Raw genomic sequence first — 56905 nt, 5'->3', positions numbered from 1 at the left:
AAGCGCTCCAGCCACACGTCCACCTCCTGCAGTGGTTCGGCGTCCACCGCGTAGAGCCTTCGGGTCCCCTCGGCCCGCACCGTGGCGAACCCGTTGTCCCTGAGGACCCTGAGGTGCTGCGACACGGCCGGCTGCGAGATCCCGAACTCCGCCCGGATGACGGTCGTCACCGCGCCGGAGGACTGCTCACCCTCGGCGAGCAGCTCGAGGATGCGGCGCCGCACCGGGTCACCGAGGACGTCGAGCGCGTGCATGGCGACACAATATTAGGCTCGGCTTATATAGGTCAAGCGCAAGCAACTCGCCCGGCGTATCCTGGAGGAGGCGAGAGTGCGGTGAGGGACATGTCGCGACGACAGCACAGGGTGCTCCTGGTGCGGGAGTGGGACGAACAGCTGTCCGGCTCCGGCTGCTGCGGGCGGCTCGGCAGCGAGGTCACGAGCGTGATCGACGGTGACGGCGAGGATCCGTACGCGTGCGTCCGCGGTGACATGGAGCGGGTCGGTGAGGTGTACCGCGCGCTACGCGACAGGTTCGACGAGGACGAGCTCGAGGTGACCGTCGTCGACCCGCGGAACACCGTCGCGCTGTTGCCCGCCATCTGGCGCGACGCGAGGCGCCGTGGCATGTCGGTCACGGCGACCCTGCGCCAGCTGAACGCCGCGACCGCGGCATGCGCCGTGGTGGTGGACGGCAAGGTGCTCACCAAGGTGGTCGACCCGGCGCGCGCGGTGGCGGAGGTCGAGGCCGACCTGCTCGCGCGGGCGTAGGTACCTCAGCCCGGCTGCCGCAGCGGCATCCCTGCTGCCTCGTACACGGCGTCGAGCGCCGTCATGTTGGTGATCGCGTCCGCCGGCGGGGTGAGGACAGGTGTGCCCGTGGCGATCGCGTGGACGAACGCGTCCAGCTGGTAGGCGTACGTGGGCCGGCCGGGGAACTGCTCGACCCGGCGTCCCGTCCTGGTGCGGACGACGAAGCGGTGCCACATCTGCGGACCGAACGGGTTGAAGATCCGTAGCTCGCCCTCGTCGCCGACGGCGCGCGCGGAGGCGCGGAACAGGTCCTTGGACCACATCGAGCACAGCCCCGTGCCCGAGTGCCCGGCGGGGAAGCTCAGCTCGAACCGCATGGCGCGGTCGACCTCAGGCGTGCGCAGCTTCGGCGTCGCAGAGACGACGGTGGGCTCGCCACCGCCGAGCAGCCGGAGCAGGTGCAGGACGTAGCAACCGACGTCCATCATCGCGCCGCCGGCGAGACTGTAGTCGTAGCGGATGTCGCCGAACCGCGGCAACGGGAAGCACAAGCTGGCCGAGACCCGGCGCAGCGCCCCGAGCTCGCCCGAGTCGACCACCTCCTGCGCCCGCCGGGCGAACGGGTGGTACCGGTAGTGGAACGCCTCCATCACCACCAGGCCCGAATTCTCCGCGGCCGCCGCGACCGTACGTGCCTCGTCCGCGTTGGCAGTGAACGGTTTCTCGCAGAGCACGTGCTTTCCCGCATCGAGCGCGGCGAGCGTCCACCGCCCGTGCAGCCCGTTGGGCAGTGGGTTGTAGATCGCGTCGATCCGCGGGTCGTCCAGGAGCGCCTGGTAGTCGTCGTGCACCGTCGGGATGTCGTGCCTGTGCGCGTACCGGTGGGCCCGGTCGCGGTCGCGTGCGGCGATCGCGGCGACGGTGACGTCGTGGTTGTCGTGGGCAGGGCGGAGGAGCGCGGCGGGTGTGATCCGCGCCGCACCGAGGACACCGATCCGCAGCGCGTCGGTCCGTGTCGGCATCCGCTACTCCTCACGCACGCCCTGTACGACCGGCCGAGGATAGCTCGCTGGCCGGTGTGGTTGCTAGCGCGCCGGGCCGGGCGCGGCGGACGGCACGGCGGCGAGGTCGCCGACCGCGGACGCGAACGACTCCCAGCCGTCGTCGTGCACCCGCACGCTCGGGATCTGGATGACGTCGACGAGGCCGCCGAGCCGCTCCGCGACCTTGGCGGCGAGCTGGTGGTGCGGTGCCGCCGTACAGAACGCGTCGAGCACCTCGTCAGGCACCCGGCTCGCCAGCTGGTCCCACTGCTGTTGCTTCACCAGCGCGCGCAGCTCGCTCTGCAACTCGCCCCAGCCGTGGTGCTCGAGGACGGGGCGGTACGCGCGCGTGGAGCCGTAGAACGCGACGCGCGACCGCGCCCACTCTCGTGCCTGCACGACGTCCTCCTCGGTCGCGCCGGTGGCGATGAAGCCGCCGCCGAGCACCGTGAAGTCGCCGAGGTCCCGGCCCGCCTTGGCGGCACCCGCCGTCAGCCGCGGCCAGACCATGTCGCGGATGTACTCGGCGGTGACGAACGAGTGCAGCCGCACGCCGTCGCACAGCTCGGCGGCGAGTTCCAGGTTGTACGGGTTGACCGCCGAGATGTCGAGCCTGACCTTGCCGTGCTCGGACGGGCCGAGGTCGAACTCGGGCGTCATGAGGCTCAGCGAGTAGTGCCGGCCCTCGTAGCTCAGTGGCTCGCCGTCCTGCCAGGTGCGCCAGATCGCCTGCAGGGCAAGGAGGTAGTCGCGCAGCTTCGGGCCAGGAGCCGCCCAGTCGCTGGCGAAGCGCTCCTCGACGTGCCGCCGCACCTGCGTGCCGATACCGAGCCGGAAGCGCCCGCGCGAGTAGTCGTCCAGGTTCCGCGCCGAGTACGCGACCACCATCGGACTCCTGGCGAACGCGATGGTGACCGCCGTCGCGAGCGTCGGCCGGCTCGTCTTCGCGGCCGCGAGCGTCATGGAGAGCAACGGGTCGCGACGGATCTCGGAGTCACAGATTCTGTCCACGCCGGCACGTTCCAGCTCGGCGGAGGTCGTCTCGACCTCGTCGAGCGGGATCGAACGCAGACTGGATTCCACCTGCATCGGCATCGCCTTTCCTGATCGGTTGGGTGAGCTCCCGGTGTTGGTTGTCAGCTCCGGGGACGTCTTTGCATAGACTGCGTGGATGCCCGAGGAGCGACGCGCGGATGTGGTGCAGTCCCTGCAGCGAGGACTTGCCGTCATCAAGGCGTTCACGCCCAAGCATGCGAACATGACCGTCAGCCAGGTAGCCGAACGCACCGGCTTGACCAGGCCCACCGTGCGGCGGGTCCTGATCACGCTGGAAGACATGGGTTATGCGCGCTACGACGGTCGCGCCTACTCGCTGAGCCCACGGGTGCTCGAGCTTGGCTACGCGTACCTGTCGTCGGTACACCTGTGGGACGCCGCGTTCCCGATCATGGACGAGATGAGCGGCAACCTCGGCGAGAACTGCCTCGCCGGCGTCTTCGACGGCACCGACGTCGTGTGTGTCGCGCGCACCACCAAGCGGATGGTCACCGTCGCCGTCTACATCGGCGGCCGGATACCTGCGTTCGCCACCTCGCTCGGTCGCGCGATCCTCGCCTACCTGGAACCGGCCGAGCTCGACGACTACTTCGCCAACGCGGAGCTGAAGCCGGTCACCCGCCATACGGTCACCGAGGAAGTGGCGCTGCGCCGTGAGCTCGCGAAGGTACGCAAGCAGGGTTGGTCGATCGTCGAGAACGAGCTCGAGGAAGGGCTGACCTCCGTAGCGGTACCCGTCTTCGGCACGGGTGAGCGGGTCGTTGCGTCGTTGAACATCTCGGTGCACGGCAACCGGCTCAGCAGGAAGCGGGCAGAGCAAGAGGTGCTGCCCGCTCTGCAGGAGTGCGCGAGCCAGGTGAGCATCCTCTTCGGCGCACGGCTCGTCTTCGACGCCAACCGGCCGGTGAGCGAGTACTGAGACGCCTTGCGCGACCGGCACACCCGGCCGTCGCGGCCGTAGCAAGTCACCAGCGACCGAACGTGTCGCAGGCAGCACCTGCCCGCGGCAGTGCCTGCCCTGGCGTTGACACGTACGTAACACGGGGCTAACTTTACTGCACGCTCTACGGTCAGTTGTACGCATCCCGTACAAACGTTTGGGGGACGGAATCAGACGGAGGCAGTGCAATGAAGAACGCCTTGACCCGCGGGGGCCTTGCTCTCGCTACTGTGGCTGCGCTATTCGCAGCCGGTTGTGGCAGCGGAGAAGAAGCTTCCTACCCGGACCGCGACATCACGTTCATCGTTCCGTACGCGACAGGCGGCTCGACGGATCCGCTGTCGCGGCAGTATTCCGAGCTGTTGGGGCGTGAGCTGGACACCAAAGTCGTAGTGCAGAACAAGGACGGCGGTTCGGCGACGATCGGCACTGGCGAGGTCGTGAAGGCGAAGGCGGACGGCTACACCATCGGGCTGTCGTCGAACTCGGCCCTCTCGTACCAGCCGACGATCAACGACAACCTGCCCTACGACAGCCCGGACGACTACCAGCCGATCGTGAAGCTCGTCGACCTGCCCAACGTCATCGCTGTGCAGGCGGACTCGCCGTGGAAGTCGTTCGACGACCTCCTCGACCATGCGAAGAAGAACCCGGGCAAGGTCCGCGTCGGCACGTCCGGCGAGAAGACCGCGCCCGACCTGACGATCCGCGAGCTCAACCGGAAGGCGGACGTCGACTTCACCCCCGTGCCGTTCACCGGCGGTGGCGGCGAGGCGCTCACCGCGCTGCTCGGTGGCAGGGTGGACGCCGTCTCCGGCTACGGGCCCTCATTGAAGTCTCAGGTCGACGCAGGGAAGCTGCGCGTCATCGGGACGTTCTGGCCCAAGACCTACAAGATGTTCCCCGAAGCCGACTCCATCGTGCAGGCCGGCTACGACGTCCAGTTCCCCGCGGCCTACTACGTGATCGCGCCGAAGGGCATGCCGGCGAACGTGCGGAAGACACTGGTTTCCACGTCACGCGAGCTCGTCAAGGACCCCAAGTTCGAGCAGTTCATCGAGGACAACGGCTACCTGCTCGACGTGCAGACGGAGAAGGCGGTCGACAAGGAGCTGGCCGACTACCGCAAGAGCTTCGAGGAGCTCAATGAGCACCTCGACGAGTAGCGACCGGCGGCTGGACGGCAAGCGCCGCGGCCGGTTCGTGGTCGGCGCCGTCACGTTCGTCAGCGCGGTCGCGTACACGATCGAGGCGTTCCGGCTGTCGTTCGGCACCATGGGCCAACCAGGTCCTGGGTTCTATCCCCGGGTGGTGGGCATCGGTCTGCTCGCGGTGTCCCTGCTTACGTGCCTGGAGGCGCTGCTCACCAGGAGCGTCAGCGGGTCGCTGATGCTGCCGACGGGTTCGGCGCGGCGCAAGGTGCTGATCGTGCTCGGCAGCATGGTGTTGTACGTCGTGCTGCTGCCGGTGTTGGGGCAGTACATCGTCAGCTCGGCGTTCTTCGTCGGCATGCTCCGCCTGCTGGGCAAGATGTCCTGGCTCAAGGCGGCGATCGGCGGCGTGGTGCTGGGTGTCGCGATCTCGGCGTTCTTCCTCGAAGTGCTCGCCGTTCGGCCACCGACCGGTCTGTTGTTCGGGTAGGCCGCCGACGTGGGTGCATTCGAGGGTCTGCTCTACGGGCTGCAGTTGCTGCTGTCGCCCGAGCTGCTGCTCGCTGCGCTGATCGGCGCGCTGGCCGGCACGGTGATCGGCGTGCTGCCCGGCCTCGGCCCGGTGGCCGGCGCCGCGCTCGTCCTGCCGTTGACGTTTACGCTCGAACCGGCCGCGGCGCTGATCATGATCGCCGGCATCTACGCCGGGTCGATGTACGGCGGTTCCACCACGGCCGTGCTGCTGAACATGCCGGGTGAGGCGGCGTCGGTGGTCACCACCATCGACGGGTACAAGATGACCCAGCGGGGCCGTGGTGGCGTTGCGTTGAGCGTGATGGCCGTGGGGTCGTTCATCGCCGGCACCATCGCGATCCTGCTCGTCATGTTGTTCTCCCCGGTGTTGGCGGACGTGGGGATCGCGTTCGGTCCGCGGGAGTACCTCGCGCTTACGGTGGGCGGCCTGCTGCTGCTCGCGCGCATCTCCGGTGGCAGTGCGATGAGCGGCTTCTTCCCGATGGTGCTCGGTCTCGCGCTCGCCACGGTCGGGCAGGAGAAGGTTACCAACGCCTACCGGTACGTGTTCGGCATGGACGACCTGAGCCTCGGCATCGACCTGGTGCCGGTCGCGATCGGTCTGTTCGGCATCGCGGAGATGTTCCGGCTGATCGCCGGCGACCAGGGCACGGTGCCGCGGCCGGCGAAGATCCGGCTGCGCGAGCTGGTGCCGACACGTGCCGAGTGGAAGCGCGCGATCGCGCCCTGGGGGCGCGGATCGGTCATCGGCTTCCTGTTCGGGCTGCTGCCAGGGCCGTCGGCGACGCTGTCGAGCTTCGCCTCGTACCGGGTGGAGAAGGCGGTCTCCAAGCACCGCAAGGAGATCGGCGACGGCGCGGTCGAGGGCGTGGCAGGGCCGGAGGCAGCGAACAACTCGGCGGCCATGGGCGGCCTGGTTCCGGTATTATCCCTCGGCCTGCCGTTCTCCGCCACGTTCGCGCTGATGATCTCCGCGATGATCGTGCAGGGCATCCAGCCGGGCCCGCTGTTGATCAGCGACCACCCGGACGTGTTCTGGAGCCTCATTGCGGCCATGTACCTAGCCAACATCATGCTGCTGCTGCTCAACCTCCCGCTCGTCGGTGTGTGGGTGAGCCTGCTGCGGATTCCGCAGGGCATCCTGCTGCCGGCGATCTTCGTCATCGCGGTCGTCGGCGCGTACAGCGCGCGCGAGAACATGCTCGACCTCGTGGTGCTGCTGGCGATGGGCGTCATCGGGTACTTCCTGCACAAGCTTGACTTCAACCTGACCTCGCTGGTGATCGGCCTGGTGCTCGGTGGCTTCGTCGAGAAGCACCTGCGCGAAGGTCTGTTCCTCAGCCGCGGCGACGTCGGCTACTTCCTCAGCGGCACGATCGCGCCGACGCTGTGGGCGATCGTGCTCGTGGTGCTCGTGGGCGGTACGGCGTGGCGTCTGGTGCGACGCAGGCGCGCGGTACGGGACGACGAGGGAGACACATGCGCGTCGGCATGATCATGCCAAGGACGGCGGACGACGGCTCGGCCATGCGCACGGAGACCCTCGCCGAGGGAGCCCGCCGTATCGAGGCGTGCGGGTACGACGGTGTGTGGGCCTTCGACGCCCTGAACCGTGGGTTCACGCTGCCCGACCCGCTCATCGCCGTCGCGGTCGCGGCCACGGCGACGAGATCCGTGGAGGTGGGTACGTGTGTGCTCCAGCTGGGGCTGCGGAACCCGGTGGAGACCGCACACCGCGTCATCACCACGCACCTGGTGTGCGGTGACCGGTTCACCCTCGGCGTGGGCGCGGGATCCACGCGGTCGGACTTCGAGGCGTTCGGCACGCCGTACGAGGAACGCTTCGCCAGGTTCGAACACAGCCTGACGACGCTGCGCGAGCTGTGTGCGGGCAGGGCGATCGGGCCCGTCGACCTAACCCCGTGGGAGCCGACGCTCGGTGGCCCGCCGCTGCTCATCGGGGCGTGGGGCAACGGCCGGTGGATCGACCGCGCGGCGACGGAGTTCGAGGGCTGGATCGGTTCCGCGGTCAGGGGCGGCCGGCTCGCCGAAGGTGCTGCGCGTTACAAAGACGCTGGTGGTCGCAGGGCGATGGCCACCAACATCACCGTCGACCTCACCGGTCCCGACGTCCCCCTTGCCGGCGGTGAGCCGTTCTCGTTGGTGTGCAGCCCGAACCAGGTGCGCGAGCGACTGGCGTGGTTGAGCGACGTGGGCTTCGATGACGTGGTGCTGCGTACCGCTGAGCACACCGAAGACAACCTCAGTGCGATCAGAGAGTTGGTGCCATGATGTCGGTCGACGTGACCATGGCGAGCGGGATCGCGGAGATCACCCTGAACCGCCCCGATGCGATGAACGCCATCGACCCGCAGATGCGTGCCCGGCTGCGTGAGGTGTGGCGGCAGCTGGACGAAGATCCGGACATCGCCGTAGCCATCCTCACCGGGGCGGGGGACCGCGCGTTCTGCACCGGCTCCGATCTGAAGCGGACGCCACCGCCGCCGCAGTCGTACGCGGAGCTGACGTTCGGCTCCGGGGAGTCGACGCACCTGCTCGCCGGGCTGGACACCGACAAGCCGTTGATCTGTGCGGTCAACGGGTTCGCCGTCGGTGGCGGTCTGGAGCTTGCACTCGCCTGTGACATCAGGATCGCGTCCGACAACGCGCAGTTCGGCCTCGCCGAGGTGCGGGTCGGCAGCATCCCGGGAGCCGGCGGCACCCAGCGGCTGCCGCGGATCATCGGCGAGTCGATGGCGATGCAGATGTTGCTCACCGGCGAGCGCATCGACGCGACGCGCGCGCTCGAGGTCGGACTGGTCAGCGAGGTGCACACCACGGACGGTCTGCTGCCGCGGGCACGCGAGCTCGCCGAGCGCATCACGGCGAACGCTCCGCTTGCGGTGAACGCCGTCAAGCACCTCGTGCGGCGCGGCCGCGACATGCCGCTGCCTGAGGCGATCGAGATGGAGAGCTACGTCTGGGGACTGCTGCGGGACACCGAGGACCGCATCGAGGGCAGGAAGGCCTTCCAGGAGAAGCGGCGTCCCGTCTACAAGGGCAGCTGATGTACGGGAGGTGAGAGGAGCGTTGGTGGAATCGTTGAAGGATCGGACAGCCATCGTCGGGGTCGGTGCGACTCCACAGGGGAAGCTACCTGGCAGCACACAGCTGAACCTGGCCGTGGACGCGTTCAAGGCGGCAATGGACGACGCCGGCCTGGCCAAGGACGAGATCGACGGGTTGCTCACCTTTCCCGGCACCACGGCGCCGGAAGGGCCGCTGAACTACCTGCGGCTCGGTGAGACACTCGGCATCGACCCGGTGGTCACCGGCAGCATGTCCATGGGTGGCGGCACCGCCGGTGCGCTCGTGCACACGGCGGCGATGGCGGTGGCTACGGGCGCGGCGACGAACGTGGCGTGCGTCTTCGGCGATGCGGCGAAGACAGGCGGTTCGCGGTTCAGCCGTGCCTCCGGCTGGAGCGACTCGTGGGGGATCTGGGGCATGATGGGCGCCGCCGCGAACAGTGCCGTCGCGGCGAGCAGGCACATGGCCCTCTACGGCACCACGAGCGAACAGCTCGCCGAGGTGGCGGTCGCGTGCCGGTACCACGCGTCGCTCAACCCGAACGCCGTTATGCGCAAGCCGATCACCGTGGCCGACCACCAGGCGTCGCGGTACATCGTGGAACCGTTGCGGTTGCTGGACTGCTGTCTGATCAGCGACGGCGGTGTCTGCATCATCGTCTCGTCGGCGGACCGCGCGAAGCACTACAAACAGCCGCCGGTGTACCTGTCCGGTGTCGCCCAGGCCTATACGGCGCAGACGCTGGAGAAGCCGGACTGGTGGTACGTCCCGCACCAGAAGTCCGCTCTCGACCGGGCGTACGCCATGGCCGGGGTCGGGCCGCGCGACGTCGATGTTGCGCAGCTCTACGACAACTTCACCATCAGCGTCCCGCTGTGGCTGGAACACGGCGGCTTTTGCGACGTCGGTGAGGGTGGCTCGTTCGTGGAAGGTGGCCGCATCCAGCTGGGTGGCGAGCTGCCGGTGAACACGGCGGGCGGGAACCTCTCCGAGTCGTACATGGAGGGTTGGCTGCACATCGTCGAGGGTGTGCGTCAGATGCGCGGCGGCTGCGGGGAGCGGCAGGTGCCTTCGGCCGAGGTGTGCCTGGTCACCGGCCGCGGTATGACGTTGAACTGCTCGACCGCGATGATTCTCAGCAAAGGTGGGCTGTGACGATGGCGGGTTACGACAAGCCGTTGCCGGAGATCAGTGAGGCGAATGAACCGTTCTGGAGTGCTCTTCGCGAGCATCGGCTGGTGATGCAGCGGTGTAGCGAGTGTGCGCACATCCGCTACCCGATCAGCCCGTACTGCGCGCAGTGCCTCAGCGGCGGGTTCGACTGGGCAGAGCTCAGCGGTGACGGGGAGATCTACTCGTACATCGTCTTCCACCAGGTCTACAACGAGGCGTTCGCCGACGACGTGCCGTACAACGTCGCTCTCGTGCAGATGTGTGAGGGGCCACGGATGTTCAGCAACATCGTCGGCGTGCCGAACGACCAGCCACGGGTGGGTGATCCGGTCAGCATCACCTTCGACGAGGTCACCGACGAGGTGACCCTGCCTCGCTTCCGGCTCACGGCGGCTGCCGGTGCCTGAGCCTGGCTCGGTCGAGGTCGGCGCACTCGAAGGTCTGCGGGTGCTCGACCTGGCCGGGCAGATGGGCAACTACTGCGGCAAGCTCTTCGCCGAACTGGGCGCAGACGTCGTACTCGTGGAGCCGCTCGACGGCTCGCCTTCACGTCGGCTGCCGCCGTTCGCCGGCGACGAGCCCGGCGTCGAGAACAGCCTGACGTTCTTCGCCCACAACACGAGCAAGCGCGGCGTCCAGCTGAACCTGGACACCGCGCGCGGGCAGGAGATCCTGCGCGAGCTGGCAGCCGACGCCGACCTGGTGATCGAGACCGAGTCGCCTGGGACGATGCGCGAGCGCGGCCTCGACCACGCCTCGCTCGGCGCGAAGAACCCCGCCCTGGTGACGACGAGCATCACCGCTTTCGGGCAGACCGGTCCGTACGCCGACTATCCCGCCGACGACCTGACCTGTCTGGCCATGGGCGGGCTGCTGCAGCTGGCCGGGTATGCCGACGGCCCGCCGGTACGTCCGGCGGACGACCAGGCGTACGCGGTCGCGAACCTGTTCGCCGCCGTCTCTTCGATGCTCGCGGTGACGGGTGCGGAGCTGACCGGCAGGGGCCAGCACGTCGATGTCTCCGTGCAGGAGTGCGTGACGATGGCGCTGGAGAACGCCGTGCAGTTCTACGACCTCGAAGGTGTGGTCCGCCGGCGGCATGCGGGGCAGCAGCGCAGCGCCGGCTACGGCGTCTTCCCTTGCGCCGACGGCTACATCTACCTGATCGGCGCCGGTATCGGCGGCAACAGGTTCTGGCGCAACCTGGTGGCGTGGTTGACCGCCGAGCAGGTCGACGGCGTCGAGCAGCTCGGTGGCGACGAGTGGGACGCCAGGGAGTTCGTCGAGTCCGAGGCGGCGAAGTCGACGTTCGCCGCGGTGTTCGAGCCGTACGCTCGTGCGCGCACGAAGGCGCACCTGTACGAGGAAGCGCAGCGGTGGCGGGTTCCGCTGTGCCCGGTGAGCAGCCCGGCCGAGGTGGTGCGGAACCGGCAGCTCGCGTACCGCGAGTTCTTCGTTTCCATCCCCGCGTTCGGCCGTTCGGGTGTGCAGGTGCCTGGCGCTCCGTACGTCCTGTCGGAGACGCCTTGGCGGCTGCGTGGTCTGGCGCCGTCGCTCGGGCAGCACACCGACGAGGTGTTGAGCGCGGCGGGTTACGCGGACGAGCTGTCGGCGCTGCGGGTCGAGGGAGTGATCGAATGACAGCGCTACCGCTGAGCGGCATCAGGGTGGTCGACTTCTGCTGGGTGGGTGCGGGCTCGTTCGCGACGAAGATCCTCGCCGACCACGGCGCCGACGTCATAAAGATCGAGAGCAACAGCAAGATCGACGGCATCCGGTTGAGCCCGCCGTTCAAGGACGGCAGGAAGGACGTCAACAGGAGCGGCTACTTCGCCGACCGCAACACGAACAAGCGCAGCCTGACGCTGAACATGAAGACCGACGAGGGGCAGCAGCTCGCCCGCCGGTTGGTCGCGAGTTGTGACGTCGTATCGAACAACTTCACGCCGGGCGTGATGGAGCGCTTCGGGCTCGGCTACGAGCAGGTGCGCGAGATCAACCCCGGCGTGGTCTACCTGGCCATGTCCATGCAGGGGGCGGCGGGACCGGAGCGTGACTACCTCGGCTACGGGCAGACGATCGGCGCGCTGGTTGGCCTGCATCACCTGACCGGGCTCCCCGGGCATCCGCCTGCGGGCACGGGAACCAACTACCCGGACCACGTACCGAACCCGTGCCATGCGGCGTTCGCCGTACTGGCGGCGTTGCGGCACAAGCGGCGTACGGGTCGCGGGCAGTTCGTCGACATCGCGCAGACCGAGCCCACGATCGCCATGCTGGCGCCTTCACTTCTCGAACACACCGTCAACGGCCACGATCCCGGTCCGCTCGGGAACCAGCACCGGTCTTATGCACCGCACGGCGTGTACCGGTGCAGCGGGGAGGACAGCTGGCTCGCCATCTCCGTGACGGACGACGATGCGTGGCAGAAGCTGCGTACGGTGCTCGGCATCGACGACGCGCAGTGCGTTTCCGACTGGGCGGACGCGGCAGCGCGATGGCGCGACAGGGACACTTTGGACGACCTGCTCGCGCGGCTGCTGGCCGACAGGGACGCGGCGGAGACCGCCGACCACCTGCTGCGAGCGGGGGTCGCCGCCGGCGTCGTGCAGTCCGTTGCCGACCTGGTTGACGACGACCCGCAGCTGCGCTGGCGTGAGCACTGGGTACGCCTGGACCATCCGGAAATGGGCGAGACGCTCTACAACGCGCCGCCTTTCCGGTTCTCCGGCACTCCGACCAGGTTCGAGCGGCCGGCGCCGTTGCTCGGTCAGCACACCAGGGAGATCTGCCGTGACGTGCTCGGGCTAGCCGATGCCGAGATCGACCGGCTGACCGAAGCGGGTGTACTCACATGACGGGGACCACGGCGAGCACCAGGATCGCGGCATGGGCCGCGTCCGTACCACAGCGTGCGTCGGACGACGCCTTGGTGCATCTGGTGGCGCGCGCTTTCCTCGACACGTACGCCGTGCGGCTCGCGGCGAACGGGCACCCGCTCCGCGACGTACTCGAACGGTACGCGCCAGGTGGCGAAGGGCCGGCGACGGACTGGTCGTCCGGCCGCAGGCACACCGCAGAGGCGGCCGCCATGGTCAACGCCTCGATGGCCCATGTACTCGACTACGACGACGTGACCAGCCCACTGCGTGGGCACCCGACGGTCGTGCTGCTGCCCGCGCTCGTCGCCGTCGCGGAGGAAGAGGGCGCCGACGGCCGGCAGCTCGCCGCGTCGTACGCGGTCGGCTTCGAGGTGATCTGCAAGCTCGCCAAGGCGTTCGCGGTCGAGCACTACGCGGCGGGCTGGCACTCCACGGCGACCATGGGCGCCATCGGCGCGGCCGCAGGTGCGAGCCACCTGGCCGCCCTGACGGCTGCGGAGACCACCCATGCGGTAGGCGTCGCGGCGGCGCGGGCTGCGGGGACGAAGGCGAGCTTCGGCACGATGACGAAGTCGTTCCAGGTCGGTGCCGCCGCGGCGGAGGCCGTGCGTTCGATGCGGTTGGCGCAGGCCGGTCTGACGGCCGCCGAGCAGGCACTCGAGGGGTCGGTCGGCGGCTTCGCCCCGCTCTACGGCGGCGCCGGCCACGTGGAAGCGCTGGCAACCGAGCTGGCCGGTCTCGGCGCCGGCTCGGGCGAGCTGGCGTCCAGCGGGCTCGACGTGAAGAAGTACCCCTGCTGCTACGCGACGCACCGTGCGCTCGACATCATCCTCGACCTCCGCAGTGAACACCGGCTGCCACCCGCCGACGTCGAACGCGTCGTAGTGCGTACGAACGAGGGCGGTATCGCGCCACTCGTGCACCATCGCCCGCAGACCGGGCTGGAGGCGAAGTTCAGCATGGAGTTCGCCGTCGCGACGGCGCTGCACGACGGGCTGCCCAGGCTCGCGACCTTCCGCGACGAGAACGTCCGCCGTACCGAGCTGCAGGAGTTCCTGCCGAAGGTGACCGCCACCGACGACGCCGGCCCGCAGTGGCCGCGGCTCACGGAGGTCTGCGTCGAGCTGGCCGGCGGCCACACCGTGCAACGCAGTGCGACGCAGCTGCGCGGGAGCGCGGAGAGTCCGCTGACCGACGGGGAGCTGCTGACGAAGGTCGACGACTGCCTGCGGTACGGCCGTTCTGCCACCGCCGCAGAACGGGTCGGCGAGCTCGTGTTCGGCTGGGGCGACCGCCGTGTCGGCGAGTTGCTCGGCGATCTTGTGGAGGCAACGCGATGAGGAGCGATCACATGTCCGGAGCCGGTGTCCCCGAGGAAACCACGCAGCTGCGTGCCCGGGTTCGCGACTTCGTCGACGACGAGCTGCTGCCGCTCGAGCCGGAGATCATAAGGAACGAGCTGCACGCGTCCGCGCGCGAGGAGCCGTTCCAGGCCGAGCCCGGCGTCTCGTACCTCTACGACCCGATCGGCGACATCCCGCCCGAGACCTGTGAGCGGCTGCTCGGCGCGGCCAGGGAACGGGACCTGTGGGGTCTCGACGTGCCGCCGGAGTTCGGCGGCAAGGGCCACGGTGTGCTGGCCAAGAACGTGGTCATCGAGGAGATGGCGAAGACCGTGGTCCCGTTCGTGCTGCCGCCGGACTCGCCGAACCTGCACTGGCTGCTCGCGGCCGCGTCGGACGAACAGCGCGTGCGGTACCTGGAGCCTTACGGCCGCGGCGAGATCACCTCCGGCGTGGCGATCACGGAACCGGGGGCCGGTTCGGACGTGTCCGGCATCTCCACCCGGGCACACCGCGACGGCGACCGATGGGTGCTGAACGGCAAGAAGAAGTGGATCGGGAAGGCGGACTGGGCAGACTTCCTCATCGTGGTCGCGGTCACCGACCCGGACAAGGGTTCGCGCGGCGGCATGACCGCGTTCCTCGTCGACCGTGGCACCCCGGGCGTGACCGTGGAACGGCGGTTGCCGACCATCTCGAACTACCGGCCCTGTGAGGTGCGCTTCGACGAAGTCACCCTGGACGGCGGCCAGGTGCTCGGTGAGGTCGGCAACGCGTTCATCCCCATGCAGAACAGGCTCTCCGTCCGTCGGCTGGAGATCGCCGCGCGCTGCGTCGGCGCCACCGAACGGTTGCTCGACCTGCTGCTCAAGCACGCCGAGCAGCGGGTGACGTTCGGTGAGCCGCTGGCCAAGCGGCAGACCGTCCAGAACTGGATCGCCGACGCCGCGATGCGGCTGCACGCCTGCCGCTTGGTGAACTACGACGCGGCGCGCAAGCTCGACGCGGGGGTCACGGACATCAGGTACGAGGCGTCGATCGCCAAGGTGATGGGCACCGAGCTGCTCGACGACGTCGCCGACTGGTGCCTGCAGGCGCACGGCGCGATGGGGCTGGGCAAGGACCTGCCGATCGAGTACTACTACCGGCTGGTGCGTATCTGGCGGATCGTCGAGGGTGCGTCGGAGATCCACCGCGTCACCATCGCCCGCCGCCTGCTGCGCGACGGGGTGCCGACCTAGCCCGGCGCGCAGGGGCTGGCTGGCGGCCGCCACCCGACCTAGACTCTGGGGGGCAACAGCAGCGTCGCTGGTTGGGGGTGACGGGTGGCTCGGGCATACGTCGTGGGCACCTTCGACACCAAGGGCACGGAGCTCGGCTACGTGGCCGACCTGATCCGCGCGGCGAGCGTGCCGGTGACCACCGTCGACGTCAGCACCACGACCGACACGGCGGGCGCCGTGGACGTTCCCGCGCGCGAGGTCGCCGAATGCCACCCGGGTGGCGCGGACGCGGTGTTCACCGGCGATCGCGGTGAGTCGGTCACCGCGATGACGGAGGCGTTCCGTCGGTTCCTCGCCGCGCGCAACGACGTCGGCGGTGTGCTCGGCATCGGCGGCTCGGGGAACACCGCGTTGGTGACGCCGGCGATGCGGGAGCTCCCCGTCGGCGTGCCGAAGGTGATGGTGAGCACGCTCGCCAGCGGCAACGTCGCGCCGTACGTCGGTGCGAGCGACATCGTCATGCTGCACTCGGTGACCGACGTCGCGGGCCTGAACCGGATCTCCCGAGTGGTGCTCGGCAACGCGGCGCACGCACTCGCCGGCATGCTGGCACACAGACCGCCGACCGGTACCGACAAACCGGCGATCGCGCTTTCCATGTTCGGCGTCACCACGCCGTGCGTGACGGCCACCGTGGACCGGCTGCAGGCCGACTACGACTGCCTGATCTTCCACGCCACAGGCACCGGCGGCAACGCGATGGAGAAGCTGGTCGACGACGGCTTGGTCTCGGCCGTGCTCGACGTGACGACCACCGAGGTGTGCGACCACATTGCCGGTGGTGTGTTGAGCGCAGGCGAGGACCGCATGGGCGCGATCACTCGTACGGAGGTGCCGTACGTCGGGTCGTGCGGTGCTCTCGACATGGTGAACTTCGGTGCGCGTGACACCGTCCCCGAGCGGTACAGGGATCGGAACCTGTACGTCCACAACCCACAGGTCACGTTGATGCGCACGACACCGAGGGAGTGCGAGCAGATCGCCGAGTTCATCGCGGCGAAGCTCAACGCCTGCCAGGGCCAGGTGCGGTTCCTGCTGCCAGAGGGCGGCGTCTCGATGCTGGACGCGCCGGGGCAACCCTTCCACGACCAAGAAGCCGACCAGGTGCTCTTCGACACGTTGGAACGGCTGGTCGAGCAGACCGAGCGGCGCCGGCTGGTGCGGGTTCCGCACAACGTCAACGACACGGAGTTCGTCGACGAGCTGGTGACGGCGTTCAGGGAAGTCGTCACGGTCTGACTGCGAGAGAGACGGTGGGGCATCGATGCCGAGGTTCGACAGGTCCGAGTTGGTGGCGCGCTACCAGGACATGGCCGCCCGCGGTGAACCGATCGTCGGCGGCGGTGCCGGCACGGGACTCTCCGCGAAGTGCGAGGAAGCCGGCGGCATCGACCTCATCGTGATCTACAACTCCGGCAGGTACCGGATGGCCGGCCGCGGCTCGCTCGCCGGCCTGCTCGCGTACGGCAACGCCAACGACATCGTGGTGGACATGGCGCGCGAGGTGCTCCCGGTCGTGGATCACACGCCCGTGCTTGCCGGGGTGAACGGCACCGACCCGTTCATGATCACCGACAGGTTCCTCGGCGAGCTGGCCGGTCTCGGCTTCGCCGGTGTGCAGAACTTCCCCACCGTGGGCCTGATCGACGGCGTGTTCCGTGCCAACCTGGAGGAGACCGGGATGGGCTACGTTCTCGAGGTCGAGATGGTCGCGGCGGCAGCCGCCGCCGACCTGCTCACCACCCCGTACGTCTTCTCGGCGGCCGACGCCGAGGCGATGACCGCTGCGGGCGCCGACATCATCGTCTGCCACATGGGGCTCACCACAGGCGGTGCCATCGGTGCGGAGACCGCGAAGAGCCTCGACGACTGCGTGCGGCTGGTGGACGAGTGGTCGTCGGCCGCGCGTGCCGTACGCGACGACGTGCTGGTGCTGGTGCACGGCGGCCCGGTGTCGTCGCCGGACGACGCGGCGTACGTGCTGTCGCGCACGTCGTACTGTCACGGCTTCTACGGCGCCAGCAGCATGGAGCGCCTGCCGACAGAACGAGCACTCACCGAGCAGACGCGTATGTTCAAGCAGATCGACGTCCGCACCGGGCAGTGACCGGGGCGGCCAAGGAGGGAGACGACCGTGGCAAGAGCATATGCGAGTGGCGTGGTGAACGCGTCCGCCGACGAGGTGTGGTCGGTGATCCGCGACTTCAACGGCCTGTCCGGCTGGCACCCGGCGATCGAAGGAAGCGAGATCACCGAGGGCACGAACGACATCGTCGGTGCCGTACGGACGCTGGCACTCGCCGGCGGTGGGTCGGTGAGTGAGCGGCTGCTCGCGGTCGACGACACCGACCGCACCTACACCTACGAGTTCACCGATCCAGGGCCGTTCCCCGTACGTACCTACCGGTCCACGATCCGGGTCGCGCCGGTGACCGACGCGGGGGCAGCCTTCGTGGAGTGGAGCTGCTGGTTCGACGCCGAGGCTGCGGACGAGCCCAGCCTGGCCAAGCAGTACGCGAACGGCGTCTACGCGACGGGAATCGGTGCGCTGCAGTCGCGTTTCGAGCGTTGACCTCGGGTGCTGGCCCTGTCGTGCCCGGCGTGGGACGATCGCCAGGTGGCCTGCGATGCCACGCTGTCGACGTCATGGAGGTACCCGCACGATGAGCAACCGGACCGTCCAGTTCACCGCGATGGCCGACGGAACCGCGGAGGACTACGCGTTTCTCGAGCAGTTCGAGTCCGCTGAGCTGGAACGGTTCCCCGATCGCGTGCTCGGCTGGTTGCGGGCGATGGACGAGCCGACCGGTTACCTGGTGACCCGGCTGGAGCACAGCCTGCAGTCGGCCACCAGGGCGCACCGGGCGGGTGCGGACGAGGAGTTCGTCGTCTGCGCGCTGCTGCACGACATCGGGGACGTCATCGCGCCGGCCAACCACTCCGAAGCGGCAGCGGCGGTGCTGCGGCCGTACATCAACGAGCGGAACTATTGGATCATCAAGCACCACGGCCTTTTCCAGGGGTTCTACTACTTCCATCACGTCGGGCTCGACCCGAACGCGAGGGACAAGCACCGCGACCACCCGCTGTACCAGGCGACCGTGGACTTCTGCGAGAACTACGACCAGAACTGCTTCGATCCGGCCTACCAGTCCGAGTCGCTCGGGTTCTTCGAGCCGATGGTCAGGAGAGTGCTTGCGCCGAGCCGGACCCGCTCGCCGCAGTAACCACCAGGGAGGGTGCCGCAGTGTCCGTTCCACAGGTGTCCGCAGCCCGGATGCAGGAGTTGGTGACCGATCTGGGGCGAGTGGGGGAGCAGCCCGAGGGTGGTCTCGTCAGGTTCATGTACGACGGCGCCTGGCAGCAGGCGGCCGAGCTGCTCGGCCGCCGGATGGCCGAGGCCGGCCTGCAGGTACGTACCGACGCCGTCGGCAACGTGTTCGGCCGGCTGGAGGGCACAGAGAGCGACGCCACGGTGCTGACCGGCTCGCACTTCGACACCGTGCGGCTGGGCGGTAAGTACGACGGAGCGCTGGGCGTGCTCACCGGGATCGCCGCGCTCGAAGCGCTCCGCAAGAGCCTCGGTCGGCCGCGGCGGTCGCTCGAGGTCGTCGGGCTGTGCGAGGAGGAGAGCAGCCGGTTCGCGGCCAACTTCTTCGGTTCCCGTGCGATGCTCGGCATGGTCGGCGACGACGAGCCAATCGGCACCGTGGACGCCGAAGGCACGACACTGGCCAGCGCGATGGTGGAGGTGGGTCTCGACCCGCAGGCGATCGGCGACGCGCAGCGCGACGACGTCGAGGCGTTCGTGGAGCTGCACATCGAACAGGGCCGGGTGCTCTACGACGAAGGGGTCCGTATCGGGGTGGTCACGGCGATCACCGGGCTGCGGTGGCTCGACATCACGGTCACCGGCCGGGCCGACCACGCCGGCACCACGCCGATGGCGTTGCGCTGCGACGCGATGCAGGGCGCCGCGGAGATGACCCAGGCGCTCACCGCGCACGTGGAGTCCGCGGGCGCGCCGGCCGTGGCCACCTGCGGCGCCTGGCAGGTGCTGCCGGGCGGCACGAACATCGTGCCCGAGCAGGTGAACTTCTCCGTCGACCTGCGGCACCCGGACGCGCGTACGCTGCAACGGCTGGCGGCGCAGATCGGCGAGCTGTGCGCGACCATCGCCGACCGTCGCGGTCTCGACCTGGTGGTCAAGGACGCGAAGAACGTCGCACCTGCCCCGCTGGACGAGCACATCCGCAACCGGATCGAGGCGGCGGCCGTGGAGCACGGCCTGCGGCACCGCGCGATCCCCAGCGGCGCCGGCCACGACAGCCAGCTGTGGGCCCGCCGGCTGCCGACGGCGATGATCTTCGTGCCAAGCGTGGACGGCCGTTCGCACTGTGCCGCCGAGTACACCTCGCCGGAGGACTGCGCGGTCGGTGCGTCGGTCCTCGCGAGCACCCTGCGCGACCTGGCGTACTGAGGGTTACGCGACGAGCTGGCCGCGGGCGACGGTGACGGCGTGGCCGCGTAGCTCGACCCGGTCGCCGTTGAGGCGTACGTGCACCCGGCCGCCGCGGGCGGAGAGCTGTTCCGCGGTGAGCTCGTCGCCGACGCGGGGTGCCCACCAGGTGACCAGGCAGCAGTGCGCCGACCCGGTGACCGGGTCCTCCGGGATCCCGGACTGCGGTGCGAACATCCGCGAGACCACGTCCGCCGTTCCGTCGCCGGCGGCCGTCACGATCAGCCCCGTCGAGCCGAGGGCCGAGACCGCGGCGAGGTCGGGCTCGACCTTCCGCACCGTGGCCGCGTCCGCGACCTCCGCGAGCAGGTAGTGGCGTCCCTCGCCCGCGGCCTGCACCGGCACGCCGATCGCCTGAGCGATGGCCGTCTCGTCGGCGGGCTGGTCACACGGGTCGGTCGGCCAGTCCATGACGACCTGTTCGCCGTCGCGCCGGCAGACCAGCCGGCCACTACGGGTGTCGAAGTTGACCGTCAGTTCCGCGAGACCGCGCTCGAACAGCGTGTGTGCCGCGGCGAGCGTTGCGTGGCCGCACGCGTCGACCTCCACGGTCGGCGTGAACCACCGCAACCGCCAGCCGTCGCCTTCGGGGAAAGTGAACGCCGTCTCCGACAGGTTGAACTCACGCGCCAACAGCTGCATCCATTCCTCGTCTCCTGGCGCGTCGAGAACGAGTACCGCAGCGGGATTCCCCGCAAACGGCCGCTCGGTGAACGCGTCGACGACTGTGTACGGCTGCTGTGTCATCCGCTGGCTCCCGAACCGGTTGGCTGCGCGTAGGACCGCAACCCAGCGTAACGCCGGGCCGGCACGGACGGCGATCCGTCAGGCCCGGTGCGCGACGCGGCCGCCCTTCATTACCAGCACCGGGTTGGCCAGGGCGGTGATGTCCGTGGTGGCGTTGCCTGCCACCACGAGCACGTCGGCGTCCTTGCCGGGTTCCAGGCTGCCCTTGCGGTCCGCGACGCCCAGTGCCTGCGCGCCGTGCAGCGTCGCGGCGCGCAGCGCCTCCACCGGCGAGTAGCCGCCCATCTCGACGAGGTACGCGGTCTCCTTCGCCGCGGGGTGTTCCGCCCACGCCAGGTGCATGGCGGTGCCGATGTCGGTGCCGATCGCCACCTTCACGTCGTACTCGCGGGCGTACCTGATCACGCGTTCGCTCGCCTGTACCAGTTCGCGGCCCTTCTTCAGGAACGGCGCCGGCAGGTCCTCGGCCGCGGCCACCGAGGTGAACGCGCCGATCGTGGGGACAAGGAAGGTGCCCTGCTCGCGCATCTGCTTGGCCAGCTCCGGGGTCAGCTGGTTGCCGTGCTCGACGGTGTCGATACCGGCGTCGAGCACGGCCCTGATGCCGTCCTCGCCCTCGGCGTGCGCTGCGACGGTGAGGCCGCGCTCGTGGGCGGTATCGATGGCAGCCCGCAGCTCAGGGACGCCTGAACTGGACGTCCTCAGGCGTCTGCCTGAGCGAGTAGACGCCGCCGGTGGCCATCACCTTGAGGTGGTCGGCGCCTGCCTTGATCTGCGACCGCACCGCCGTACGGATCTGGTCGATGCTGTCCACCTCGATGCCGAACGCGCAGCCGTGCCCGCCGGTGATCGTCAGGTGCGTGCCGCACGGCCGCACGTCCGGACCGTCGACCCACTCCTGCGCCACCGCATCGCGGATCGCCAGCGAGATGCCGTGCGGCGACGAGACGTCGCGCACGGTGGTGACGCCGTGCCGCAGGATCGTCTGCGCATTCCTGACGCCCTGCAACGTCGCCGCGGGCACGGGCATGGCGAGGATCGCCGCGACCGGATCGGCGGACGCGTCGAACGGTAGATGGACGTGGCAGTCGACCAGGCCGGGCAGCACGGTCGCGTCGTCCAGCCGGACCGCGTCGGCCGGCAGCTCACCGGCTCGGCTGGCCACCTCGGTGACCACGCCGTCTTCGACGATGAGTACGGCGTCCTGCACCGGGGAGGCACCTACCCCCGTCGTGCAGCCAGCGCGCGCTGATCACCAGTCGACTCATCGGGCATTCTCCTGACTGATCGGTACGTGGGGTGGTTCCTCGTCGCCGACCGCCGCGGTCGCGAGCGAGAAGCGTGAGGTCTCCGGCAGCTTCAGCACCGCCACCAGGCACACCAGGCCGAACACGACCAGGTAGAACGCGGGCGCGATGGGCGTCTCCGTACGGCTGATCAGCGACTGCGCCACGAACGGTGCGGTGCCGCCGAACAGCGCGTACGCGACGTTGTAGCCGAGCGCGGAGCCGGAGTAGCGCACGTGCGTGGGGAAAAGCTCGCACATGCTCGGGCCGAGCACGGCCGAGATCCCGGCGAGCGGCACGATCATCAGCAGCTGGCCGATCAACGCGCTGAGCATGCCGCCCTGGCCGGCGAGCAGGTAGCCGGGGACGGCGAGCAGCACGATGCCGATCGTGCCGACCACGATCACCGGTCGGCGTCCGACCCGGTCGCCGATGCTGCCGGCGATCGGGAGCAGGCAGGCGAGGATGGCGACGGCAGCGCTGCTCGCGATCAGCGCCGTGGCCTGCGAAAGATGGGCATGCGAGGTGAGGAAGGTGGGCATGTAGCTGGTGACGGTGTACGAGCCGACCGCGTTCAGCGACGCGATGGCCAACACCAGCAGCACCGCGCGCCTGTGGTGCGTCAGCAGTGTCCGCATGGGTGAGCGCTCCACCGTGCCCGCTTCCTTGACGGCGCGGAACTCCGGGGTCTCCTCGATCTTCATCCGCAGGTAGAGACCGACGAGGGCCAGCGGCAGCGCGAACAGGAACGGCAGCCGCCAGCCGTACGCGCCGTACGCCTGTTCCGACATGCTCGCCGACACCCCGAAGACGACGAGTCCGCAGATGGCGAACGGGAACACACCGGTCGCCATGGACAGCGTCGCCCACAGCCCGCGCCGGTGTGGTGGCGCGTACTCGACCAGGTACGTGGACGCTCCGCTGAACTCACCGCCACCGAAGAACCCTTGCGCCAGCCGTAGCACAAGGAGCAGCAGCGGTGCGGCGATGCCGATCGACGCGTACGTGGGCAGCAGCCCCATCAGCGCTGTGGCGATGCCCATCAGCAGCACGGTGAGCGATAGCACCGGCCGGCGGCCGACGCGGTCACCCAGCCGGCCGAGCAGGATGCCGCCGAGTGGGCGGAGGAAGAAGGTCACGCCGAAGATCGCCAACGTGCCGAGCAGGCCGACAGTTGCGTTGCCGGCAGGGAAGAACGTCGTCGCGATGACCGCGGCGCTGTACCCGTACACCGCGAAGTCGTACCACTCGACGAAGTTGCCGATGGACGCCGCGACGAGGGCTTTCCTCGCCATCCGGCGGTCCTGGGGTGGTGGCGTCGCCATGCTCATCCGCATAGCCTCCTGTCGGAACGCGTGGCCCAATAATTGACTGCACACTACTGTGAAGTCAATTGTTCGTTCCGAAATACTCGATACGTGGACGTAACGAGACTGGAGGAGACGTTGGCGCGTAGGTATTCGATGGCGAAGCGTGCCGAAGCGCGTGACTCCACGCGGCAGAGCCTGCTGGCCGCGGCCACTCAGCTCATGATGGACAAGGGCACTGCGAACATCACCATGCTCGCCGTCGCCGAGCTGGCGAACGTCGCACCGCGCACGGCGTACAACCACTTCGCTTCGGTCGACGCCCTGCTCGCCGCGGTGATGGCGACGATCAACGAGGAGTTCTCCGCACTCGCGCCGGCCCCGGTCGACACGGTGGAGGTCTCGCCGGAACGGGTGCTGCGCGAGCTGGTCGCACAGTGGTTCGACGAGCTCACCAAGCAGGACAGCAGGCTCAGCGCGTTGATCACCATCCGCGACTCGGCGGAGCTGGACGAGGCGCTCGCCACCGCCCGCGAGCTCAGGATCCAACGGGTACGCCCCGTGCTCGCCCTGGCCGAGGAACGCGGCCAGCTCCGAGTACCGCTGGACGACGCCGTCGCGATGGCGTACGTACAAACGAGCTACCAGTGCTGGGTCGCATTGGTGCGCCAGCTAGGCATGAGTTCACCAGACGCCGCCGAGCTGGTCACCTCGTCCATAGCCGCATTCGCCTTCAAGCGGCGGCCACGACGCGCGGGCGTCGGCGCGGGGTGAGAAGGTGACAGGCATGACGAACAGCGCTCGTGGGGTGGCTCTGGTCCGGCCGCCGGCCGGGTCTTTGGCCGACGGCATCGTGACGCACATCGAACGGCAGCCGGTGGATGTCGAGTTGGCCGGTCGGCAGCACAAGGAGTACGTCGCCGCGCTCGGCGGCGCTGGCTGGTCGGTGCGTGAGGTGGAGCAGGCGCCCGCGTGTCCCGACTCGGTCTTCGTCGAGGACGCCGTGGTCGTCGTCGGGGACGTTGCTGTGCTGACGCGGCCGGGGGCGGAGGAACGCCGCGGCGAGCTGGCCGCGGTGGCCGACGTGGTGGCTGGGTTGCCGCTCGAGGTGCATCGGATCGAGGCGCCTGGGACCCTCGACGGCGGTGACGTGTTGCAGATCGGCGACACCTGTTACGTCGGTCGCGGCGGTCGTACGAACGGTGCCGGGATCGCGCAGCTGCGTGCGATCGTCGCGCCACTCGGTCGGCGGGTGGTGCCGGTGCCGCTCGGCCAGGTGCTGCACCTGAAGTCCGCGGTCACCGCGCTACCCGACGACTCCGTCGTCGGGCTGGCGGACCTGGTCGACCAGCGGCTGTTCCCTTCCTGGCGCGACGTCGAGGAGCCGGCCGGCTGTCACGTGGTGCCGCTCGGCGACGGCGCCCTGCTGATGGCCGCGTCCGCGCCGCGCTCCGCCGCGTGGTTCAGCGACCTCGGGTTCGACGTGGTGGCTGTCGACATCAGCGAGTTCGAGAAGCTCGAAGGCTGCGTTACCTGCCTCTCGGTGCTGGTGCCGTCGGTCAGTCGCAGCTGAGGCCGCTCACCAGCAGGGTGAGTGCGGTGTCGAGCGGTTCCTCCAGCTTCGTGCCGTCGTCCTTGAGCCACTGCTCGTACGCGGCGATGCAGACACCGAGGAACGCGTAGGCGATGGCCTGCGGCTGCATGCTGTCCTTCGCGATGTCGAGACGCCGTGCGACGAACTCCGCGACCACCTCGCGCCAGGCGGCGTAGCGCAGCGTCGAGTGCGCCTGCAGTGTCGGTACTTCCAGGATCAGGCGCATCCGCCGCCGGTGCCAGGGTGCCTCGACGTCGGGGAACCGGTTGAAGTCGAGCACCGCGTCGTGCAGGGCGGTGAGCAGCGGCTGGTCGGCCGGGCGCTCGTTCAGGTAGCGGCGCATCCGGTCGAGCTCGGCGTCGAAGTCGCCCCACACCACGTCGTTCTTCGACGAGTAGTAGCGGAAGAACGTACGGCGGCCGATGCCTGCCGCCGCGGCGATGTCGTCGACCGTGGTCGCGTCGAAGCCGCGTGAGCTGAACAGCTCGAGCGCGACGTGTGCCAGCTCCGCGTGCGAGGTCACCGCGGGTCGGCCGCTGCGCACGCCGGCAGCACGTGGCTCACTGCGCTCGATCATGCGCTCCTCCTCGCCGGCGTTGCGGACCCCGTCCTACCCACATCGTTCCACCCTGATCTCTTCCCATTAGGCACTGAGTGCCATAACTTAGTCCCACGGGCCGGTGACGTCCCTGGGCCGGCTCGTGTGTCGCCGTCAGGAGGTGCGCCGTGACCGTGCAAGATACCCTCACTACGCCCAGCACGCCCGCCCTGGAAGTCGACGAGGACCTCGTCGCCGACGATCAGTTGGTCGAGGAGGTCTCGATCGACGGGATGTGCGGCGTCTACTGATGGCCGCCGTAACCGCCGACTTCGACCTCGACCAGCCGTACCAGCTGCACCCCAGCGTCTCGGTACGCCCGGAACGGTTCGGCGCGCTGCTCTACCACTTCGGCACCCGCCGGCTGTCGTTCCTGAAGAGCAGCACGCTGCTCGGAGTCGTGCGTGCGCTCGACGAGCACCCGTCCGGCCGCGCCGCGTGCACCGCGGCGGGGGTGCCGGCCGCGGAGCTGCCCGCGTACGAGCGGGCGCTGGCCAGTCTGGCGGCGTCGACGATGATCGAGCCGAGGAGCGAGTCGTGACCGGCCGGCTGGTGGACGAGTTCCAGTACGGGCTGGACGCGCCGATCTGCCTCACCTGGGAGCTGACGTACGCCTGCAACCTGGCGTGCGTGCACTGCCTGTCGAGCTCCGGCAGGCGCGACCCGCGCGAGCTGTCCACCGCGGAGTGCGAGCGGGTGATCGACGAGCTCGAACGCATGCAGGTGTTCTACGTGAACATCGGCGGCGGCGAGCCGACCGTGCGACCGGACTTCTGGCACCTGGTGGAGTACGCCACGACGCACCACGTCGGCGTGAAGTTCTCCACCAACGGCGTCAAGATCACCCCGGACGTCGCACGCTGGCTGGCCGGCAGCGACTACGTGGACGTGCAGCTCAGCCTGGACGGCGCGACCGCCGAGGTGAACGACGCCGTCCGCGGCGGCGGCTCGTACGAGACCGTGCTGCGTGCGATGGACAACCTTGCGACCGCCGGGTTCCGCGGGTTCAAGATCTCCGTGGTGGTGACCCGCCAGAACGCCGGCCAGCTGGACGAGTTCAAGGCCCTCGCCGACAGCTACGGCGCGCAGCTGCGGCTGACCAGGCTGCGCCCGTCCGGGCGCGGTGCCGACGTCTGGGACGACATGCACCCGACGGCGGAGCAGCAGCGCCAGCTCTACGACTGGCTGCTCGACCACGGCGAGCAGGTGCTCACCGGCGACTCGTTCTTCCACCTCGCCGGTTACGGCGACGCACTGCCCGGGCTCAACCTGTGCGGTGCGGGCCGGGTGGTGTGCCTGATCGACCCGGTCGGCGACGTGTACGCGTGCCCGTTCGCTATCCACGACGCGTTCCTCGCCGGCAACGTGCGCGACGAGGGCGGCTTCGCCACCGTGTGGCGTGAGTCCGAGCTCTTCACCGAGCTGCGCAGTCCGCAGACCGGTGGCGCGTGCACCAAGTGCTCGGCGTACGACGCCTGCCGCGGTGGCTGCATGGCGGCGAAGTTCTTCACCGGGCTGCCGCTCGACGGCCCGGACCCGGAGTGCGTCAAGGGTTTCGGCGAGTCCGCGCTGTCCGCACGCGACCCGGCCGGCGTGCCGCGGCCGTCCGGCGACCACTCGCACACCGGTCCGGTGCGCGGGCAACCGACCGGGCCGGTACCCGTGGTGATCGGCCGGCGGCCGGACCGGGCCTGTGACGAGAGCCCGCTGGCCGGCGTGCAGCGCTGAGGACCGATCATGCGGCTGACCGAGACGGTGGCGACAGGGGGTAGGCGAGCGCCGTCTCGGGTGGTCTTCGGTCCGCACGTGACCAACCTGGGCAGCGGGCGGGCGTTCTCGCGCCGGCACACGGCGTACTACGAGCGGCGGGCGGCCGGCGGCGCCGGCGTACTCGTCACGGAGACGGCGTCGGTGCACGCCGACGACTGGCCGTACGAACGGGCGCCACTTGCGGCCGAGTGCGAGCCCGGCTGGCGCGAGATCGCCGCGGCGTGTGAGCCGTACGGCACGGTGGTGCTCGCCGGCCTCGGGCACGCCGGTGGGCAGGGTTCGAGCGCGTACTCGCAGTCGGTGCTGTGGGCGCCGTCGCGGTTCCCCGACGCCAACACCCGTGAGCTGCCGGCGGAGATGGAGCAGCCGCAGATCGACGAGGTGGTGGCCGGGTTCGCCGACGCCGCGGCGGCCGCCGTGCGCGCGGGGCTCGCAGGCGTCGAGCTCGACGCCGGTGCGTTCTCGCTGCTGCGCCAGTTCCAGTCGGGGCTGAGCAACCTGCGCGGCGACGAGTACGGCACGGACAAGCTGCGCTTCACCCGGGAGGTGATCGCCGCGGTACGTGAACGGCTGGGCGCGGAGCACGTGCTCACGCTGCGGATGTGCTGCGACGAGCTCGCGCCGTGGGCGGGCATCACACCGGACCACGCGGCCGAGCACGTCGACGCGCTCGCCGACCTGGTCGACCTGCTCGTGGTCGTGCGTGGCGGGCCGTACTCGACCTCGGCGTACCGCCCGGACGCGCACACCCTGCCCGCGTTCAACCGTGAGCTGTGCCGGCAGCTGCGCGCGACAGCGGACGGGCGTACGCAGGTGGTGCTGCAGGGCAGCGTGGTCGACGCCGCGGACGCGGAGGCGGCGGTCGTCGACGGCGTCGCCGACCTGGTGGAGATGACCCGGGCACAGATCGCCGAACCGCGGCTGGTGGCGTTGCTGCGCGACGGACGCGGTGCACAGGCGCGGCCGTGCGTGCTGTGCAACCAGGCGTGCCAGGTGCGCGACGCGCGCAACCCGATCGTCAGCTGCATCGGGGAACCGGGCAGCGGACACGAGACAGAAGAGCGGGCCATCGACGCCGCTGCCCGGGACGTGCTGGTGGTCGGCGGCGGGCCCGCGGGCCTTGAATGTGCCCGCGTGGCGGCGTCCTCCGGGCACCGGGTGCGGCTGGTCGAACGCGCGCCGCGGCTGGGCGGCGCGTTGCGTGCGGCCGCGGTCGGTCCAGGGCGTACGAGGCTGGCGCTCCTGACCGACTGGCTGGCCGCGGAGTGCCGGCGGCTCGGCGTGGGCGTCCGGCTCGACACCGAGGCGACGGCCGAGACCCTCGACGAGGCAGCGGCGTCCGGCACTGCCGTGGTGCTCGCCACCGGGTCGCGGCCACGCGTGTCCGACGGCACCGACGCGCTCGGCGTGCTCGAACGGGGCGCGGAGACCCTGCCCGACGGGCCGGTCGTCGTGCACGACCCGGTCGGCGGACCTGTGGGTGTCGGTGTCGCCGAGTGGCTCGCAGAAGCGGGCAGGGAGGTCGCCATCGTCACCGGCGACCCGGTAGTCGGCACGCTGCTGTCGCTGACCGGCGACCTGCCCGACGCGAACACCCGGCTGCAGCGCGCGGGGGTGCGGCGCGAGCTGCGCGCGCGGGTGGTGGAGCGCGTCGTCGATGGTGTGGTCGTCGAGGACGTCTGGACCGGGGAACGGCGTACGGTGCCCGGCGCGGTGTTCGTCGACTGCGGGCCGCGGCTGCCCGAGGAGACGCTCTACCTCGCCCGTCCAGGCACGACGCGGGCCGGCGACTGTGTGGCGCCACGCACCGCGCTCGAGGCCGTACTCGAAGGCCGCAGGTGCGCAGCACGAATCAGCGACGAGCGCGAGCTCGTAGGGGGAATCCACTAGCACGCGATACGAGGAGGTACGCGATGGGCAGGTTGGACGGCAAGGTGGCACTGGTCACCGGGGCCGCACGGGGACAGGGACGAGCGCACGCGCTCACGCTCGCCCGCGAGGGCGCCGACATCGTGGCCACCGACATCGCGGACCAGATCGCGACGGTGGAGTACCCGATGTCCACCCCGGACGACCTCGCCGAGACGGTCGCCAAGGTCGAGGAGCTGGACCGGCGCGTGCTCGGCATCCAGGCCGACGTAAGGGAGCAGAAGCAGCTCGACGAGGCGGTGGCGCGAGGTATCGCCGAGCTCGGGCAGATCGACGTCCTCATCGCGAACGCCGGCATCCACAATCTCGCACCGTTCTGGGAGATGTCCGAGCAGATGTGGGACGACATGCTCGCCGTCAACCTCACCGGTGTGTGGAAGTCGGCGAAGGCCGTGGCACCGCACATGATCGAGCGCGGCAAGGGTGCGATCGTCATGACGTCGTCGGTCAACGGCCTCGAGCCTGGCGCGAACTACGCGCACTACGTCTCGGCGAAGCACGGCGTGATCGGCCTGATGGGCACGTGCGCACTCGAGCTCGCGCCGCACGGCGTACGGTGCAACGCCGTGTGCCCTGGCGCGATCGACACCGGCATGACCAACTGGCAGGGCGCGTACGACATGATGGCCGGCCATCCCGGCGGCACCCGTGCCGACCTGGAACGCGGCGGCCGGCACTTCCACGCCCTGAAGGGGCACGGCTTCATGCCGCCCGAGGTCATCGCCAACGCCGCGCTGTGGTTGGTCTCGGACGAGGCCTCCGCGGTGACCGGCATCGCCGTACCCGTCGACGCCGGACACACCGTCCTGCCCGGCTTCAACCACGCACCAGTCGAGTAACCACACCAGAGCCGGGGGACGGAAGGGAGCACGCAATGGGGCGTGTGGAAGGCAAGGTCGCATTCGTGACCGGCGCCGCCCGTGGCCAGGGTCGCAGTCATGCGGTGCGGTTGGCCGAGGAAGGCGCGGACATCATCGCAGTGGACATCTCGGAACCGGTGCCAGGACTGAAGTACGCGACCGCGACGGCCGAAGACCTGGCGGAGACCGTGAAGGATGTGGAGGCGCTCGACCGCAGGATCGTCGCCAGCGAGGCAGACGTACGGGACCTCGACGCGTTGCAGGCGGCGGTCGCCGACGGCGTCGCCCAGCTCGGCCGGCTCGACATCGTCGCGGCCAACGCCGGGATCTGCACCATCCAGACCTGGGACGCCGTGACACCGCAGGCGTGGCAGTCCACGCTGGACATCAACCTCACCGGGGTCTGGCACACCTGTGTCGCGGCGATCCCGCACCTGATCGACGCCGGCGGCGGCTCGATCGTGATCACCAGCTCGACAGCGGGCATCAAGGGACTGCCGTTCCTCGCACCGTACGTCGCGGCGAAGCACGGCGTGGTGGGCATCGCGCGGTCGTTGGCGAACGAGCTCGCGGAGCACCACATCAGGGTGAACACCGTGCACCCCACGGGTGTGGACACGCCGATGGCCGAGGGTCTCGGCGGCCTCAACCCGTTGATCGAGTCGAGCCCGACGCTCGGCCCGGTCTTCATGAACACCTACCCGGTGGAGATGGTCGACCCCAGGGACATCAGCAACGCCGTGCTGCACCTCGCCTCCGACGAGGCGCGCTACGTTACCGGCGTGATGCATCCCGTCGACGCCGGCAACACCATCCGCTGACCCGACTACATCGAGAGGAGCACGCAATGGGGCGTGTAGAAGGAAAGGTTGCGTTCATCACGGGGGCGGCGCGGGGGCAGGGCCGTAGTCATGCGGTGCGGCTGGCGGAAGAGGGCGCGGACATCATCGCGGTCGACATCTGTGCGCAGGTCGACTCGGTGCCGTACGCGATGTCCACGCCAGACGACCTGGCACAGACGGTGAAAGAGGTCGAGGCGCTCGACCGGCGCATCATCGCCACCCAGGCCGACGTACGCGACTTCGGGGCGCTGCAGGCCGCCGTCGACGACGGCGTAGCGCAGCTCGGCCGGTTGGACATCGTGTCCGCGAACGCCGGGATCAACTCGCTGGGGCCGGCCGACGAGCTCGCCGAGCAGACCTGGCAGGACATGATCGACATCAACCTGACCGGGGTGTGGCACGCCTGCAAGGCTGCGACGCCGCACCTGGTCGCAGGCGACAACGGCGGTTCGATCGTCATCACGAGTTCGGCGGCGGGCCTGATGGCGCACCCGAACGTCGCGCACTACACGTCCGCCAAGCATGGCCTGATCGGCCTGATGAAGACACTCGCGCTGGAACTCGCGCCCAAGTCGATCCGGGTGAACGCGATCTGCCCGACGACGGTGGGCACCGAGATGATCCTGAACGAGCCCACCTACCGGCTCTTCCGGCCCGACCTGGAGTCGCCGACGGTCGACGACGCCGTCGAGGCGTTCATGACGCTCAACGCGCTGCCGGTCAAGTGGGTCGAGGCCCGCGACATCAGCAACGCGTTGCTGTTCCTGGCATCCGACGAGGCGCGCTACATCACCGGAGTGGCGCTGCCCGTCGACGCCGGCTGCGTGATCAAGTGAGGAGGCACCACCATGGGCAAGCTTGACGGCAAGGTTGCTTTCATCACGGGGGCGGCGCGGGGGCAGGGCCGCAGTCATGCGGTGCGGCTGGCGGAAGAGGGCGCGGACATCATCGGTGTCGACATTTGCGGGCAGATCGACACCGTGCCGTATCCGATGTCCACGCCGGACGACCTGGCGGACACGGCGAAACAGGTCGAGGCACTGGACCGGCGGATCGTCGCCCGCGAAGCCGACGTACGCGACCGTGGCGCGTTGCAGGCCGTGTTCGACGCCGGTGTCGCGGAGCTCGGTCCGGTCGACATCGTGCTGGCCAACGCGGGCATCGCGCCGTTGTCGCTCGATCCGCAGGAAGCGGAGTGGCAGGACGTCGTGGACGTCAACCTCACCGGCGTGTACCAAACGGTGCAGGTGGCTGTCCCGTCGATGATCGAGCGCGGTGCCGGTGGTGCGATCGTGCTGACCAGCTCGACCGCGGGACTCAACGGCATCGGCGGGAACACACCCGGCGGCCTCGGCTACACGGCCGCGAAGCACGGCGTGGTGGGACTCATGCGGTCGTACGCGAACTACCTCGCGCAGTACAGCATAAGAGTGAACACCGTGCACCCGACCGGTGTGAGTACGCCGATGGTGCTCAACGACGCGATCGGTGCGTTCATCGAGTCCGACCCTGCGCTGTCGAAGGCGATGGCGAACGCGTTGCCGGTCGACATGGTGGAGCCGGTCGACATCTCCAACGCGATCGTCTGGCTGGTCTCCAACGACGCCAGGTACGTCACCGGCATCACGGTCCCGGTCGACGCCGGCTTCACGAACAAGAAGTGATCAAGTAGGAGGCGCCATGCGCGAAGGGGCTGACGGGCTCGTGCGGGCAGGTTCGCTCGCGGAGGTACGCGAGCGGGTGGGCAGGCAGTTGGTCGGCAGGCGGCGTGAGCTGGATCTGGTGCTCGCCGCGGTTGCGGCCGGGCGCGACATCGTGTTGGAGGGACCGCCCGGCACCAGCAAGACCACCATGCTCAAGGCGATCACGTCCGACTGGGGCATCCCACTGATGTTCGTGGAGGGCAACGCCGACCTCACCCCCGCCAAGCTCGTCGGCCACCACAACCCCGCGCGGGTTCTGCGCGAGGACTACAGTGCGGAGAACTTCGTCGAGGGGCCACTGGTCGCGGCCATGCGGCAGGGCGGCTTCCTCTACATCGAGGAGTTCAACCGTGCGCCGGAAGACACCGTGAACACGTTGCTCACGGCGATGGCCGACCGAGAGATCGTGGTGCCGCGGGTCGGCGCGATCGCTGCGGCGCCGACGTTCCGGGTGATCGCGTCGATGAACCCGTACGACAACATCGGCACCACGCGGCTGTCCACGAGCGTGCACGACCGGCTGTGCCGGCTGTCCGTGGACTACCAGGACGACGAGGCAGAACGCGGCATCGTCACGCTGCGCGCGGTCGACGGCGGGGCGGGACCGCATCCGCTCGGCGACCGGCTGGTGGCCGACGCGGTCGCGGTCACCAGGGCGACGCGTACCCACGAGGACGTACGGCAGGGCAGCAGCGTGCGCGGGGCGATCGACCTGGTGCTCGTCGCGCAGCAGCTCGCTGGACTCGCCGGCCTCGCCGGGTGCGACGACGAGCGCTACCCGGAGCTGGTCTTCGATGCCATGGTGGTCGCGTTGAGCGGTCGTATCCACCTGGACGAGGCGGCGGAGGTGACACCGGAACAGGTGCTGCGGCAGATCTGGGAGGACCAGTTCGTGCTGCGGCCGGCGATGGCGGCGCCGGGGTGAAGAGCCGTCGCCGCCGATTCGCCGGTGCAGCGGCAGGGGCCGCCCCGGCAGGCGCACGCAGCGCGGCCGTTGCGCAGGAAACCGAAACAGCTGACGGAGGAACCGATGCTCTTCCAGCAGGCCAGGACCGGCCGTGGTGGCCTGGTGCTGACCGGCAAAGGTGACCGGTCCGCCAGGCAGCCGCGCGACGGCGGCGGCACGGCGGCCGGTTTCACCGAGGAGAGCGCGGAGCTGGTCCCGTTGCCCGCGGAGGGGCAGGGGCCCGACCCCGCGGTGCGGGCACGCGCGCGGCAGATCGCCGCCCGTCTCGCCGTACGTCGGCCGCGCCGCGATCCGGGCGCGCGCCGCGGCAGCGGTGAGCTGGCGAGCGTCAGGTACCGCGGTGGGTCGGACGACGTGGACCTGGACCGTACGCTCGAGGTGCTCACCAAGCGGCCGGTGCCCGACGACGAGGACATCGTGGTGCGCGAGCGGGGCCGTACCAGGCGCAGTGTGGTGCTCGCCGTAGACGTCTCCGGCTCGATGCGCGGCGAGCGGGTGCGTACGGCCGCGGCGACGGTCGGCGCGTTGAGCGCGGACCTGCGCAGGGACGACGTCGCGGTGATCGCGTTCTGGTCCGACGCCGCCGTGCTGTTGGAGCTCGGCCACCGGTTCGAGCCGCTCGCTCTGCTCGACGCACTGTTGCGGATACCGGCGAAGGGGTTGACCAACGTCGCGTTCCCGTTGCAGACGGCGGCCAGGCAGCTCGCGCGGGTACCGGCGAGGGACGCACGGGTGGTGCTGCTGTCCGACTGCGTGCACAACGCCGGGCCTGACCCGCGGCCGCTCGCCGGCCGGGTGCCGCGGTTGGACGTGCTGCTCGACGTCGCGGGGGAGCACGACGTCGAGCTCGGCAGGGAGCTGGCGGCTGCCGGCCGCGGCCGTGTGTTCCGGGTACGCACCCACCGCGACGTCGCGCCGGCGTTGGGCGAGATGTTCGGTGACTGACGAGTGGAGGTGGCGGAGATGCCGACCGTAGTGGCGACGATCTGGCCGAAGGCGGAGCACCGGCAGGCGGTCGTCGACGTGTTCCGTGCCGTCGTACCGAAGGTGCACGAGGAGGACGGCTGCGAGCTGTACGCGTTGCACGAGGCCGACGACCGGCTGGTGTTGGTGGAGCAGTGGACGTCAGGCGACGCGTTGCAGGCGCACCTGGACGGTCCCACCATCGTTGAGCTGAACGCGGGGCTGAACGGCAGGACCGAGCGGCAGGCGGACGTGGTGATCATGTCGCCGGTGCCGCTCGGCGACCCAGGCAAGGGCGTCGTGGTCGGATGAGTGCGACCGGCAGGTACCGACATCTGTTCTCGCCGCTGCGGATCGGTCCGCTGACGGTGCAGAACCGGGTCGTGTTCTCCGCGCACCTGACGAACTACGCGACGGAGGGGCGACCGAGCGAGCAGCACGCGGCCTACTACGCCGCGCGCGCCGCCGGCGGTGCCGGCTTGATCGTCACCGAGGAGCACTCGACGCACCCCACAGACTGGCCGTACGAGAAGCTCATCCACGGCTTCGATCCCGCGGTTGTGCCCGGCTACCGACGGATCACCGGCGCCGTGCACGCGCACGGCGTGCCCATCCTCGCGCAGCTCAACCACAACGGCGGCCAGGCGTCCAGCATGTACTCCCGGCTGCCGGTGTGGGCGCCGAGCCCGGTGCCCGACCCGCTGTTCCGTGAAGTGCCGAAGGCCGTGGAAGAACACGAGATCGCGGAGATCGTCGCCGGCTACGCGCGGGTGGCCGGGCACTGCATCGCCGGGGGTTTCGACGGCGTCGAGCTGCAGTGCTCGCATTCCTCCATCGTGCGCGGTTTCCTCTCGCCTGCGACCAACGAGCGCACCGACCACTACGGCGGTTCGCTGCCGAACCGCGCGCGCTTGCTGCTGCAGCTCGTCGAGGCGGTACGCGAGGCGATCGGCAGCGACCGCGCGCTCGGCGTGCGGTTGTGCGGTGACGAGCTGATCGACGGCGGCACCACGATCGACGAGGCCGTCCAGGTCGCGCGGATGGTCGAGGCGACAGGAGCGGTCGACTACATCAACACCTCGATCGGCGTCGCGACGGCCACGCTCTACATGATCGAGGCGAGCATGCAGGTGCCGCCGGGGTACGCGATGTACATCCCGAGCGCCATCCGCGCGGCCGTCGACCTGCCGGTCGTCGGCGTCGGCCGGTTCAAGGACCCGTTGCAGGCCGAACGCGCGCTTGCCGCAGGGGAGTGCGACCTGGTCGGTGTGGTGCGCGGGCAGATCGCCGACGCCGAGTTCGCCGCGAAGGCACGGTCCGGCCACGCGACGCAGATCCGCACCTGCCTGTCGTGCAACCAGGAGTGCGTAGGCCGGATGGGGCTGAACCGCTGGCTCGGCTGTATCGAGAACCCGCGTACCGGAAGGGAAGCCGTACCACTGCCGGCGCCGCGGCGCCGCGGACTGCGAGTGTACGTGGTCGGCGGCGGCCCTGGCGGCCTGCAGGCAGCGGTCACGGCCGCCGAGCGCGGCCACCACGTCACGCTGTTCGAACGGCACGATCGGCTCGGCGGGCAGGTGCAGGTGGCGGCGAGCGTGCCGAGCCGCGCCGAGTTCCTCGACATCGTGCGCAACCTGATCGCCGCGGCCCGGGAAGTGCGTGTGGACGTGCAGACCACCCACGAGGTGGACGCCGACTTCCTGCGCGCCGAACGCCCGGATGCACTGGTGCTTGCAACCGGTGCGCGTCCCGCCGAACCGTGGTGGGCGCAGGGCAACGAACGCGTCGTGGACGTACGCGACGTGCTGGAGGGCCGGCAGGCGCCGCAGGGCACGGTCGTGGTGATCGACGAGCTCGGCTTCCACCAGGCGACCTCGGTGGCCGAGCTGCTCGCCGACCGCGGCTGCCGGGTGGAGGTCGTCACCAGCGGCATGGTGGTCGGCCAGGACCTCGGCATCACCTTGGACCTCGAGACCTGGAACATGAAGGCGCACCGGCTCGGCATCCGGCAGGCCACCGACCTGGTGCCGATGGGCGTCGCAGCGCACGCCGACGGCGGTGTGACGCTGACACTGCAGCACCACCCGACGGGCACCGACCGCACACGCGACTGCGACTGGGTGGTGGTCGCCGGGCACCAGCAGCCGGCGGACGAGCTGTGGCAGGCAATGCGCGACGCGGACTTCCCCGTGCACCGCGTCGGCGACTGCCTGACGCCGCGGCGCGCGCACGCGGCCGTCGTCGAAGGTCAACGGGTGGCGGTACGGCTGTGACAGCTGCCGACCGGCCGACGGTGACCGCGCCAGGCGGCGCGGTAGCCGTCGTGTACGCTCGCGACGGTTCACCTCCGGTCGGCGCGGACGAGGCGGTCGCGGAGGCCGGTGGTGCCGCCGTCGTGGTCGGCGACGGCGCCGCGGACGCGGCCAAGCAACTGCGTACCGCGCGCCAGGTGTGGTGGCGGGAGACCGGATCCGGGCTGCGGGTGCGGGCGGTGGCCGCGTCGCTCGCCGACGCCGTAAGGGACGTGCCGCTGGTGGTGTTCCCCGCGTCGCCTGACGGCAGGGACCTCGCGCCGCGGCTGGCGGCGTGGTTGGACCGCCCGTTGCTCGCCAACGCCGTGCAGGTCGACTACGACGCCGCGACACATACGGTGCGCGCGCAGCTGTCCCGGCTGGACGACCGGTGGCAGGTGCCGGCAGCGGTTGCCGGCGCCGCGGTGGCAACCCTCGTACCTGGCGTGCGTGCAGTGGAGGAGACCGGCGACGCGCCCGCACCCGTGCCGCTCGACACGGCGGCGCCGGCGGATGACGGCGACGTCGAGGTCGTCCGTGTGGTCGACCCCGACCCGGCGACGATGGACCTCGGTGACGCGACCCGGGTGCTCGCCGCGGGTGCCGGGCTGACCGCGGCCGGCAGCAGCGACGAGGCGGCCCGTGCGGCGTACCGGCTGCTTGCCGAGGTCGCGGCGGCGCTCGGCGCGTCGGCGGGTGCCACCCGGGTGGTCACTGACGCCGGGTGGATGGACTACGCCAGGCAGATCGGCACCACCGGCGTGACCGTGCACCCTGACCTGTACGTGGCGCTGGGCATCTCCGGCGCCAGCCAGCACGTCGGCGGGATCGTGGAGCCGCAGCGCGTGGTGAGCGTGAACACCGACCCCTCGTGTCCGATGACCGCGATGGCCGACCTGGGTCTGGTCACCGATGCCAGGGCGTTCCTGGTGGAGCTGGCCCGCCGGCTCGGCGTCGCGGTGCCTGCGGAGGTGGAGCATGGTTGACGAAACGGTCGATGCCGTCGTCGTCGGCGCCGGCCCCGCCGGTTCGGCGGCAGCACTGCAACTGGCCCGCGCCGGGCGCAGCGTCGTGTTGCTGGAACGCGGGCCGTTCCCCGGGTCGAAGAACGTCTACGGCGGCGTGGTGTACGCCCGGGTGCTCGACGACGTGATCCCGCGGTGGTGGGAGGAAGCGCCGGTGGAGCGCTGGGTCGTGCGCCGCTCCACCATGGTGCTCACGCCCACGCAGTCGATGGCCGTGGACTTCCGCAGCGAGGCGTGGGGCGCTGCGCCGTACAACGGCATGACCACGTACCGCGCGAACTTCGACGCCTGGCTCGCGGAGAAGGCCGTCGAGGCGGGTGCCCGGCTGGTCACCTCGACGGTGGCCACCGGCCTGCTGCGCGACGAGACGGGGCGCGTGGTCGGTGTGCGGACCGACCGCCCGGACGGCGACCTCAGGGCGAGGGTGGTGATCGCCTGCGACGGCGTGAACTCGTTCCTCGCCAAGGAGGCCGGGCTGTTGCCGCCGGCCGACTCGTCCACGCACACCCTCGGCGTCAAGGAGGTGCTCGGGCTGCCGCCTGAACGCATCGACGAGCGGTTCGGGCTGCAGCGGCACGAGGGGCTGGACATCGAGATGCTCGGGTGCACCAACGGCGTGCCAGGCGGCGGTTTCCTCTACACCAACAGCGACACGGTGAGCATCGGCCTCGTGCTCTCGCTCGACGGCCTGGTGCAGGCGCGCACCCGGCCGGAGGCGATCCTCGCCGACCTCAAGGCGCACCCGTCCGTTGCGCCGTACCTGCGGGGCGCGACGGTCAAGGAGTACAGCGCGCACCTGATCCCCGAGGGCGGCTACGACGCGATGCCGCGGTTGCAGCACGACGGTCTGCTTGTGGCCGGCGACGCCGCGGGCATGACGCTCGCCGCCGGGCTGTGGCTGGAGGGCGTGAACTTCGCGATCGGCTCCGGGCTCGCCGCCGGGCGTACCGCCGCGCAGGCCGTGGCGTCCGGCGACGTGTCGAGCCGTGCGTTGTCCGCGTACACCAGGCAGCTGAAGGGCACCTTCGTGCTGGTCGATCACAAGCGGCTGCGCGGTGCGCCGCGCCTCGTGTTGTCGCGGCGGATGCAGCAGCGCTATCCGGGACTCGTCGGCGACCTGGTGGAGGGGATGTTCACCGTGACGAACCCGACCCCGAAGCCGGGGATGCTCAGGCTGTTGCGCCGGGCGGCGAAGAAGCACGGTGTCACCATGCGCGAGCTGGCCGCGGACGCGCTGCGCGCGGCGAGGGTGTTCCGATGAACGAGCGCTGGTCGCAGCTGTCGTTCGAGGACCGGATGGCGACGGTGGAGTTCCGGGTCGGCGAGCGCGCCCACATCACCGTCGACTCCGACATCTGCCGGTCGTGCACCACGAAGGACTGCGTGGTGGCGTGTCCCGCGAACCTGTTCGCACCCACGGCCGACGGTGGCATCCTGTTCAACTACGAGGAGTGCTTCGAGTGCGGGACCTGCTACCAGGTGTGCAACAGCGAGGGGGCGATCACGTGGACGTATCCCGACGGTGGCCAGGGCGTGGTGTTCCGACGTGGCTGATGCTCCGCTGACGCCGCTCGTGGTGGCGTGCCTGCGGCACGCCGACCAGCGTCCCGAGGTGGATCCGCTGACGGCGGCGGTGACGCGTGCGCCGCGCACTGCCACCGCGTCGGCCGCGGACTGGGGCGCGCTCGAGCACGCGCTGCGGATCGCTGCGGCGTGGTCCGGCCGGGTGCTCGCGGTCGCTGCCGGCACGCCCGCGGCGGAAGACACACTGCGGCAGGCCGCGGCCGTCGGCGCCGAGGTCCTGCGGGTGGAGACCTCTGGCAGCTACGTACGCGACATCGCCGGCGACGAGCGTGCGCTCGCGCAGGCGATCGTCGCCGGCGTGGGCACGGTCGGTCAGCCGGCGTTGGTGGTGTGCGGCGACCGTTCCGATGATCGCGGCACCGGTGCGCTGCCCGCGTTCCTGGCGCACGAGCTGGACGCTGCGCAGGCGCTCGGACTCGTGCGGCTGGCGGTCGACGGTGACCGGTTGCAGGGCGAGCGCAGGCTCGACGGCGGGCGTCGTGAGATCGTGCGGATTCCCCGCCCTGCGGTGTGTTCCGTCGAGGGCGGCGAACGCCTGCGACGCGCATCGCTGGCGGCCATCTTGGCCGCCGCGGACGCGACCGTGCCGGTGTACCGCGCAACCTCCGGCGAGGCCCCAGACGAGAGGCTGCGGCTCGGCCGGCCGCGCCCGCTGCGGCCGCGCACGCAGGTGGCGCGACCGCCGGCGGGCGACTCGCCGCGCGCCCGGGTGCTGCACCTCACCGGTGCGCTCGCCACGCACGAGCCGCCGACCGTCGTCGGGCCGACCGACGCGGCGACGGCCGTTGACGCGTTCCTCGAATTCCTCGATCGTGGCGGTTACCTACCGCAGGAGGACAGCCGCGAATGACCGGTACAGCCGTCGTGACCGGCGCCGCGCGGGGCATCGGGGCGGCCGTCGTGCACGCCCTGGTGGCCGACGGCTGGTCGGTGGTGGCGGTGGACCGGCTCGCCGACGACCCGGCACTGCCGTACCCGATGGCGACGCCTGACGAGATGGCTGCCGTCGTGCGCGACTGTGCCGACCCGGCCAGGGTGGCCACAGTGCAGGCCGACGTGCGCGACTGTGCCGACCCGGCCAGGGTGGCCACAGTGCAGGCCGACGTGCGCGACCTGGACGCACTCGCCGCCGCCGTCGACACCGCGGAGAGCACCTTCGGCGGTGTCGAGGCCGTCGTGGCGGCGGCCGGGGTGATCGCAGGCGGGGTCCCGTTGTGGGAGATGCCGCGGGCGCAGGAACAGGCGGTGCTCGATGTCGACCTCGGTGGTGTGCTCGCGTTAGCGCGGGTGGGGATTCCCGCCCTGCTGCGCCGACCGTCGCCGCGCCGGGGACGGTTCATCGCCGTGGCATCGGCCGCGGCGACCCGCGGACTGCCGATGCTCGCCGCGTACTGCGCGGCGAAGGCGGGCGTGGCCGGACTGGTGCGTGCGCTGGCCGCCGAGCTGGGTGACACCGGGGTGACGGCGAACGCGGTGAGCCCCGGGTCCACCCGTACCCCGATACTCGACGAGAGCGCACGTCTCTACGACCTGGTCTCGGCGGCGGAGTTCGCCGGCCAGCAACCGATGGCGCGGCTGCTCGACCCAGCGGAGGTCGCCGCCATGGTCGCGTGGTTGGCGAGCGCGCGGAGCAGCGGCGTCACCGGCGCCGTCGTGCCGGTGGACGGCGGGCTCGCGTTGTGAGTGCGGCAGAACCGAGCCACGTACCGTTGCCCGTCGGGTTCGGGGTCACCTTCGACCCGGGGGTGCGGTTCTTCCACGGCGGCACCGTGTTGTGGGGCGGGCACCCGTCGCGGGTGCTGAAGCTGACGACCGCCGGCCGGCGCGCACTCACCGCGTTGACCCGTGGCACGGTCACCGACCGGGCGACCGGCCTGCTCGCGCGCCGGCTGGTGGACGCGGGGCTCGCGCATCCGCGGCCGCCGGCGGCGCGGCCTTCTGTGACCGTAGTGATACCCGTGCGCGAACAGCACGACGACCTGGCGCGCTGTCTCGCCAGTGTCGGCACCGCGCACCCGGTGATCGTCGTCGACGACGCGTCACCCGACCCGGCGCCGATCGCTTCGGCCTGCGCGCGGTTCGGAGCACGCGTCGTGCGCCGCGCCGTGCCTGGGGGTCCAGCCGCGGCGCGGAACACGGCGCTGCCCGGCGTCGACACCGAGCTGGTCGCGTTCGTGGACAGCGACTGCATCGTCGCGCCGACCTGGTTGGCCGAGCTCGCCGGGCACTTCGCCGACCACATGGTCACGGCGTGCGCGCCGCGGGTCGTCGGCTGCTCGCGGCACGACGTCGACGGAGACTTAGTGCCGTCCCCGCTCGACATGGGTCCGCACGCCGCCGTCGTCGCACCGATGGGGCGGGTCAGCTACCTGCCGACCGCGGCACTGTTGGTGCGTCGTGCCGCGCTCGGCGGCGGCTTCGACGAACAGCTGCGCTACGGCGAGGACGTCGACCTGGTCTGGCGGCTGATCGATGCCGGCGGCCGGGTGCTCTACGACCCGACGGTGCGGGTAAGGCATGCCGAGCCGGAAAGTCGCCGGACGGCACTGGTGCGGCGGTTCCGTTACGGCACCTCGGCGGCGCCGTTGAGCCGCCGGCACCCGGGACGGTTGGCGCCGCTCGTGTTGCATCCGGCCACCGCCGTCGCCGTGGGACTCGCGCTGCTCGGCCGGCCGGCCGCCGCCACGCTGGCCGGGGCGGTGACGACCGGCTGGGTGGCCGCCAGACTCAGCAAACACGGAGTGCCGTGGCGCTTCGGGCTCCGGGTCGGCGGGAGGGCCGTCCAGCAGTCGTTCCTCGGCACCGCCCGCGCGGGTGTGCAGCTGTACCTGCCGCTGTTGCTGGCGCTGGCGACACTCCCGCGACGACAGCAACGGGCGGCGGCTCTCGGCCTGCTGCTCGCCGGCAGCGTCCCGCCGCGCGAAGCGACCGACCGCCTCGCGTACGGATTGGGCGTCTGGCGCGGCTGTGCACGGGAACACACCTTTGCCCCGGTGCGGCCGCTGGTGACGCGGGGACACCCCGGCGCGACGCCGTGACCTGCCACATCTGATAGGCGTGGCGGTCATGAACACCCAGCACCAGGCGACCACCTTCCCGCTGTGGCCATGCTACGCGTAGCGGTACGGCGTGAGCAGTTGATCCACGGGCGCGTAGTCGTCCGTCAGCATCCGGGCGTTGCGGGCGAGCGAGCCGACCTGTGGCTGGGTGGCCACGGTGAGCGGGTACTCGTGTCGGTCGGCGGCCCGCTCGATGGCATCGGCGGTCGGCACCCGGTCGCCGGCCAGGATGACGAAGTTCCCGCCCTCGGCGCCGTTGACGCCTCGCCCGGTGCTGATCACCGTGACCGAAGGGAAGACCGCGCGCAACGTGGCGATCTCGGCGGCCAGGAAATCCAGCGGCGGGTTGTCGATCACGTTGACCATGTACAGACCGTCCGGGCCGAGTACCCGTTCGACGTCCGTGGCGAACTCGCGCGTGGTCAGGTGCCACGGCACGCTGACGTCGCCGAACGCGTCACCGACCACGATGTCGTACGAGCCGGTCCGCTCCCGCATGATGGACGTCCGGGCGTCGTCGGTACGCACCTGCAGGCGAGGGCCGGTACGCAGCCCGAGCTGCTCGCGACCCAGTTCGAGCACGACGGGATCGACCTCGAAGACCTTGCTGTACGAGCCCGGGTGGGTCGCGGCGAGCCAGCGCGGCATGGTGAAGCCGCCGCCGCCGATGTGCAGCGCCCGCACCGGCCCGGTGGGCTGGTGCGCGTCGATGGCCGCGGCAAACCACTGGGTGTAGGCGAACGCGAGGAACTTCGGGTCGTCGAGATCCACGTAGGAATGCGTCAGGTCGTCGAGATACAGCACCCGCCCGCCGTCGCGGCCAGGATCCGGCTCGACGCGCGCGCAGTAGTACGCGGTCTCGTGGTCGCAGGTGCCTGGCAGCAGCACGAGACCACCGCCGGCCACGAGCGTGAGCACGACGCCGATGCCGGCCCACCGGGCCAGGCTGGCCAGCCGCACCGTGTACCACAGGCCGGCGAGCAGCAACGCGATGCCGGTGGCGCCGAGCACCCACGACACCGGCAGCGTGGCGAGGAGCACGAACCCGGTCAGGAACGTACCGACGAGCCCGCCGATCGTGCCGAGGGCACTGAACCTGCCGACGATGCTGCCGCTGCGGTCCAGCCGCCGCAGCTGGGTCTTGACGGCGATCGGCGGGATCGCCGCGAGCACGGCGATCGGCACGGCCGCGGCCGCCACGATCAAGGTCACGCCACCGAGTGGACCGGTGCCGCGTACCTGAGGACCGAGCGCCAACACGATCGGCCGCGCCACCAGCATGAGCACGCCGCCGACGAGCAGCAGCGGTCCGATCAACCGTACGGGCCGGTGGGTGTCGGCGGCGCGGCCGCCACGGTTGGCCCCGAGCGCGATCGCCGCCAGCGCGACGCCGATCGACGAGGTGTAGGTCTCGAACGTCATGCCGACGTAGGGTGCCGCCAACCGTACGGAGGTGAGCTCCGCGACCAGCACCGCCGCCGACGACAGCACCGCGGCAGCGATGGCTTCCGGCTGGTTCAGCCATCGCCCTGGCGTGGTGTCCGGTGGCTGCGTGGCCGCGCCGGTGTCGGGGTCCGCAACGCCCGCGGCGCTCTCCGCGTCGGCTGGCGGGGGCTCCTGCTGCTGATCATCCGGCACGACAGCCATCCTCGCCTATCCGGGGCGCGCCCGGGGACGGTGGCCGCCCACCGAGAGTAGCGTACGTATAACAGAACACATGTTCCTATATGCTAATCCTGACCGCACTCAGCGAGCTGAGGATGAGCATGGTTCAACGACGTGACCCTGCCCTGCTGACCCGGAGGCACCGTACGGTCGGGCGGGTCGCCGCGATCTTGGAAGCGGCGGCGATCGACGACGCGGGTGTGCGGCTGAGCACGCTCGCCGAACTGCTCGACGCGCCGAAGTCCTCTGTTCATGGACTGCTCAAGGGCCTGGTATCCGTAGGGTACTTGACGGAGGTCGACGGCGCGTACACGTTGGGGCCGGCACTCCACGCGTTGCTCGGCGCCACCGAGCGACCGCTGCTCGAGGAAGTCGCCGCCGGCACCATGCGCAAGCTGCGCGACGAGTTCGACGAGACGGTGCTCCTCGGCCACCGGATGGGCGACTCGATCGTCTACCTCGCCGCCGAGGAGTCGCGGCAGTTGATCAAGTACGTGCCGCGGATCAACACCAGGCGGCCGGTGCTGTTCACCAGCATGGGCAAGATCTACCTGGCCGAGCTCGACCGCGTCGACCGGGAGGCGTACGTAGCAAAGCGGGTCACGAACCAGCGCCGCCGCAAGGCGTTGCTCACCCAGCTGGACGAGGTCGCGAGGACGGGGATCGCGGTCAACCGCAACGAGACCGAACCCGGTCTCAGCGGCGTCGGCGCCGCCATCAGAGAACGCGACGAACTGATCGCCTGCCTGTCCGTATCGGGTCCCAGCGACCGACTGGTCCCGTTGCTCCCGCGCCTGTCGAAGGCCGTGAAGGCGGCCGCGAGCCGGGTGAGCGCGCAGTTGCCCTGACCGGCGTCAGGCGCACTCCACAGCGCCGGTTTCTGCCAGGTCGTCGATGTGGTCGGTGTCGAGAGCCAGGCGCCGGGCGAGCTCGGCCCTGGTGTGGGCGCCGAGGACGGGGCCAGGCGCGTCGGCCGCGGGGAGGTCGCCGTCCCTGCGCCACGGTAGCCGGGAGACCTGCAGCTGCCCCAGCCACGGTGCGCTGACGGTCGTGACGAGGTCATGACTGGTCCACGGTGCCGTCGGGAGGTCGGCGAAGCCGACCACCGGCTCGTCCTGAGCCAGTTCCCGCAATGCCGTACGCCGGCCGCGCTGCTCTCGTACGAGGTTCAGGCCGTTGGCGCACACCGCCGCTTCGAGCTGTGACAGCGTCACCGCCGTGCCGACCGCGCGCGTGCGCCGCGCGTACAGGCCGGCGAGTGCCAGCAGCAGCCCCTGGCTCGCCGCGTTCGCGTCGGAGAGGCCGTACGTCATCATGCCGATCGCCGGCTCGCCGTCGTACGCGACCAGGGCCTCGATGCCGGCGCCACCGGAGAGCACCGGCGCGTACGCACGCAGGCCGGCGGTGCTCGGATGCTCGCGGTAGCCGCGCATGGAGAGGTACACGCACTCCGGATTGCGTTCGTGCACCTGGTGTGCGGCGACGCCGAGCCGTTCCATCACACCCGGGCTGAGGTTCTCGATGATCACGTCAGCGCGCGCAGCGAGCTCGGCGAGCAGCCCGCGGCCGGCGTCGGTGCGCAGGTTGAGCCCGACGCTGCGCTTGCCGCGGTTCGCCGCGTGGAAGTAAGGCGTCACCTCGAGCGCGGGCGCCTCGTCGGGGAGCGTCAGGTGCGAAGGCCTGCCCCGCAGCCGGCTGTTGTCCGGGCGGGTCGAGCTCTCCACCTTGACGACGTTCGCGCCCAGGTCGGCGAGCGCGACCCCGACCGCCGGGCCGGACCACACCCAGGACAGGTCGAGCACCAGGAGGTCAGCGAACGGCGGCAGCTCGCGGGTGCCTGTCGCCTGACCCACGTCGAACGGTGCGGCCGGTGTGCGGACCGTCGTGCCGTCGACCGCAGTGCGGGTACGGTGCCGCACCGCAGGGTCGTGCAGCACCTCGTCAGGTCGCCGTACCGGACCGCCGGGGAACCCGTGCTGCGCGGCCAGCGCGACCAGGTCGGCGCGGGTGAGCTCGCGCAGCGACGGCGCGAGCAGGTCGTCCACCTCGGCCGGGTAGTCGCGGCCCATGGCGCGGAGGTCCTGGTACCGCGGCTCGTCCGCCCATGCCGGTGAGCCGACGGCGGTCATGAGGGCGGCCCAGTCCCGCGGGGTACGCCCGATGAGGCAGAACTGCCCGTCGGCGACGTCGAAGATCGAGTACGGGTAGCCGCCGCCGCTGCCGTTGGCCCGCCGCCCGGCCCGGTGCCACTGCGACTCGTAGGGCAGGTACAGGTTCGTGTTCGTGGCCACGCTCCAGGCCACGACGTCGACGCCGGCGACCTCGACCTCGGACGTGCCGTCCAGCAGCGCCGAGAGCGCGGCGCCGGCGAGGTGGCTGCCGACCATGTGCTCCAGGCAGCCCGCCGGCACCGGCAGGGGCTGGCGGTCCGGACTGCCGATCGCGATCGCCGCGCCGCCACGGGCGGCGAGTGCGCGCCCGTCCAGCTCGGCGCGCGGCTCGGATGCTGTACTGCTGCTCCCCGCGTAGCGCACGGTGACAGGTGCCTGCACGCCGCCGGTGTCTGCGCCGTGCTCCGCGATGAGGACGTCCGCCGTCGCCTGGTCGGCGAGTCGGTCGAAGTCGCCGAGCCACAGCCGTACGTCCTCGTCCTGGTCCGCCGTGCTGCGCACCTGGACGGTGGCGCCGAGCGTGGTGAACCACGAGGCTGCCACGAGCAGTGGCAGCGAACGGCCGGTGACCGCGACCCGAAGGCCGTCGAGCAGCTCAGCCACGCGCCGTGTCCTCGAGTGCGGGGGAGGCCGAACGCAGCTGTCCGATGACCGTTCCGTTGCGCCGCACGGGGAACACCACGTGCCGTTCGTCGTCGAGACACTGCACGAGACCGCTGTCGGTGGCCAGCTCACGCTCGGCGGCCTCGGCCAGTGACAGCACCGGGCTGACGGGCGCATCCGTGTCCGCGAAGAGCTCCAGCCAGGTGTCCAGGTCGTGCTGGGCGAACGCGCGGTGGACCAGCTCGTGCAGCTCGTCACCGTGCTGCAACCGTGCCTCGAGGCCGGAGAACCGGTCCGAGGCGAGGTCCGGCTCCACGGTGGCGAGCACGTGGCGGGTCGCCTCCCAGAAGCGTTCTTCGACGGCACCCAACGCGATCCACCGGCCGTCGCTCGTGGCGAAGGTGTCGTTGGTGGGGTAGAGGTGGCTGCGGTCGTCCGCCGTACGTTCCAGCCGGCGTCCGCCGCGTGCGGCGGCCCAGGAGGCCATCACGTCGGTCATGCTGACGTCGAGATGGCACCCCTCGCCGCTGCGGGTGCGGTCGAAGAGCGCAGCGACGATCGAGACCGCCGCGTAGCTCGCGGAGCCCAGGTCGGCCATGGGTGACCCGGGTCGCCGCGGTTCCTCGCCCCAGTGACCGCTGAACGAGAGCATGCCCGACTTGGCGAGGTAGTTGACGTCGTGGCCCGGCACCAGGCTGTCCGGTCGGTCCCTGCCGTAGCCGGAGACCGAGCAGTACACGATGCCCGGGTTCACCCCGCGCACATCGTCGTAGCCGATGCCGAGCCGCTCCACCACGCCGGGCCGGTAGCCCTCGATCACCACGTCGGCACCGCGCACCAGGTCGAGGAACTCCGTGCGCCCCTCGTCCGACTTCAGGTCGATGACGACGCTGCGCTTGTTCCTGTTGGTAGCGGCGAACAGGTCACCGCGGATGCTGCGCGCGCCGTCCCCGCCAGGTGGTTCCACCTTGACCACCTCGGCGCCCATGTCGCCGAGTACCTGCGCGGCCCAGGGGCCGGGCAACAGCTGTGACGCGTCGACGACCAATACGCCGGCCAGCATGCCCGGCTCCTGCATGGTGCGTCCTCCTGTAGGTCGGTGGTGGTGTTCGTATGCGGTCTACGTTGCCGCGGACCACTTCGGCTTGGGAGCGATGACGTCCCCGGTGACGTCCTCCTCGGGCCAGATGATCTCCTTCTTGCCGTCCTGCCACTGCGTGCCGACGTAGCGCAGGCCTGTCTGCTGGCCCTTCGCGTTCACCTTGTACGTGCCGGCGACGGTGTCGACCTCCTTGGTGGCCAGGTACTCGCGCACCTTGTCCGCGTCGTCGCCGCCGGCCTCGAGCGACTTCTGCGCCAGTTCACCCGCGCCGTACGCGGCGGCCGAGTGGTAGCTGGGCTCGCGGTCGAACATCGCCTGGTAGCCGTCGACGAACTTCTTGTTGCCCTTGGTCGGCAGCTGCGGCTCCCACGAAGACCGGCCGAGCACGCCCTCGGTGTTATCGCCGAGCGCCTCGGCAGTGACGCCGTCGGAGGACTGGATGAAGTGATAGGCGGACACGTTGAGCTTCTTGCTGACCATCTCCTTGGTCAGCGTGATGCTCGGTTCGTAGTAGCCACCCATCGAGATCGCGTCGGGTTTGAAGCTCTTCATCTTCGCGACGATCGAGCTGAAGCTCTGCACGTCGGACGGGTAGCTCAGCGACTGCACCTTCATCCCGTGCTTCGCGGCCTCCTTCTTCGCCCACTTCGCTGCGGCGACGGAGAAACCGATCTCCTCGTTGATGATGGTGATGCGCTCGTAGCCTTCCTCTTCCGCCACGGCGAGGAACGCTTCGTGGTCGTACGTGGAGCTGGGGAACGCCTGGAAGGTCCACTTCAACCGGCGCTTCTCCCACACCGCGGCCTCCGATGCGATCGTGCCGAGCATGGGTACCTGCAGCGACTCGACGACGGCCGCCATGGTGTCGGTGGAACCCGAGCCGTACGGACCGAGGATGAACGAGACGTCTTCCTGCTCGACGAGCTTGCGGGCGAGGTTCGCCGACGTCGCAGGGTCGCTCTTGTCGTCGCGGATGACGAGCTTGACCTTCTTGCCGTCCACGCCACCGCTCTTGTTCACCTGGCTGGCCCAGTACTTGTAGCCCTCCTCCACGTACTTCGCCGACGGCGCGAACTTGCCCGTCAGCGAGAGCACTGCACCGATCCGCATGGTGTCTTCCTGGGCAGCGCCCTGGCAGCCGCTCGCGGCCACCAGGGCCGCCATTGCGATAGCTGTCACGGCAAAGCGACGTTGCTTCATCTGACGCTCCCTTCCTATCCGCGTTCCGGTGGCTGTTCCGGCAACGGGAGTTGTGCGGCAGAGCCTTGCTCGCCGCCGAGATAGAGGTCGTGCAATAGCGAGTTGTGCAGTAGTTGTTCCGCTTCCGTGTCCACGGTGATCGCGCCGAGGTCGATGATGCAGGCGCGATCGGCGTACTCGAGACCTTTGGCCACGTTCTGCTCGACGAGCAGGATCGCGATGTCGGTCTGCTCGCGAATCGTGGCTAGGTCGTCGAAGATCTGGTCGACGAGCAGCGGGGAGAGTCCCGCGGTGGGTTCGTCGAGCAGCAGCAGGTGTGGCCGTGTCACCAGTGCTCGCGCGATCTTCAGCTGTTGGCGTTCTCCGCCGGAGAGGCCGCCGGCCTTGATGTTCGCCTTCTCGCCGAGCATGGGGAAGAGCTCCGTGCAGAAGGCCAGCCGCTCCCGCAGCAACGCCCGGTCACGAAGCAGGTAGCCGCCCATCTCGACGTTCTTCATGACGGTCATCTCGGGGAAGAGGTCCTGCCCCTGGGCGACGTAGGCGCAACCACGCGCGAGCATCTGGTGTGGTCGCAGCTTCGTCACGTCGTCGCCGCTGAGACGAACCGAGCCCTTCGTCGGTGCGAGGAATCCGCCGACGACGCGCAACACGGTCGACTTGCCTGCGCCGTTCGCGCCGATGAGCACGACGGTCTCGCCGGCGTGGACGGCCATGTCCACGCCGTGCAGCACGGTGAAGGCGCCGTAGCCCGCCTCGATGCCGTCGAGGCGGAGTACGGGGTCGCGGTCAGCTTCGCTCATGTCCCCTGCCCAGGTACTCGTCGGCGACGCGCTGGTCGGCACGGATCTCGACGGGTGAGCCGACCGCGATGACCTTGCCGTGGGCCATGCAGAAGACGCGGGTGCACAGCTCCATGAGGAACCGCATGTCGTGTTCGATGATGAGGAAGTGCGTGCCCTGCGCGGCGAGCTTCCTCAGGTGGTCGGCGATCTCGCGGCGCAGCCGCGGGTGGATCCCGGCGGCCACCTCGTCGAGGAGTACGAGCTTCGGGTCCCGCATGAGGGTGCGTGCCAGCTCGACCAGCTTCTGCTGACCGATGGAGAGCTCGCCGGCTCTCCGGTTGGCCACGTGCGTCAGGGTGAGCAGCTCGAGCAGTTCCTCTGCGCGTTCCTCGGCGGTCCGTTTGCGCAGAGCGGCACTGGCTGCGAGCAGGTTCTCGATCACGTCGAGCTGGCCGAACACCCGTGGGTGCTGGAACGTGCGGCCCAGGTCGGGAACGGTGCCGCGGCGGCGTCGTACGGCGGAACCTGTGATGGCGCCCGCCTGCGGCTGGTAGAGCCCGCTGACCGTGTTGAAGAGCGTCGTCTTACCCGAACCGTTCGGGCCGATGAGCCCCCACAGGTGGTGGTCGTCGGTGACGGACAGGCTCAGCTCGTCGAGTGCGCGCACGCCACCGAAGCGCAGGCTGACGTCGCGGACGTCGAGCAGCGTCTCAGTCACGGTTCCCCCTCTCCCGCAGCCGCCGCCACAACCGGGTCGCGAGATCGGCGAGCCCGTTGCGGGCGAAGAGCACCGCGACGACGAGGATGACGCCGAGCATGGCCAGGTGCAGCTCGGACCCCAGGCTCTGCAGCGCGTCCTGCGAGATGCCGTACACGGCGGCCATAACCAGCGGGCCGACGGTGCTCGCCGCGCCGCCGATGAGGGCCAGCACCAGTGGTTCGAGCGAGGTGCGCAGGTGGAAGACGTTCTGCGGGAACACGGTGGCAAGGAAGAAGCCGTGCACTGCACCGGCTGCGCCGGCGAACAGTGCGCTGGTCGCGAACGCGCCGAGCTTCAGCTGGACGGTCTTGACGTCGATCGTCCTGGCCGCCGTCTCGTCCTCCCTTATGGTCAACAGCCGCAGGCCGAGACGTGCCCGGCGCAGTGCGTAGACCAGCACCGAGGCGATGCCGGCTATCGCGACCATGGTGACGAAGAGGTCCTCCAGCGACACGATGGCGCGTGCGGCGAGCCCTTCTGACCCGCCGGTGATGGGCCCCGCCTTCTGTACGACGAGCAGCATGGCGGCCTGGAAGAAGATGGTGGCGAACGCGAACGCGATGCCCCGCAGTCGCAGGCTGGGCAGGCCGATCAGCACCGAGGCGGCAACCGCGGCCAGTGCGCCGGCGAGCACCGCCGTGAGCAGGTTCCCGCCCGCGTTCATCGCGAGGATGCCGGCGTAGGTGCCGATGCCGACGAGCGCGCCGTGTGCGAACGAGATGTAGCCGGTGAACCCGGACATCAGGTTCCACGACTGCGCGACGGCGGCGTAGAACGCCACTGTGTAGCCGACCGACAGTACGTGGGTGTCCACTCCCCACCACGGCAGCGACCCGGCCACGGCGGTCGCGAGCAGCAGGACCACCGCGCCGTAACCGCGCCTGCGGGAGCGCGTGCCGCCCGACGACCGCGGTGGCTCCTGCGCGGTGGCGCTGTCGGTCTTGCTCACTGACGTCATGCCGGCTCCAGCTTCTTGGCGAGCCCGCCCGGTCGGAGGAGGAGCAGTACGAACAGCAGCAGGTAGATCAGCAGTTGGGCCCAGGTGTCGTCGAGCACGTAGCCGAGCACGACTTGGAGCACGCCGATGCCGAGCCCTGCGTACACCACGCCGGTGAGACTGCCGAGACCACCGAGGACGACGACCACGAACCCGATGAGCAGCCAGCGCTGGCCGAGTTCAGGGGTGGTGACGAAGCTGGTGCTCAGCATGGCGCCGGCGGCGGCACCCAGGCCGCCACCCAGCGCGAACGCCAGTGCGTCGATCTTCACCAGGTTGATGCCGCACGCGGCGGCAGCGTCCCGGTGTTGCGCCACGGCACGCATGGCGCCGCCGGTGCGCGTCCACCGCAACAGGGCGCCGGCACCGAACAGGATGACCGCGCCGAGGATCAGCACGACGAGGTCGCGGAAGGCGACGCTCACACCGCCGATGCTCAGGGCGCCCTGGAACTGTGCCGGGTAGCTGCGGAAGTCACCGGTGAAGAAGTACGTGATCAGGCCGAGCCCGACCACGGACAACCCGTAGGTGAGCAGCAGTCCTTCCAGTGGTGGCCTGTTGCTGACCCGCGCGATGACCGTGCGCTGGACGCCGTAGCCGAGGACCAGGCCGACCGCTGTCGCCGCGACGACGCCGAGCAGCGGGGACGCACCCGTGCCGGTGACGAGGAAGTAGGTGACGTAGCCGCCGAGGGTGAGGAACTCGGCGTGCAGGAAGTTCACGACGCCCATCACGCCGAACACCAAGGCCAGCCCGAACGCGACGACGGCGAGCAGCGAGCCGAGTGCGACCCCGTTCACGAGCAACTGCAGCGCTGCAGTCATGGCGCGCATCCCTCGTCAGTGGGTCCGCTACGGACGCTCCGGTAGGACGACCACGGCGCTGCCGCGCGCCGACTCGTCGCCGCGGTGGTCGCTGGCGTGCAGCTCCAGGCGCACCCGCCGGGTCTCGGTGTCGACCTCGGCCACTGTCCCGCTCGCCGTGACCAGGTCGCCGATCAGGTTGTGCTTGCGCACCTGCACGTCGAGCTCGGCGAGGAACCCGTCGTCGCCCATCCAGTCCGTGACGACGTGCCCCATCCACGCGACGCGCTCGGGGCCGTAGTCGTACGCTCCGGGAACGCCGACCCGTTGGGCGAGGTCCTGGTCCCAGTGCACCCGTTCCGGTGGTTCAGGCACACCCCACTCGTTCGGGATGGCCAGCGCCGGGTGGTCCTCGTAGAGCTGGAAGGCGTGCCCGTGACTGCGTACGTAGAGCCCGCCCCAGCCGAGCAGGTACGACACCGCGGTGGTCGCGGTGTACGGCCCCTTGAGCAACGGAGGCAGCTCCTCGCCTACGGTCACCTCGTCGATGTAGCGGGGGCGGGCGCCGCGTCGCACTTCCTCCTGCTTGCGGTAGGCGGCGCCGATCTCGGCGAGCTGGTCGGCGTTCCAGCTGGCGGCCTCGGCCGACGCGCCGGAGTACTTCCCGCGTTCACGTGCCGCGTCGCGTTCGGTGCGGAAGCAGTACGACTCGGTGACGGCGACGGTCTCGCCGTCCTGGTCGGTGAACGTGATCTCGTAGACCTGCTGTACGGACCTGCCCGCGAACTTGCTCGGCCGTTCGATCAGGTCCTTGAGTTTCGCCGTGCCTCGCAGCCGGTCACCGGCGCGTAGCCGGCGCAGCCAGCGGAACGTGGTGCCGGCGAACATGGCATGCACGCCGGGGAGGCCGCTGACGTAGCCGCTGAGGATCTTGTCCATGGCGAACAGGGCGGTGGGCGGAGCGAGCATGCCGTGCGGTGTGGCGGCTGCGTAGTCGCGGTCGATCCACAGCGGGTTGCAGTCGCCGATGCCGTACGCGAAGTGCCTGATGGCGTCCGCGTTGAGCTCCTCGATGTACGGCTGTCCGCGACGCACCTGCCGGCCGATCGATTGGCGTAGTTGGTCGAGCGCCTCGTCGGTGATCCGGCCAAACGTAGTCGCGAGCTCCATCGTCTCCGACATCTACGCTCCGTCCTTATATAAGAACCCGAGTTCTGCATGAAGAAGTTCTCTGACGGTAAGGCGCGGCGTGGTGGGCGTCAAGGTCTTCGAGTTGCTAGCTGCTGTGTGCTTGCTCTTGACGACCATGCGCACGCCCAACAACACTCGTTCTCGAATACATACGATACTTCGTATATACGAACCTCGAACGGGTGTGACGGATGGATAGCTGGCCGCGTTACGCCACCGCTGCTGAGGCGGTGACGGAGTTCTCCTGGGACCGGTTGTGGGCGGCGTTCGATGGGAACCAGACCTGGCTGAACATCGCGCACGAGTGCTTGGACCGCCATCCGGCCGGCGAGACGGCGGCGCGGATCGCATTCGCCGGCGGCAGGTACGACGAGCCCACGTTCGGTGATCTCAGCAGGCGGTCGGCGCAGTTCGCGCACTACCTGGCGGCCCGTGGGATCGGGGAAGGCGACCGGGTCGGCGTGATGATGGAGCCGTCGCGGGAGTTCTACGCGGCACTGTTCGGGGTGATCAAGCGAGGTGCGGTCGCGGTGCCGCTGTACACCCTCTTCGGCCCTGAGGCACTGCGCGACCGGCTGGACGACTGCCACGCGAGCTGCGTGATCGTGGACGCCACCACGAAGACGGCGGTCGAGCACCTGGACTGGCAGTACGTCGTCTTCGACGACGCCCTGACCGGCGAACTGGACACCCACCCGAGCGAGTACCGCACGACCACGAAGCCGGACGACACGGCCGTCCTGCAGTACACGTCCGGTACGACCAGGCAGCTGCCCGAGGCCGTACGGCACGAGCACCGTTCGGTCGTGACGCTGATGCGTGCCGCGCTGTTCGGGTCGGGCATCGTGCCTGGGGACAGGTTCTTCTGCCCGTCGTCACCGGCGTGGGGACACGGGCTGTGGCACGGCACGATCGCGCCGTGGTCGCTCGGTGTGGCCGTGGGCGCCTGGTCGGGCCGGTTCGCGCCCGACCGCCTGATCGACGCGCTCGTGCACTTCAGGATCACGAACTTGGCGGCGGCGAGCACGATCTACCGGATGATCCTGCGGTCCGGGCGCGCAGGTGAGCTGCGTCACCTGGTGAAAGCGTCGTACACCGGCGAGGAGCTCGATGCGGCGGCGCAGCTGGCTTTCACGGATGCGACCGGGGTGGCGCCGTGCGGGATCTACGGCACGACGGAGACCGGGGTGATCGTGGTGAACTTCCCCGGCTTCCCCGACCACGAGCCACGGCCAGGTGCGCTTGGCAAGCCGATGCCGGGCTGCCGGGTCACCGTACTCGGCGACGACGACACACCTGCTGCGGTCGGCGTCACGGGGGAGATCAGCGTCTTCCGCCGCGGCGGCTGGCTACGGGCCAAGGACCTGGGGTCGATCGACGCCGACGGTTACCTGCACTACGCCGGCCGGGCCGACGACGTCATCATCTCTTCCGGCTGGACGATCAGCCCGTTGGAGGTCGAGCGGGTGCTCCTCACCCATCCGCAGGTGACCGAGGTGGCGGTCGTCGGCGTACCCGACGAGACCAGGGGTCACATCGTCAAGGCGTTCGTGGTCGCGTCGGGTACGGCGGACGAGCAGCTCGTCACGGCTCTGCAGCACCTGGTGAAGACCGAGCTGAGCCCGCACGAGTACCCCAGACAGGTCGAGTTCGTCACCGACCTGCCCAAGACGCCGAACGGCAAGACCAACCGCCGTGCACTCCGCGACGCGGAGGCCGGGGCAGCGGGCGTCAGCGACCGGTGAACTTCGGCGGCCGGCGTTCCGCGAACGCGGTCGCGCCCTCCTGTGCGTCCGCCGAGGTCCATATGTGCTCGACGAGCCACGCCTGCCTGGCCCACTTCTCGTCCGCCGGCCAGCTGCCCGCACGGGTGAGTACGTCCTTGCTCGCGACGACGCCCAACGGTGCGTTGGCGACGATCGTCGCGGCGAGATCCAGCGCCGCAGCCAACGCCTCACCGGGCTCGGCGACGACGTTCACCAGGCCGAGGTCGTGCAGCCGCGGCACCGGCACCTCGTTGCCGGTCAGTGCCATCTCCATCGCGACGTTGCGCGGTAGTCGCTCCGGTAGCCGCAGCAGTGCGCCGCCGTCGGCCACCAGTCCGCGCTTGACCTCGGGGATACCCACCGTGCGTCGCTTGCGGCGACGACGAGGTCGCAGGCGAGCGCCACCTCCAAGCCGCCGGCGAGCGCGAACCCCTCGATCGCCGCGAGGAGCGGCTTGCGCGGCGGCTGCCGGACGAGCCCGGCGAACCCGCGCTCCTGGTGCTCGCCGGTCTCACCGGCGAGGAACGCCTTCAGGTCGAGGCCGGCGCAGAAGCCGCCGCCGGCTCCGGTGAGTACCGCCGCCCGCAGCGACTCGTCCTCGTCCAGCTGGCCGAACGCGTCGGCGAGCTGGTCGGCGACGGCGTCGTTGATCGAGTTGCGGGCCTTCGCGCGGTCGATGGTGACGACCAGCACGCCGTCGGCCGGCCGCTCGCGACGGACCAGTGGTTCTGTCATGCGTCCTCCCGGACGAGTGTGGCGTTGCCGATCCGAACGGTGGATACGGGGCTGCCGGCCACGGTGAGACGGTCGATGCCCGCCACGTCGGCCGGCAGCACTTCGAGCACCCTGCCGTGCCACAGGTACTCCGTCCCGTGGTCGCCCTGCCTTACGTCCGCGCCGAGCACGTCATGGAAGAGCCGGCGCGACAGCTCGGGGTCCGTGGAACGCAGCGTCGTCGACCGCAAGGTGGCGGTCGGGCCAGGCTCGACGTCCCACATGAAGTCCCACCAGGTGGGGTCGGTGCCCTCCCTGTTGTTCGGCACCCACGACGGGTCGCGGTCGCGGGTGGCGAGCAGCTCCTCGACCGGCGGGTAACCCACCGAGGAGTCGGCGAGCTGGATCACCACGCCGTGCACGGCGTCGGGGAAGATGAACGTCTCCCGCCACGGCGGGTGGGCGAGGTCGGTGCTCACCAGCGTGAGTCCGAGCTCCGTCACCTGCCTGATCGCCTGCTCGACGTCGGGCACGACGAAGGTGAGGTGGTGCACTCCCTCGCCGTGCCGGTCGAGGAACCGTTGCAGGAAACCGCTGCCGCGAGGCTGTCGCACGAATGTTGTGCCTGCTGGCTGGCCGGTCGAGGTCGGTCCGCGATTCGGGCGAGCGGTGGGGCTGTCAGGCCGTCCGGTAGGTCTTCAGCAGGTTGTGGGTGGCGTAGATGAGCTTCCATTCGCTGTCCGCCGCTGCGAGCCCTCGACGGAAGAGACTTCGGATCCTGCGGTTGTGCTTGATCTGGGCGAATACGGGCTCGATGCTGGCGGCTCTCTTCTTGTAGGTCTTGCGACCTCTGGGGGTGT

General features: G+C 70.0%; 59 protein-coding genes and 1 pseudogene (1 of these 60 cut by a window edge). 40 read left to right on the top strand and 20 right to left on the bottom strand.

Annotated features, from left to right (window positions below):
* Window positions 1-254 carry the 5' portion of a metalloregulator ArsR/SmtB family transcription factor gene (locus tag GEV07_14200; GenBank protein ID MQA03817.1) on the bottom strand. The gene continues 106 nt to the left of window position 1, outside the view, so 254 of the gene's 360 nt are visible here — the first part of the coding sequence; its start codon is at window positions 252-254; its stop codon lies off the left edge, out of view.
* A 90-nt stretch (window positions 255-344) separates the two neighbouring features.
* On the opposite strand from GEV07_14200, the gene GEV07_14195 reads away from it, so the two are divergent.
* Window positions 345-770, top strand: coding sequence for a hypothetical protein (locus tag GEV07_14195; protein ID MQA03816.1), 426 nt, complete (start codon window positions 345-347; stop codon window positions 768-770).
* 5 nt (window positions 771-775) lie between these two features.
* Here the strand turns inward: GEV07_14195 and GEV07_14190 are convergent, their stop codons facing one another.
* Together GEV07_14190 and GEV07_14185 are read right to left on the bottom strand one after the other, a co-directional pair.
* Entirely contained in the window at window positions 776-1774 is a 999-nt protein-coding gene (locus GEV07_14190) for a gfo/Idh/MocA family oxidoreductase (GenBank protein ID MQA03815.1), read from the bottom strand.
* A 63-nt stretch (window positions 1775-1837) separates the two neighbouring features.
* Complete coding sequence (locus tag GEV07_14185; GenBank protein MQA03814.1) at window positions 1838-2884, bottom strand: TIGR03617 family F420-dependent LLM class oxidoreductase; 1047 nt, start codon at window positions 2882-2884, stop codon at window positions 1838-1840.
* 82 nt (window positions 2885-2966) lie between these two features.
* Between GEV07_14185 and GEV07_14180 the strand changes: the two genes are divergently transcribed.
* The 17 genes from GEV07_14180 (at window position 2967) to GEV07_14100 (ending at window position 19727) form a co-directional block, all read left to right on the top strand.
* Window positions 2967-3770 carry a helix-turn-helix domain-containing protein gene (locus tag GEV07_14180; protein ID MQA03813.1) on the top strand — a complete coding sequence of 268 codons (804 nt, stop codon included), beginning with the start codon at window positions 2967-2969 and terminating at the stop codon, window positions 3768-3770.
* Window positions 3771-3979: 209 nt separating this feature from the next.
* Entirely contained in the window at window positions 3980-4957 is a 978-nt protein-coding gene (locus GEV07_14175; GenBank protein ID MQA03812.1) for a hypothetical protein, read from the top strand.
* On the top strand, window positions 4938-5432 hold the full coding sequence (locus tag GEV07_14170) for a tripartite tricarboxylate transporter TctB family protein (protein ID MQA03811.1): 495 nt from the start codon (window positions 4938-4940) through the stop codon (window positions 5430-5432). The genes GEV07_14175 and GEV07_14170 overlap by 20 nt, the downstream gene beginning before the upstream one ends.
* A 9-nt stretch (window positions 5433-5441) precedes the next feature.
* Window positions 5442-6971: a tripartite tricarboxylate transporter TctA gene (locus GEV07_14165; GenBank protein ID MQA03810.1), complete on the top strand. Its 1530-nt coding sequence runs from the start codon at window positions 5442-5444 to the stop codon at window positions 6969-6971.
* On the top strand, window positions 6956-7768 hold the full coding sequence (locus tag GEV07_14160; protein ID MQA03809.1) for an LLM class flavin-dependent oxidoreductase: 813 nt from the start codon (window positions 6956-6958) through the stop codon (window positions 7766-7768). Before GEV07_14165 ends, GEV07_14160 begins: the two co-directional genes overlap by 16 nt.
* Entirely contained in the window at window positions 7768-8544 is a 777-nt protein-coding gene (locus tag GEV07_14155) for an enoyl-CoA hydratase/isomerase family protein (GenBank protein MQA03808.1), read from the top strand. Before GEV07_14160 ends, GEV07_14155 begins: the two co-directional genes overlap by 1 nt.
* 25 nt (window positions 8545-8569) lie before the next feature.
* Complete coding sequence (locus GEV07_14150) at window positions 8570-9721, top strand: thiolase family protein (GenBank protein MQA03807.1); 1152 nt, start codon at window positions 8570-8572, stop codon at window positions 9719-9721.
* The gene (locus tag GEV07_14145; protein ID MQA03806.1) at window positions 9718-10146 is read left to right on the top strand and encodes a hypothetical protein; all 429 of its coding nucleotides are present in this window, start codon (window positions 9718-9720) and stop codon (window positions 10144-10146) included. Before GEV07_14150 ends, GEV07_14145 begins: the two co-directional genes overlap by 4 nt.
* Window positions 10147-10207: 61 nt before the next feature.
* Window positions 10208-11380, top strand: coding sequence for a CoA transferase (locus GEV07_14140; GenBank protein MQA03805.1), 1173 nt, complete (start codon window positions 10208-10210; stop codon window positions 11378-11380).
* Window positions 11377-12597 carry a CoA transferase gene (locus GEV07_14135; protein ID MQA03804.1) on the top strand — a complete coding sequence of 407 codons (1221 nt, stop codon included), beginning with the start codon at window positions 11377-11379 and terminating at the stop codon, window positions 12595-12597. Before GEV07_14140 ends, GEV07_14135 begins: the two co-directional genes overlap by 4 nt.
* The gene (locus GEV07_14130; protein ID MQA03803.1) at window positions 12594-13961 is read left to right on the top strand and encodes an MmgE/PrpD family protein; all 1368 of its coding nucleotides are present in this window, start codon (window positions 12594-12596) and stop codon (window positions 13959-13961) included. Before GEV07_14135 ends, GEV07_14130 begins: the two co-directional genes overlap by 4 nt.
* 11 nt (window positions 13962-13972) lie before the next feature.
* Window positions 13973-15205: an acyl-CoA dehydrogenase gene (locus GEV07_14125; GenBank protein MQA03802.1), complete on the top strand. Its 1233-nt coding sequence runs from the start codon at window positions 13973-13975 to the stop codon at window positions 15203-15205.
* A gap of 84 nt (window positions 15206-15289) precedes the next feature.
* Window positions 15290-16486 (top strand): UPF0261 family protein, encoded by a 1197-nt coding sequence (locus GEV07_14120; GenBank protein MQA03801.1) that lies wholly within the window; start codon window positions 15290-15292, stop codon window positions 16484-16486.
* Window positions 16487-16511: 25 nt separating this feature from the next.
* A complete protein-coding gene (locus GEV07_14115) occupies window positions 16512-17354 on the top strand; it encodes a phosphoenolpyruvate hydrolase family protein (GenBank protein ID MQA03800.1) in 843 nt (280 codons plus the stop codon).
* Window positions 17355-17381: 27 nt separating this feature from the next.
* Entirely contained in the window at window positions 17382-17819 is a 438-nt protein-coding gene (locus GEV07_14110; protein MQA03799.1) for an SRPBCC family protein, read from the top strand.
* Window positions 17820-17910: 91 nt separating this feature from the next.
* Complete coding sequence (locus GEV07_14105) at window positions 17911-18474, top strand: HD domain-containing protein (protein ID MQA03798.1); 564 nt, start codon at window positions 17911-17913, stop codon at window positions 18472-18474.
* A 20-nt stretch (window positions 18475-18494) separates the two neighbouring features.
* On the top strand, window positions 18495-19727 hold the full coding sequence (locus GEV07_14100; GenBank protein MQA03797.1) for a hydantoinase/carbamoylase family amidase: 1233 nt from the start codon (window positions 18495-18497) through the stop codon (window positions 19725-19727).
* A 3-nt stretch (window positions 19728-19730) separates the two neighbouring features.
* Here GEV07_14100 and GEV07_14095 read toward each other — a convergent pair whose 3' ends face one another.
* The 4 genes from GEV07_14095 to GEV07_14080 all read right to left on the bottom strand — a co-directional run bounded on the left by GEV07_14095 (window position 19731) and on the right by GEV07_14080 (window position 23136).
* Complete coding sequence (locus GEV07_14095; GenBank protein ID MQA03796.1) at window positions 19731-20513, bottom strand: PhzF family phenazine biosynthesis isomerase; 783 nt, start codon at window positions 20511-20513, stop codon at window positions 19731-19733.
* A gap of 78 nt (window positions 20514-20591) precedes the next feature.
* Window positions 20592-21218 carry an amidohydrolase family protein gene (locus GEV07_14090; protein MQA03795.1) on the bottom strand — a complete coding sequence of 209 codons (627 nt, stop codon included), beginning with the start codon at window positions 21216-21218 and terminating at the stop codon, window positions 20592-20594.
* A complete protein-coding gene (locus tag GEV07_14085; GenBank protein ID MQA03794.1) occupies window positions 21190-21723 on the bottom strand; it encodes an amidohydrolase family protein in 534 nt (177 codons plus the stop codon). The genes GEV07_14090 and GEV07_14085 overlap by 29 nt, the downstream gene beginning before the upstream one ends.
* 54 nt (window positions 21724-21777) lie before the next feature.
* Complete coding sequence (locus GEV07_14080; GenBank protein ID MQA03793.1) at window positions 21778-23136, bottom strand: MFS transporter; 1359 nt, start codon at window positions 23134-23136, stop codon at window positions 21778-21780.
* An 81-nt stretch (window positions 23137-23217) separates the two neighbouring features.
* On the opposite strand from GEV07_14080, the gene GEV07_14075 reads away from it, so the two are divergent.
* The gene (locus GEV07_14075; protein ID MQA03792.1) at window positions 23218-23880 is read left to right on the top strand and encodes a TetR family transcriptional regulator; all 663 of its coding nucleotides are present in this window, start codon (window positions 23218-23220) and stop codon (window positions 23878-23880) included.
* Window positions 23881-23893: 13 nt separating this feature from the next.
* Window positions 23894-24679, top strand: a complete 786-nt coding sequence (locus GEV07_14070; protein MQA03791.1) for a N(G),N(G)-dimethylarginine dimethylaminohydrolase — start codon at window positions 23894-23896, stop codon at window positions 24677-24679.
* On the opposite strand, the gene mftR is transcribed toward GEV07_14070, so the two are convergent.
* Window positions 24666-25277: a mycofactocin system transcriptional regulator gene (gene mftR / locus GEV07_14065; protein MQA03790.1), complete on the bottom strand. Its 612-nt coding sequence runs from the start codon at window positions 25275-25277 to the stop codon at window positions 24666-24668. The genes GEV07_14070 and mftR overlap by 14 nt on opposite strands.
* A gap of 149 nt (window positions 25278-25426) precedes the next feature.
* Here mftR and mftA point away from each other — a divergent pair, with 149 nt between their 5' ends.
* The 18 genes from mftA to mftF all read left to right on the top strand — a co-directional run bounded on the left by mftA (window position 25427) and on the right by mftF (window position 42270).
* The gene (gene mftA, locus GEV07_14060) at window positions 25427-25549 is read left to right on the top strand and encodes a mycofactocin precursor (protein ID MQA03789.1); all 123 of its coding nucleotides are present in this window, start codon (window positions 25427-25429) and stop codon (window positions 25547-25549) included.
* Complete coding sequence (gene mftB, locus GEV07_14055) at window positions 25549-25839, top strand: mycofactocin biosynthesis chaperone MftB (protein ID MQA03788.1); 291 nt, start codon at window positions 25549-25551, stop codon at window positions 25837-25839. Before mftA ends, mftB begins: the two co-directional genes overlap by 1 nt.
* The gene (mftC, locus tag GEV07_14050; protein ID MQA03787.1) at window positions 25836-27026 is read left to right on the top strand and encodes a mycofactocin radical SAM maturase; all 1191 of its coding nucleotides are present in this window, start codon (window positions 25836-25838) and stop codon (window positions 27024-27026) included. Before mftB ends, mftC begins: the two co-directional genes overlap by 4 nt.
* Window positions 27027-27035: 9 nt before the next feature.
* Window positions 27036-28958: a mycofactocin system FadH/OYE family oxidoreductase 1 gene (locus GEV07_14045; GenBank protein MQA03786.1), complete on the top strand. Its 1923-nt coding sequence runs from the start codon at window positions 27036-27038 to the stop codon at window positions 28956-28958.
* A 23-nt stretch (window positions 28959-28981) separates the two neighbouring features.
* Window positions 28982-29836, top strand: a complete 855-nt coding sequence (locus GEV07_14040; protein MQA03785.1) for a mycofactocin-coupled SDR family oxidoreductase — start codon at window positions 28982-28984, stop codon at window positions 29834-29836.
* A gap of 35 nt (window positions 29837-29871) precedes the next feature.
* Window positions 29872-30678 (top strand): mycofactocin-coupled SDR family oxidoreductase, encoded by an 807-nt coding sequence (locus GEV07_14035; GenBank protein ID MQA03784.1) that lies wholly within the window; start codon window positions 29872-29874, stop codon window positions 30676-30678.
* A 26-nt stretch (window positions 30679-30704) separates the two neighbouring features.
* The gene (locus GEV07_14030) at window positions 30705-31535 is read left to right on the top strand and encodes a mycofactocin-coupled SDR family oxidoreductase (protein MQA03783.1); all 831 of its coding nucleotides are present in this window, start codon (window positions 30705-30707) and stop codon (window positions 31533-31535) included.
* 12 nt (window positions 31536-31547) lie between these two features.
* Window positions 31548-32363, top strand: coding sequence for a mycofactocin-coupled SDR family oxidoreductase (locus GEV07_14025; protein MQA03782.1), 816 nt, complete (start codon window positions 31548-31550; stop codon window positions 32361-32363).
* Between the two features lie 16 nt (window positions 32364-32379).
* Window positions 32380-33327: an AAA domain-containing protein gene (locus GEV07_14020; protein ID MQA03781.1), complete on the top strand. Its 948-nt coding sequence runs from the start codon at window positions 32380-32382 to the stop codon at window positions 33325-33327.
* A gap of 69 nt (window positions 33328-33396) precedes the next feature.
* On the top strand, window positions 33397-34314 hold the full coding sequence (locus tag GEV07_14015) for a VWA domain-containing protein (protein ID MQA03780.1): 918 nt from the start codon (window positions 33397-33399) through the stop codon (window positions 34312-34314).
* 18 nt (window positions 34315-34332) lie between these two features.
* A complete protein-coding gene (locus tag GEV07_14010) occupies window positions 34333-34644 on the top strand; it encodes an antibiotic biosynthesis monooxygenase (GenBank protein MQA03779.1) in 312 nt (103 codons plus the stop codon).
* Window positions 34641-36605, top strand: coding sequence for a mycofactocin system FadH/OYE family oxidoreductase 2 (locus tag GEV07_14005; GenBank protein ID MQA03778.1), 1965 nt, complete (start codon window positions 34641-34643; stop codon window positions 36603-36605). Before GEV07_14010 ends, GEV07_14005 begins: the two co-directional genes overlap by 4 nt.
* Window positions 36602-37609 (top strand): electron transfer flavoprotein subunit alpha/FixB family protein, encoded by a 1008-nt coding sequence (locus tag GEV07_14000; protein ID MQA03777.1) that lies wholly within the window; start codon window positions 36602-36604, stop codon window positions 37607-37609. The genes GEV07_14005 and GEV07_14000 overlap by 4 nt, the downstream gene beginning before the upstream one ends.
* Window positions 37602-38909, top strand: coding sequence for an FAD-dependent oxidoreductase (locus tag GEV07_13995; protein MQA03776.1), 1308 nt, complete (start codon window positions 37602-37604; stop codon window positions 38907-38909). Before GEV07_14000 ends, GEV07_13995 begins: the two co-directional genes overlap by 8 nt.
* Window positions 38906-39202 carry a ferredoxin gene (locus tag GEV07_13990; GenBank protein MQA03775.1) on the top strand — a complete coding sequence of 99 codons (297 nt, stop codon included), beginning with the start codon at window positions 38906-38908 and terminating at the stop codon, window positions 39200-39202. The genes GEV07_13995 and GEV07_13990 overlap by 4 nt, the downstream gene beginning before the upstream one ends.
* A complete protein-coding gene (locus GEV07_13985; protein MQA03774.1) occupies window positions 39162-40082 on the top strand; it encodes a putative mycofactocin-associated electron transfer flavoprotein in 921 nt (306 codons plus the stop codon). Before GEV07_13990 ends, GEV07_13985 begins: the two co-directional genes overlap by 41 nt.
* A complete protein-coding gene (locus GEV07_13980) occupies window positions 40079-40915 on the top strand; it encodes an SDR family mycofactocin-dependent oxidoreductase (GenBank protein MQA03773.1) in 837 nt (278 codons plus the stop codon). Before GEV07_13985 ends, GEV07_13980 begins: the two co-directional genes overlap by 4 nt.
* Complete coding sequence (mftF, locus tag GEV07_13975; GenBank protein ID MQA03772.1) at window positions 40912-42270, top strand: mycofactocin system glycosyltransferase; 1359 nt, start codon at window positions 40912-40914, stop codon at window positions 42268-42270. The genes GEV07_13980 and mftF overlap by 4 nt, the downstream gene beginning before the upstream one ends.
* A 72-nt stretch (window positions 42271-42342) precedes the next feature.
* Here the strand turns inward: mftF and GEV07_13970 are convergent, their stop codons facing one another.
* Entirely contained in the window at window positions 42343-43812 is a 1470-nt protein-coding gene (locus tag GEV07_13970; protein ID MQA03771.1) for a hypothetical protein, read from the bottom strand.
* 206 nt (window positions 43813-44018) lie between these two features.
* Between GEV07_13970 and GEV07_13965 the strand changes: the two genes are divergently transcribed.
* The gene (locus tag GEV07_13965) at window positions 44019-44804 is read left to right on the top strand and encodes a helix-turn-helix domain-containing protein (protein MQA03770.1); all 786 of its coding nucleotides are present in this window, start codon (window positions 44019-44021) and stop codon (window positions 44802-44804) included.
* 6 nt (window positions 44805-44810) lie between these two features.
* Here GEV07_13965 and GEV07_13960 read toward each other — a convergent pair whose 3' ends face one another.
* From GEV07_13960 to GEV07_13925, 8 genes are read right to left on the bottom strand one after another with little or no spacing between them, the layout of a single operon-like run.
* Window positions 44811-46862 carry a hypothetical protein gene (locus tag GEV07_13960; GenBank protein ID MQA03769.1) on the bottom strand — a complete coding sequence of 684 codons (2052 nt, stop codon included), beginning with the start codon at window positions 46860-46862 and terminating at the stop codon, window positions 44811-44813.
* Entirely contained in the window at window positions 46723-47808 is a 1086-nt protein-coding gene (locus GEV07_13955; protein ID MQA03768.1) for a CoA transferase, read from the bottom strand. Before GEV07_13955 ends, GEV07_13960 begins: the two co-directional genes overlap by 140 nt.
* A gap of 42 nt (window positions 47809-47850) precedes the next feature.
* Window positions 47851-49032: an ABC transporter substrate-binding protein gene (locus tag GEV07_13950; protein ID MQA03767.1), complete on the bottom strand. Its 1182-nt coding sequence runs from the start codon at window positions 49030-49032 to the stop codon at window positions 47851-47853.
* A 14-nt stretch (window positions 49033-49046) separates the two neighbouring features.
* Complete coding sequence (locus tag GEV07_13945; protein ID MQA03766.1) at window positions 49047-49832, bottom strand: ATP-binding cassette domain-containing protein; 786 nt, start codon at window positions 49830-49832, stop codon at window positions 49047-49049.
* Window positions 49819-50532, bottom strand: a complete 714-nt coding sequence (locus GEV07_13940) for an ATP-binding cassette domain-containing protein (protein ID MQA03765.1) — start codon at window positions 50530-50532, stop codon at window positions 49819-49821. The genes GEV07_13945 and GEV07_13940 overlap by 14 nt, the downstream gene beginning before the upstream one ends.
* The gene (locus GEV07_13935; protein MQA03764.1) at window positions 50525-51532 is read right to left on the bottom strand and encodes a hypothetical protein; all 1008 of its coding nucleotides are present in this window, start codon (window positions 51530-51532) and stop codon (window positions 50525-50527) included. The genes GEV07_13940 and GEV07_13935 overlap by 8 nt, the downstream gene beginning before the upstream one ends.
* Complete coding sequence (locus GEV07_13930; protein ID MQA03763.1) at window positions 51529-52404, bottom strand: hypothetical protein; 876 nt, start codon at window positions 52402-52404, stop codon at window positions 51529-51531. Before GEV07_13930 ends, GEV07_13935 begins: the two co-directional genes overlap by 4 nt.
* A gap of 18 nt (window positions 52405-52422) precedes the next feature.
* Window positions 52423-53556, bottom strand: coding sequence for an acyl dehydratase (locus GEV07_13925; protein MQA03762.1), 1134 nt, complete (start codon window positions 53554-53556; stop codon window positions 52423-52425).
* A 200-nt stretch (window positions 53557-53756) separates the two neighbouring features.
* On the opposite strand from GEV07_13925, the gene GEV07_13920 reads away from it, so the two are divergent.
* Window positions 53757-55310, top strand: coding sequence for an AMP-binding protein (locus GEV07_13920; protein MQA03761.1), 1554 nt, complete (start codon window positions 53757-53759; stop codon window positions 55308-55310).
* Here the strand turns inward: GEV07_13920 and GEV07_13915 are convergent.
* From GEV07_13915 to GEV07_13905, 3 genes and pseudogenes are all read right to left on the bottom strand, one after another.
* Window positions 55297-56066, bottom strand: a pseudogene (locus tag GEV07_13915) (crotonase/enoyl-CoA hydratase family protein). The gene GEV07_13920 and the pseudogene GEV07_13915 sit on opposite strands and share 14 nt — an antisense overlap.
* Entirely contained in the window at window positions 56063-56659 is a 597-nt protein-coding gene (locus tag GEV07_13910; GenBank protein MQA03760.1) for a hypothetical protein, read from the bottom strand. The pseudogene GEV07_13915 and the gene GEV07_13910 overlap by 4 nt, the downstream one beginning before the upstream one ends.
* Window positions 56660-56723: 64 nt before the next feature.
* Window positions 56724-56905: IS1182 family transposase (locus tag GEV07_13905; GenBank protein MQA03759.1), on the bottom strand; the 182-nt coding region annotated here is incomplete at its 5' end.

Source organism: Streptosporangiales bacterium (assembly GCA_009379825.1).
GTDB lineage: Bacteria > Actinomycetota > Actinomycetes > Streptosporangiales > WHST01 > WHST01.
Note: the sequence above shows the minus strand (reverse complement) of the source record. Positions and strands in the feature narration are given on the sequence as shown.

Coding starts and splice junctions, on each gene's coding strand:
- GEV07_14135 (MQA03804.1), top strand. CDS start 11,377: ATGACAGCGCTACCGCTGAGCGGCATCAGGGTGGTCGACTTCTGCTGG.
- GEV07_14095 (MQA03796.1), bottom strand. CDS start 20,513: ATGACACAGCAGCCGTACACAGTCGTCGACGCGTTCACCGAGCGGCCG.
- GEV07_13980 (MQA03773.1), top strand. CDS start 40,079: ATGACCGGTACAGCCGTCGTGACCGGCGCCGCGCGGGGCATCGGGGCG.
- GEV07_14140 (MQA03805.1), top strand. CDS start 10,208: ATGGGCAACTACTGCGGCAAGCTCTTCGCCGAACTGGGCGCAGACGTC.
- GEV07_14115 (MQA03800.1), top strand. CDS start 16,512: ATGCCGAGGTTCGACAGGTCCGAGTTGGTGGCGCGCTACCAGGACATG.
- GEV07_14030 (MQA03783.1), top strand. CDS start 30,705: ATGGGGCGTGTAGAAGGAAAGGTTGCGTTCATCACGGGGGCGGCGCGG.
- GEV07_14010 (MQA03779.1), top strand. CDS start 34,333: ATGCCGACCGTAGTGGCGACGATCTGGCCGAAGGCGGAGCACCGGCAG.
- GEV07_13955 (MQA03768.1), bottom strand. CDS start 47,808: ATGCAGGAGCCGGGCATGCTGGCCGGCGTATTGGTCGTCGACGCGTCA.
- GEV07_14175 (MQA03812.1), top strand. CDS start 3,980: ATGAAGAACGCCTTGACCCGCGGGGGCCTTGCTCTCGCTACTGTGGCT.
- GEV07_14160 (MQA03809.1), top strand. CDS start 6,956: ATGCGCGTCGGCATGATCATGCCAAGGACGGCGGACGACGGCTCGGCC.
- GEV07_13965 (MQA03770.1), top strand. CDS start 44,019: ATGCTAATCCTGACCGCACTCAGCGAGCTGAGGATGAGCATGGTTCAA.
- GEV07_13935 (MQA03764.1), bottom strand. CDS start 51,532: ATGACGTCAGTGAGCAAGACCGACAGCGCCACCGCGCAGGAGCCACCG.
- GEV07_14185 (MQA03814.1), bottom strand. CDS start 2,884: ATGCAGGTGGAATCCAGTCTGCGTTCGATCCCGCTCGACGAGGTCGAG.
- GEV07_14180 (MQA03813.1), top strand. CDS start 2,967: ATGCCCGAGGAGCGACGCGCGGATGTGGTGCAGTCCCTGCAGCGAGGA.
- GEV07_14025 (MQA03782.1), top strand. CDS start 31,548: ATGGGCAAGCTTGACGGCAAGGTTGCTTTCATCACGGGGGCGGCGCGG.
- GEV07_13990 (MQA03775.1), top strand. CDS start 38,906: ATGAACGAGCGCTGGTCGCAGCTGTCGTTCGAGGACCGGATGGCGACG.
- GEV07_13945 (MQA03766.1), bottom strand. CDS start 49,832: ATGAGCGAAGCTGACCGCGACCCCGTACTCCGCCTCGACGGCATCGAG.
- GEV07_13925 (MQA03762.1), bottom strand. CDS start 53,556: ATGTCGGAGACGATGGAGCTCGCGACTACGTTTGGCCGGATCACCGAC.
- GEV07_14125 (MQA03802.1), top strand. CDS start 13,973: ATGTCCGGAGCCGGTGTCCCCGAGGAAACCACGCAGCTGCGTGCCCGG.
- GEV07_14130 (MQA03803.1), top strand. CDS start 12,594: ATGACGGGGACCACGGCGAGCACCAGGATCGCGGCATGGGCCGCGTCC.
- GEV07_13950 (MQA03767.1), bottom strand. CDS start 49,032: ATGAAGCAACGTCGCTTTGCCGTGACAGCTATCGCAATGGCGGCCCTG.
- GEV07_14035 (MQA03784.1), top strand. CDS start 29,872: ATGGGGCGTGTGGAAGGCAAGGTCGCATTCGTGACCGGCGCCGCCCGT.
- GEV07_14045 (MQA03786.1), top strand. CDS start 27,036: ATGCGGCTGACCGAGACGGTGGCGACAGGGGGTAGGCGAGCGCCGTCT.
- GEV07_13930 (MQA03763.1), bottom strand. CDS start 52,404: ATGCGCGCCATGACTGCAGCGCTGCAGTTGCTCGTGAACGGGGTCGCA.
- mftR (MQA03790.1), bottom strand. CDS start 25,277: ATGATCGAGCGCAGTGAGCCACGTGCTGCCGGCGTGCGCAGCGGCCGA.
- GEV07_14070 (MQA03791.1), top strand. CDS start 23,894: ATGACGAACAGCGCTCGTGGGGTGGCTCTGGTCCGGCCGCCGGCCGGG.
- mftB (MQA03788.1), top strand. CDS start 25,549: ATGGCCGCCGTAACCGCCGACTTCGACCTCGACCAGCCGTACCAGCTG.
- GEV07_14170 (MQA03811.1), top strand. CDS start 4,938: ATGAGCACCTCGACGAGTAGCGACCGGCGGCTGGACGGCAAGCGCCGC.
- GEV07_14005 (MQA03778.1), top strand. CDS start 34,641: ATGAGTGCGACCGGCAGGTACCGACATCTGTTCTCGCCGCTGCGGATC.
- GEV07_14105 (MQA03798.1), top strand. CDS start 17,911: ATGAGCAACCGGACCGTCCAGTTCACCGCGATGGCCGACGGAACCGCG.
- GEV07_14195 (MQA03816.1), top strand. CDS start 345: ATGTCGCGACGACAGCACAGGGTGCTCCTGGTGCGGGAGTGGGACGAA.
- GEV07_14155 (MQA03808.1), top strand. CDS start 7,768: ATGTCGGTCGACGTGACCATGGCGAGCGGGATCGCGGAGATCACCCTG.
- GEV07_14080 (MQA03793.1), bottom strand. CDS start 23,136: ATGCGGATGAGCATGGCGACGCCACCACCCCAGGACCGCCGGATGGCG.
- GEV07_14020 (MQA03781.1), top strand. CDS start 32,380: ATGCGCGAAGGGGCTGACGGGCTCGTGCGGGCAGGTTCGCTCGCGGAG.
- GEV07_14040 (MQA03785.1), top strand. CDS start 28,982: ATGGGCAGGTTGGACGGCAAGGTGGCACTGGTCACCGGGGCCGCACGG.
- GEV07_14190 (MQA03815.1), bottom strand. CDS start 1,774: ATGCCGACACGGACCGACGCGCTGCGGATCGGTGTCCTCGGTGCGGCG.
- GEV07_13920 (MQA03761.1), top strand. CDS start 53,757: ATGGATAGCTGGCCGCGTTACGCCACCGCTGCTGAGGCGGTGACGGAG.
- GEV07_13995 (MQA03776.1), top strand. CDS start 37,602: ATGGTTGACGAAACGGTCGATGCCGTCGTCGTCGGCGCCGGCCCCGCC.